Genomic DNA, 57,671 nt, shown 5'->3' with positions numbered 1-57,671 from the left:
AACTGCACTTAATACCATAGCAACTTCCCAACCGTATTTAGGAATAACAAAATATGAGATAAGAGCTGCGATTAACCAACCACCAGCCCAAAAGCTTTCTAATAGTACAACTATTTTCCCACGTTCGTGTGCTTCAACACTCTCCGATACAAGGGTAGATGCAACTGGAAGTTCCCCGCCAAGCCCCATACCAATTAAAAAGCGTAAAACGAGGAACATCGCGAGTGTCGTCGTTAAAGCCGTTAAGCCACTACCAATAGAAAATAGTAATAATGTAATAATAAAGACCGATTTCCGTCCTATTTTATCTGATAGTATCCCAAAAACGAGCGCCCCTACAGCCATACCAATTGAGTTAATACTACCTATCCAACCCATCTCTTGAGTACTTAATCCCCACTCTTTTTGCAACGCCACTATTACAAATGAAAGCATTCCAACATCCATTGCGTCAAATAGCCAGCCAAGCCCCGCTATACCAAGTAGCTTTCGCTTCGAAATTTCTTTTACCTTGCTCACAAGAAGTCCTCCTTACACAGGTGTCTTTACACATCATTTTACATGTGTGTATTGCATAAGTAAAATACTTTCGTATAAAAAATTCTCCTTCATCACTCCCAAAAAGTAAAATGTTTATCCCGCTATTTGCGGGCAGTAGAACTCCCACCTCAAAATCCAGCTGGAGCAAAGAAGTTAGTTGGGAGTCGGGCTGCCCGTAAATGCCCGATTGGTGAGGGCTGATAATCAGTGGGGGATGAACAAAACCCCCACTGATTAAAGTTTCACTTTATCAAAAATAAACAAATAAAAAAAAGTAGCGATGTTCCGCTACTTTTTTGAACGCATTACTTCTTTTAAAAACTCGGCTAATACTAACTGACGACGCCAGCGTGTTGGATTACTACATAATCTGTAAAACCACTCTAAATGAATAGCTTGTATCCATTTTGGCGCACGCTTTACCTCTCCAGCCCACACATCTAAACTACCGCCTACTCCAACAGCCATTTTCGTTTCTAAACGATGCTTATTGTTTTGGATAAAGTTTTCTTGTCTTGGAAAGCCAAGTGCAACAAGTAATAAATCTGGTTTTGCCTCTTGAATACGTGAAACAATATTCTCTTCTTCTTCTTGTTTAAAATATCCATCTTGTATCCCCACGATAGATGCAGCTGAATATGTCTTCGTTAAATGATCAGCCGCGGCTTGTACAACATGTGGTTTTGCACCTAATAAGAAAACAGATACTGGTTTATTCTCTTCTGATAACTTCGCAAATAAATTACACATTAAGTCAAAACCTGCTACACGTTCTTTTACAGGTGTACCAAGCATACCACTTGCTTTTACAACCCCAATACCATCAGGTGTAATTAAATCGGTATTTAGTAATGTTTTATGGAACTCTTCATCCTTTTTTGCACACATAACAATTTCAGGATTTGCTGTTACTACCTGAAAAGTATCAGTTTGCTCCAATTCTAGTTGTTCCTTTAAATATTGGACCGTTTCATCCATTGTCATTGTAGAGAAAGGAACACCTAGAATATCAACCGTTTGTACTGCCATATTTAACTATCCTCTCTATCATTAAAAGTTTTTCGCTATTAATTGCTTATATGTTTCTTTCGTATCTTCATATAATTTTTGAAGTGAGAAGTTCATAGTAGCATGCTCATAAATATGCTTGCCCATTACTGATAACTCTCCAGTTTTCCACTTGTCATACGCCTCTTCTAATGCCGATGCCAATGCCTTGCCATCACCAGTTGGTACAATCCATCCATACGTTTCATCTGCAATTAACGGTTCGATTTCTCCTGCTCTAGTCACAATTGATGGTACACGTTGATTTGCCGCTTCTAATAAAACTAATGGAAATCCTTCGCTATGGGAAGTTAACAAATTGACATGTGATGAAGCGAATAATTGTTTCACATCTTGACGATGCCCTAAAAATTCAACTTTATCATTAATCCCTTTTTCAGTAGCTAATGCCTTTAGTTCTCCTTCTAACGGCCCATCACCAACTAATAACACTTTAATTTTTTCCAATTTCGTTTGTTGTAACGCATCGAATAAAACTTCATGTCCTTTAACAGGATGCAGACGCGCTACTTGGATTGCCGTAAACACATCTTCGTCAATATTAAACATTTCCTTTTTATTATAGCCATCTGCTTTTTCCTGATCATATTCAATCCCGTTATAAATAACATGCATCTTTTCATTTGAAATACCTAATGCCGCTAAGCTTTTTTTCAACCTATTCGTTACAACAAAAAATAAATCTATATTTTTTAAAGATTTCAAATTTAACTTAGTAAAAATCCAGCCTTTTAAGCCTTGTTTAGTAAAGTCTTGAAATGGATCACTATGAATTGTCGTTACCCATTTTGCCGCGAATTTCTTCTTCATTAGAGAAACAAAGAAATTCGCCCTAGGACCGTGTGTATGAACTACATCAAATTTTTCTTTATTAATGAATTCACTTATGTTCTTTAAAATGGATAAATCATAGCGAGATTTTTGTGAAAATACATGAACTTTTATTCCTAGCTCTCTTGCTTCTTTCGCAACAATTCCATCTTCAAATACTGCTAATTCTACTTCACCATCCGGAAACTGATCAAGCAGTGAAATAATATGTGTTTTTCCTCCACCATCTTCTGCTCCTGCATTCATATGCAATATCCTCATATTTTTTCCTCCTTTAAATCCTCGCTACATTTCCATCTATCTTTATTTTACTGTACTAAAAAATAAAAGCTAACAAAAGTTAGCTTTTATTTTTATCATTCAATTTCTAGATCTACGATTAGATAAGCTAACACCACTACAAAGTAAATCCCTACTCCTGGTGCTGTCAAAATATGTCCTGCAATATATGCAATACCTAATGCTAATACTAAGCTTACTGTAATCATTCCATATTTCACATTAAATATTTCCTTAAATCTTGTAACAAATGCTAGTAGGATTCTTACGCCGTAATAAATAAATGGAATCATCATTAACGCAAAACCAATAATTCCGAAATCATAAAACCAATCATGGAAGTCCATTTCGATTAGCTTCGGATCTGGCTGCTTTTGTTCATTATATTTATAGTTACCTGCATAACCCATTCCTAATAACTTTTGTGACATTGGCGCTTCTTTAAAGAACTGCTTATGTCTCTCTTCATATACTTGACGTCCACTGAAAATAAGATTTTCTTGATTTTCTTTCTTTTGCTCTTTCTCAAGCTCTTTCTTAACTTCCGCTTCTACCTTCGCCTTTTCTTCTGGTTTCTCAACTTTATGTTGTTTTTCTTCTTTTTTAATTTTCTCTTTAATTTCTTTTTCTTTTTGACCTTGCTGCGCTACATTTTGTTCTGATAAATAGTTGTTATGAATACCCATATTTTGTGCTAATGGCGTCATTTTAAACGTTCCGACAACACCAGCTAATAGGACAATAGCAATTAATCCATTAAGTACAAGAGACTTTTTGTTTGGATTTCTTCTATCAAATAATAATTGTAGTACGATAATCCCGATTGCTGCTGCTAACGTAGCACCAATTGAGCCCATCCCTACTTTCGTACCAACTTGAATTAACGAGTAAATCATTAAAAGCGATGGAATCCAATATAAAACGTGTTTCACGCTCTTTGTTTTTTGAATAGAATATAGTACCACGATAGGGAAAATAATAGCTAAGATTGACCCTAGTTCATTACCTGCATAGAACCACCCTCGGGAACCAACTTTCATCCATTGATAACTACCAAAGTCTGTAGATGTCGAAATAGAAATAACCATAATAGCGTTAATGATTAATGTTGAATACACAATACTATTTCTGACTTTGTCACTAATATTTACTTTCTTTTTCAATGATTTTAAAGCTAAAATGTATGATCCTAGCATAATATATATATATAATGCCTTCGCAACAAACTTAACTTCTTCACCAAGTACAATAGGATTCTTAACTAGTTTATTATTAATAAACCCTATCCCTAAAACTACTGCTAATAGTATTAAGTAAATTAAAAACTTCCTATTTTCCTTCTCTTTTGCCTGAATTAAAATGTAAATACCACCAACAGCCATAATAAGAAATCTTACCAAAATTCCAACAGTGGCATTTGACTTTAATAAAACGATGCTAAGAGACGTTAATAAATCTAAAACAGGCTGTAAAATAATAAAAAAGAGCAAAAAATGCTCAAATCTAACCCTAGCTTGATTTGCTAACATTCCAAGACCTCCATAAAAAATCTTTACATTATCTTTTAATCATAGTTTTCTACTGTTTAAACACACCTAGCAATTATAACATAACTCATATTTAAATTGAGAACTATTTTTCATGCCGAAACTAGTCAAATCCAGCATTATTAGTAACCGAAAACATTGTCCTTTAGCTATCCTTCCCCATCCCTATAAAAACTATCTAACACATATGCACTTATTTTCGACCGTACAGAAATATTTTTTTATCATTTTATACAAATGTACAAAGCGGACTTCTCTTATTGTACCATCCCTCCAACTAAGCTACATCAAAAAACTATACTATTAATCTTTCCACACTTTTCCGCTTTACTTTATTGCTACTTATCAAGCATTTTCAAACGCTTTCTTTAGCTATTTCATCCATTTTTCTACATGTAGCGAAAAGTAATTGTTATTTCCAAAACTTTAGTGTATATTTTTTCTCTGGAACATCTTTAAGAGGAAGGAATTAAAGCCATGTTATTAATCGATATATTTACGTTTCTTGGCATTATCGCCGCTGCCATTTCTGGTACATTAGTTGGTTTGAAAAAAGATCTAGATTTATTTGGTGTCCTTTGTTTAGCTGTAGCTACTGCGCTCGGCGGCGGTATTATTCGTGATATTATGATTGGTAACCTGCCTCCTGTCGCATTTGTAAAACCCATTTACTTTTTCGTAAGTGTACTATCAGCATTATTCACATGTATGTTTTTTGAGCGCATCAATAAACTTCAAGTTGTTATTATGCTTTCTGATGCTGTTGGTTTAGGTGTATTTACAGCTATTGGTGCAAATGCAGCAATGTCACATCACGTTGACGCCTCGTTTTTAGTCGTTTCAATGGGAGTTATTACAGGTATTGGGGGCGGTATTTTACGTGACATTTGCGCTCAAGATATCCCGTATGTATTCCGAAAAGAGATATATGCAATTGCTTCTATTTTAGGAGCAGTTAGTTTCTTAATTACACATGCAATGGGGGCACACGTATTAGCTTTCTATGTTTGTTTATTAATAACATTCGTTATTCGTGTGGTCACCGTAATATATAATGTACATTTCCCAGTTTTCTTTAAAACACATGCAAAAATTAATAAAGGCCATTAAGAGAATTCTACATAGAATTCTCTTAATTTATATACAATTCCATATACTATAGAGTAATTGTATATAAAAATATATAATTACATTAGAACAAAAAATGAAAACGCTTTATAAACAGGGGGAAGAATGATGCTTGGGGTTTTTTAAAAAAATAAAACAAACACCAGTATAATTGAATTAAGCAAAGACCAAAAAATCATATTTAACGTGCCTGCTAATTCTGAACTAAAAACTCAAATGGATATGCTACATATTTCAAAGGAAGATTTACAAATTGTTAAAGTATTACAGCCATTTATTTATGAGGAAATAGATTGGATAACAGAAAAATTCTACACCAACATCACAAAACAACCTAATTTAATTGCTGTTATTGAACGCTACAGCTCTATTCCCAAATTAAAACAAACTTTAAAGACACATATTAAAGAATTGTTCAGCGGGAATATGAATGAAGATTTTATTGAACAACGTGTTAGAATTGCAAAAAGGCACGTACAAATTGGTTTACATAGAAAATGGTATACTGCTGCTTATCAAGAATTATTCCGCTCCATCATGAAGATTTTGCAAACGAAAATTTCAACGATAGACGATTTTCCTTATTCTATAAACGTAATAAATAAATTATTCATATTAGAACAAGAACTTGTTATTGCAGCTTATGAATCCGAATATGAAAAAATCCAAAAAGAACATGAAAAAGAAAAAGAACTGACATCTATGACGATTACACATATTGCAACAGAACTAGCGGCAGTATCTGAAAAAACAAGCTCTTCTATTCAACAGTTAACATCTAAATCAGAAAGTATCGTAGGAATTGCCAAAACAGGTACATCATTAGCTACGACATCAGAAGAAAAGGCCAATAAAGGCAAAGAACAATTAAATCTGCAAAACAAACGAATATGGAAACTATCATTACTGATACTCGTGAACTTCTTGATATTTCTAACAAAATTAACGAAATCATTGATATTGTAAAATCAATCGCCGAGCAAACAAATTTACTAGCATTAAATGCTGCTATTGAATCTGCACGTGCTGGCGAATTTGGTAAAGGTTTTTCAGTCGTAGCGAGAGAAATCCGAAAGTTATCAGAGCAAACGAAAGAATCAATTTCCAACGTTACAAAACTCGTTGAAAAAACTAATGAACAAATTATACACGTCTCTTCTTCCGTGGAACAAATAAGCTCTCTCGTATCTGAAGGGACAGATAGTATGCATGCGACAGATCAATATTTCCAAGAAATCGTAAAAGATATGTCTAACTCTAAAGAACAAAATAAAAAAATTGAAAATGAATTAGAAACTATTTCACAAGTAATGAAGAGTATTCAAGACGATTCCTCGAAAATGGCCTTAACAGCGGATAATTTACAACTAGAACTAAACCGATAAGGCAAACCGATACAAAGTGGAGATTCTTCATCCCCACTTTGTATTCATCCTTATCATCCATCTACAAAAAAAGAATCCAAAATGGATTCTTTTATTTTCTGAAAAATATTTTTTGGCAATAAAAATAACTCATATAAACACCAAAGCTTTGTAAAATAAACAAAGCTGGCATAATAATATTATAATATGCCATATCTACTTGAAAGAGCCTTAACGATACATATCCGGTAATTAATAATACAAACAACATATATCCTTCATTTTGCTGTTTCTTAATTAGAAAATGTAATAAAGCTATGGACATAAATAATGTCACCGCTATATATATAAGCTTTTCACATTTAAAAATAATAGAATTTATTCCCTCGTCTGAAAGCTGGTTAATAACTGGTTTTAACAGTTTAAACCTTTCTACTTCCATTTCTTTTAACTCTTGATCAATGTGCTCTTTTACACTTTGATTTTTGGATGTTTTTTCTTCATTTTGACTTTTTCCAATTAAAACAGATTGAACATAAGTCTGATTAGAAATCGTATACTGTGACATTCCCATCATCTTGATACCATAGCTCACACCAAAATGAGTACTATAAAACAGAATAAGTAGTCCTATCATTTTTAATAGTAATTTTTGTTTCGTTGCTGATTGAAATAATTCAATTAACAGCACATATACAGCTATAAAAATAGGTAAAAATAACCCCATTGGGAAAATCATATTGCTAAGCGCAAATAAAATGGCTGAAATTACCCACATATAAGGATGATCTAATCCCTTATATAAAAATATGTAACAAGCACAATAACATAAAAATATTGCGAGTGATTCCGCCGTTAATACAGAACTCATAAATATATTTGGAATATATAAAGCGTAAAACATTGATGCAACACGACCACACTCTTCTCCAAAGACCATTGACGCAATGCGATAAATGAAAAATGCAGTTCCTGTACAAAATAAAATATTAAATAGTTGTAAAGCAAATACCGTATCACCAAATATACGAATGATGATCGATTCATAAATAATAAAAGGTAACTGTGCTACATTCTCTATATTATTGCCAATTGCAATCTGCTTTGCAGACTCATACATAGCTTTCATATCACCTATCATTGGAACATCTACAAATAGAACTGTGATAAGTCTTACAACTATAGATATGCTTATAAGAAAAATAAGAAATTGTTTATCTGTAAAACGATATTGCAAAATTGATGCTACTAACAAAATAAGAATAACAAAAATCACTAATACGATTGTTATACTTGTTGTACTTCCCCCAAAAAATTGCTTACTTGTTTCAAAAGCCGACCAACAACTATAGACAAAAAATGCGAGCATCGCACCTATCATTATTTTACTGAAGAAAGACGAAAAATTTGTTTTTATATGATTCATATGTCCATTGCACCTCTATTTCCATTCATAACAAAACGATTTTATCATGAATAGGCACAAGGTTAATAGGGAATTTCTATGACAAATACATAGTCATTACTTTTTCACTTGCAATGTAAGCGAATCCTCTTTTACACTACATTTTATATACGATAAATTTTCTTTCAGTTACATGAATACAAATACAGAAATTTCAATAAAGTGAAACTTTAATCTGCGGGGGTTTTGTTCATCCTCCACTGACTATTAGCCCGCAAATAGCGGGATAATCCTCTTTTGGAACACTTTACTTCATTAAATATCTAATATGAGTACTCCACTTACACATGTCACTCTGATTGAAAACAGAAAATAGGGGATGAATATATGGAAAAGAAATTCATGCGAGAATCAAAAGCAATTAAAACAACACGTGTTTTTCCTAACGATTTAAATAATCACCAAACACTTTTTGGGGGGAAATTATTAGCAGAAATTGATAGTATCGCTTCAATTGCAGCTGCAAGACATAGCCGCAAACATTGCGTAACAGCATCTATCGATTCCGTTGATTTTTTAACTCCAATTCACCAAGCAGATTCTGTTTGTTATGAAGCATTCGTATGTTATACAGGAAAATCTTCAATGGAAGTTTTCGTAAAAGTAATTGCAGAGGATCTACTAGCAGGCGAGCGTAGAATGGCCGCAACGTGTTTTATTACATTTGTCGCATTAAAAGACGGAAAACCTTCATCTGTACCACAAGTAATTCCTGAAACAGAGGAAGAACATTGGCTACATACAACTGGTTCAGAGCGTGCAGAAAATAGAAAAAAAGGACGTTTGAAAAGTACAGAAATGGCTGAAGTGTTAACTTTAAGTAAGCCTTGGAATATGTAACATTAAAATTTTATCTTATACATGCACAGGTTTTTTCTTCCTTGCATGTATTTTTTATTATAATAAAGTGTTACGCCTTAGCATTTTTATTCGATGCCTGTTTCCTAAAATCACCCATCAGCTTTTCCTTTATTTTGTTATACTATTAATGGTATATTAAATAATGTTCGTTTAAAAATGACCATAATATGATTAAGTATATAAGGGATGGTGCGGTAATGTCTATTGAGGTACCAATTTCAATACCAAAAACGTTAATTATTATTCCAGCGTATAACGAGGAAGAAGCAATTGCAGATACATTAACAAGATTATTAGAACTAAAACAGCATTTTACAGCATTAAGCATTTGCGTTATTAATGATGGATCAAAAGATAAAACAGCTCAAATCGTAAAAGATTTCCCTGTTCATCTTGTTAATTTACCATATAATCTAGGTATCGGTTCAGCTGTACAAACTGGATATAAATACGCTTATGAGAACGGATATGATATTGCGATTCAGTTCGATGCTGATGGACAACATAATCCTGATGATTTATACAAAATCATACAGCCTATTGCCGAGGATCAATGCGATATGGTGCTGGGTTCACGTTTTACAGAAAAAACAGCATATAAAGGTAGTATTTCCCGAAGAATCGGTATTTTTTATTTTACTGCTCTATTGAAAGTACTAACAAAACAAACATTTATGGATCCAACTTCTGGGTATCGTGCTATCAATCGAGAAGTAATTAAGATTTTTGCACACAATTATCCAAAAGATTATCCAGAACCAGAAGTCCTTATTCATTTAAAAAAGAAAAAACTTCGCATTAATGAAATATCTGTAAATATGCAAGAGCGACAAGGTGGACAATCTTCCATCACTCCCCTTAAATCTGCATATTACATGGTTAAGGTAAGTCTTGCTATATTGATGCAAAAAATCGTGAAAGGTTGATAATAAATGCATATAATTACCTTTTCATTTATCTTTATTTTATTACTATTCTTCTTAATTATTAATTCCATTCGTCGTGGGACTTTAGAAACAAAATATGCTATTTTATGGATTTTTGTTTGTATTGCAATGGCTATTTTAAGTTCTACGGATAAAATTATAAATTGGATTGGAAAACTATTAAAAGTAGAATATCCTCCGTCCATTTTATTCTTATTCGGACTATTATTCTGTTTTATCTTAATTTTTGACCTGACGAGAAAAATCTCCAAATTACACCATCAACTTGTAACCTTAACGCAAGATTATGCATTATTAAAACAAAAGTTAAAGATAACAGATAAAGAATAACTTCCTAACTAAATACTAATATGTTAAAGCTCCTTAATTTCGCTTGAAAAATTAAGGGGCTTTTATCATTTCAAATTATTTCTTTCTAATTATACGAGGTACCACAATAGAAAGTTGATTTACAAAGTTTATATGCGGTAAACTTATACAGATGTTCTTGTAATCATCTTCCCTTTAAAAGGCTTATATATAAGTGTAAAACATAAAAAATTTGAGGAGATAATAATTATATGATGGAACAAAAACAAATCGTTTCAGTTGTTATCCCGCTGTATAATGCGGAAAAATACATCGAAGAGACGATGGAATCAATACTAAATCAAACATATAAAAATATTGAAATTGTAATTGTAGATGACGGGAGTAAAGATCAATCATCTTCTATTGTAAAAAATCTTGAACAGAAATATCCGGGACAATTAAAATATGTCCCACAAGAAAATCAAGGCGTTTCAGTTGCTCGTAATACAGGAATTGAAAATGCTAGCGGAGAATATGTTGCTTTTCTTGATAGTGATGATTTATGGCATCCAACAAAAATAGAAAAACAAATTGAAAGTATGCATAAAAACAACATGAACGCTTGTTATTGCGGCTATATGAACTTTTACGAAGAGACTGGGGAAAAAGTTGAGCATACGACAAACTTTATTAAAGGTGATATGACAAAAGCTTTCTTAACACATCAAGTTGTTGCTCAGACGAGCACTTGGATTTTCAAAAAATCTACCGTGATGGATCATAACATTCGTTTCACACCAGGATGTAGCTGGGGAGAAGACTTAGAATTTCTATTTAAATTAATGAGTGTAACAAATGTATGCTATGTAGATGAATATTTAACATATTATCGAATCTTATCAGAAGGAAATCTTTCTTCAAAGTATAAAGATTATGAATTAAAAACAACAAAAGAATTAGAAATATTTAATCGAATGAAAGATTGGGTTCATAATAAGTCAAAAGACTTAATCGTGAATGATTCTACAGAACTTATTGAAATCCTTGAAACTTATTTATTCCCATATACAGTCATTAACAACGCTTGTATATACATTAAGGGAAACTCTAAATTAGATAAATCACAAGTTCAACTAATCAAGAGCGATATAAATAAATATTGTCGCAAAATTTATTCAAAAAATGGAAAACGAAGCAAAAAACTATACGCAATGCTTTGGTTTGTACGAATAAAGTTTATGTTTTCTTAAATAAAGCATACGCTTTTAAACATACTTTCCGTAAACAAATCAAATTTACAAATAGGATGAAGTGCGTCCTGAAAAATAGAAAGGTCTTGTTCCATGAAAACAAATAAAATTCTTAAAAACGCATCCTACCTCTTTGTAGGAAATATTACTGTTCGTTTTGTACTTGCTATTGCGACCATTCTCTTTGCAAGATACGTTTCTCCAGGTGAGTATGGCATGTTTACAACTGCATTAGCAGTTTCCGCTGTTATTTGTTATTTTACAGATGCAGGTTTGACACATACATTTATGCGTGAAGGAACGAGAAGCGATGCTAACATTAGCGTATTAATAAGTAGTTATTTACGTATTCGTTTAGTATTAGCTATCGTAATTTCTGTGCTCTTCGCTATTTTTGCTCAGTTCTTCTATGCTGATGCTTACTTACGTGCGATGGTATATTGGGTTGTGCTACCGACCATGTTTGGAGCGACTTTACAAGGTGTTGGAATGGCTTATTTCCAAGTAACAGAACGTATGCAATTTACAGCGATTATTTCTGTACTACAAGGCGTGACAGCCGCAGCTGCGCTTCTACTAGGAATGTCATTTAAATGGTCACTTATGATGGTCGCTGCCATGTACGGGATATCTAGTCTTGTAACAGGAGTCATCGCCTTTATAATGGTAATTCGCTATACAACAGTTCATAAAGGCTGGGACAAAGGTATTTTAGATCAACTGCTTATTTTCACAATCAATGGGATCATCATTATGCTTTTACCACAGTTAGGGCCCATTATATTACAAAAAGTTTCAACATATGAGCAAGTTGGATTCTTTGGCGCTGCATCGAAAATACCTGCTGTACTTTATCAAATACCCGGTGTAATTGCAGCGGCCTTTTATCCAAAATTATTTGCTTTTGGAAATGAAAAGAATATTGATGAACATAGAAAACTATCTCAGTTCGAATTAAAACTTATGTCTTTCTTAGGAATGGGAATCTCCATTCCATTTATCGCTGATCCAAGCTTTTGGATTGTTACTTTATTAGGTGAAGAATATGCACCAGCTGGTGATGCTCTTGCAATTTTAGCCTTTATGGTCATTTTACAATCCATCAACTATCCACTTGCTGATAATTTAACAACAATTGGTCAACAGTGGAAGCGTGCGACAACGATGGGAATTGGATTGGCTGTTGCCATCATAAGTTACATCGTATTAGGTGGCCAATTTGGAATGATGGGAGCTGCTGTGGCTGCTATCATTACTGAGGTTACTTTATTAATCGGGTTTACTTTATTCGTTCGTAAAGGATTTACATTACTATTCAAAGGGATTGTATTTAATACACTAGCATTTATAATCAGTTACGCCCTATACCGCACAGTATTAATTAACTTACCACCACTGGTAGCTCTAACACTTACTGGTATATTGTACGGTATTATTGGCCTTGCAATTGATCCACAAATACGCGGGTTAATTTTAGGATTTGTAAATAAAAAATTAGTTCGTAAAAATGCTTAAAAGCCAAAAGCTTTTCCTATTAAAAATGGAAAAGCTTTTGGCTTTTTATATACCATCATTTACAGAACATAAACTCTGAAGACTGCACTTCATTATTCTCGACTTTTCAGTGGTTAAAAAATGCTATATATTCCATGTCAAATTGACTTACTTTCTGAGAATGCTTTATACTAAATTACAAGTAAACTATGAAATTCAATGCTTGTAAAATATATATGATACAACAAAAATATATATTTTTTTATGCTAAAACTAAAAAACACACCTTTATAATCGGTGTGTTTTTATATGTAACAACTTTCAAAGGAGGATTATAAATTTTTATGAGCATAAAGCCGAACAATAAGATTTTCTCAAAGAAAACTATAATGATTATTCCGATATTATTATTGTGTGCTTTTGCTTTTCATTATTTCTTTTTAACATCTAATCAAATCTTTTCTGGTACAGGTGATGCATTAAGCCAATTTGGTTTCTTTACATTTCTCCTGCAACATGCCTTTAAAGATGGTAATCTTTTTTGGTCTTTTGATTATGGATTAGGTGGAGATTTATTTGGAGAGTTTAGTTATTATTACAGTACAGCGCCGTTCTTCTGGATTACGCTGTTACTTCCTAAATTAAACATTGAACAAATCTATGATATGAAATTATACATGAGTATTTTAAAAAACTTTTTAGCTATGTTATTCATGTATGGTTCTTTACGTTATCATAATAAAACAGTCTTCTCATCTTTTATTGCTGCTATTATATATGGTGGATGTATTACTTTTATGCGCCATTCATTACTTTGGGATTTCATGGCTGATGCCATCGTATTTTTACCATTAGTAATATGGGGACTTGATAAATATATTATAGAAAAGAAACGTGGACTTTTCCTAGTAGCTGCTACTTTAATGTTAGCATCGAACTTTTATTTTGCTTTTATCACAAGTATTTTCATTTTCATTTATGCATTTTTCCAATACTTTGCCACACAGCAAAATAAAACAATCGCCTCTTTTCTAGCTTATTATATTAAAATTGGATTATTATACGGTCTATCACTTGGCTTGGCTGCAGTTTGCTTTATCCCATCAGTCAATGCGGTATTTAGTGCGGATCGGTTAACGAAGAAATTTGATATACCTTTATTCTTTGAAGATAAATTTTATAAAGATCTAATGGAAACTATCTTCTTCGTATATGATGCTGAAAATCATCAATTAGCTTTACCAGCTTTAATTTTATTCCTAATCATATTTGGAATGTTTATACGTGATAAACTTGTTAAAAATAAGGTACTCTTTACATTTTTCATGTTCATTCTGTTTATGCTTCCGTATACATACTCTGTATTTAATGGTTTCTCAGCAATGCAATATAGATGGCTTTATTTATTTGTATTTGTAATTGCTCAAACTATAGCATACATCTTAGATTGGATGATTGTTCATAAGAAAGAGCATAAATTACTTTATATAATGAGTTCATTAGTATCAATAGGATTATTCATTTATGCATTTTATAGAAAAGTAAATATAAATGTAAGTGATAAACCTTTACAGGCAGTTGACAATATTTTAATCGGAACTATCGTTCTTTCTGTCATTACAGTATGTTTATGGCGTTATCTTTCTAAACCTTTCATACAATTTTTAGTTGTAGTGAACGTACTCGTTAGTACAATTTCCATGAATTACATGTATGCTAATAATATACTTAGTACAGCTTTCGGACAAAGCAATGCTACAAAAGAAGCTTTACATGTATCTGGCTATGATAACAAAGATGAGATTGCTGCCATTCGTTATATACAAGAATATGATAAAGACTTTTATCGTATTCTTAACCCAGGTAGCGCCCATAACACACCAATGCTACAAGGTTATCATGGTACAAGTACGTACCAAAGCCTGATTAATTATTATGTTCATGACTTTATGAAAAATAAATACAACGTATTCCAAGGGTTCGACACTCCTTCGATGTTCTTCCAAGTTGATAGTCGACTACTACTTGAAAATATGTTAGGTGTAAAATATCGCGTACTAAGTGCTGATACAGATCAAAAAAATATCCCATATGGATATAAACTATTAAAACAAGTAGGGCCGTATAATATTTACAAAAATGACTATGCTTTACCGTTAGGGTATGTATATGATTCTGGTATAAGTGAAGAAGAATTTTCTAAATTAAACTTCGCTCAACGTGACCAATTATTATTACATGCTGCAGTCGTTAATAATGTAAAAGACTTTTCATTAACTCATTTTGATAAAAAGAACCTTAATTCAAAAGCGGTATCTATCAAAATGGAAGAAGTACAACTAGAAAATATGGAAAAAGAGAATAATAAACTCATTGTCCATGGCAATGGAAATATGATCGTACCTATAAATTATCCTAATACTCCTGGAGATTTAATTGTAGAATTAAAGATAAAAAATAAAGGTTCATTCCATGCAGTAGTTAACGGGAAAGATATGGGGAAAGGTGAAGACACTGGTGCATACTCATATCCTTTAGAAAGATTTGTTTATAATTTAGGTAAAGACGATCATCCAGACCAACTAACTATTTCTATTGATGCACCAGGTGAATACGAACTTGAAGACTTACAAGCAAATATCGTAAATTACGAAGGTGTACAAAAAGAAACAGAAAAACTAACTGAAAATAGACTTCAAAATATTTATTATAAAAACAACTATTTAAAAGGTGAAATCAACTCGAAAAAAGATGGATTACTATATTTATCTGTTCCATATAGTAAAGGTTGGACTATAAAAGTTGATGGAAAAGAAACAGAATTCACGAAAGTAAATTCTGCCTTTATTGGCGTCCCGATTACAAAAGGAGCACATGTAATCGAAATGACTTATGTTACACCTTACTTTAAATTAGGTATGATTATATCAATTATTTCACTAATTATTTGTGTAGCCTTACTAGTTTTTACAAATCAAAAAGGACGCCGAAAATTACCTTTTAAAAAGCAGAAATGAGCACTCAATAAATCATGAAGCTATCCAAAGCGGATAGCTTCATAAAAAATATTAAATAACGTTTTAAACATTATAAACAAGGAGGGTCAAAAATGACTCTTTCAATAGTCGTACCATGCTACAATGAAGAAAAGATGCTTCGAGCCTTTTATTCAGAGACTTCTCTTGAAATTCATAAATTAACTACCGATTATGAATTTGTTTTTGTAAATGATGGTAGTAAAGATAATACATTAAATATTCTACGTGATTTGGCAAATTCAGATTCAGCTGTTCATTATATATCATTTAGTCGGAATTTCGGCAAAGAAGCCGCTATGTTAGCTGGTTTAAAATACGCTACAGGTGATGCAGTTGTTATTATGGACGCCGATTTGCAACATCCTCCTACACTAATAAAAGAAATGTTAGAAGGATATAACGAAGGTTACGACCAAGTTATTGCAAAAAGAACAAGAACAGGTGATTCACCCGTTCGCTCTTTCGTTTCTCGTCTATACTATAAAGTGATGAATAAGTTTGTAGATATTGAACTAGTAGACGGCATTGGAGATTTTAGACTTTTAAGTAGAAGAGCTGTTGATTCTCTATTATCTTTAAGCGAATACAATCGCTTCTCAAAAGGTTTATTCTCCTGGATTGGATTTAATGAATTAATTATTGGATATGAAAATGTATTACGTTCTGATGGAGAAAGTAAGTGGACTTTTTCTAAATTGTTAAATTACGGAATAGATGGTGTTATCTCATTCAATAATAAACCATTAAGACTATCTATATATCTTGGATTATTAACAACTATTTTAGGGATTTTATACGTAATTACTACATTTATTCAAATTATTGTTGGTGGTGTTGAAGTCCCAGGATACTTCACTTTAATTTCTGCTATATTATTTATTGGTGGTATTCAACTCATTTTCCTAGGTGTTATGGGTGAATACATCGGTCGCATTTATTATGAAACGAAACGTAGACCACATTTTATTGTAGCTGAAAAGAAGGTTAGTGAAGTCAAACAAAAAGCGTAATATAAAAAAGTTATTTCTATCCACAGAAGTAACTTTTTTTATATACTAACATTTACACACCTTTATTTTGCATAGATATAATCGTTTCTTTTAGCCCATTATAATAAGAAGTTTTTGGTATATTCCCAATATACCTCTCATATTTCTCTCCGCTTAATACAACAGGATTTTCTGTCAAATATAGCATTTCCACAAATTCTTTCATCTGCTTATCAAATAGTCCAATTAAATTTATCATACCTTTTTTTACTGTCATTACTGGTTTTGTATATCCCGTTAATTCTTGTATATGTTGAATCATCTCTTCACCTGTAATGACACCATAACCCGGTATGTTCCAATTTTGTCCATAGGCCTCATCACGTAAGGCTAATTCAATCATTGCTTTTGCACCATCTGGTGTAAAAATATATTCACGAGCAATCTTTTTATCTCCAACAAAGCTTGATAACTTATTTGCAAGTACCCCATTTAAAGTATGATGAACAAGTGTACTTTCTGCATTTGGACCATAAAAATCAGGGAAATGTGCAATAAACATTTGTACACGAGCCTGTTTTGCCATCATTTCTAGTTGTAACCGAATTTTCCCTTTCTTCGTATGTGGTGCCTTTTTAACTTCTTCCGCTACAGGTTCTTCCCCTTGCCTCCCATACGCATAAATATTATCAACTATCCCTAACTTACTGTCGTAATACCTTGCTACTTCTAATATATTTTTTAATAATTTTGGTTGCTTCTTCTCCCAATCTGAATATGGAATGTTTACAGCATGAAATATAATATCAACGCCTTTCGCACCTTCCATTATATCCTCCTGTATAAATACATCTCCGGCTACAACTTTCACATTTTCTTCTCCAGAAAATAATATCTCTAATTTCTCTTTATTCCGCGCAAAGGCCACTACATGAATTCCTCTGTTACATAATTCTTTTACAATTGCATACCCCATTGATCCAGATGCTCCTAGCACTAAAGCTTTTTTCATTATAAATCCCCCCTAAATTAATTAACCGCTGTTCAATTAATATTAAAAAGAAAATCACTTACATAAGAAGCGATTTTGAAATAAACTCCACGTGTACTTTAGCTAATCCTTTTACTTCTTCAAATGTTTGATCATTCCCACAATAGTGTGCCACAAACCCATGTAATGATAGAAAAACAGACCATATTGTCATTACATTTACCTTCTCATTACACAAAGAAGATACAACAGTAGCAAATTTTTCGTAACTAACATTTGGGCCATCTGCTAAACATTCTTTTAACTCATCATCTCTAATTAAAAACATGATTTCATAATGACTTTGATTTTGCAAACCAAATTCAATAAAACCAAATAAAACAGCTTTCAATTGTTCCTCTTGTGGTAAATTTTGATCATTAATCTCATCTAATTTTTGATTTAGCAATTGAAAATCTTGCTCTACCATCGCATAGAAAAGCTCTGCTTTATTTTTAAAATGATAATAGATGGCACCATGGCTATACCCTAGTTCTGTTGCGATTTTACGCATTGAAGTATGCTGATACCCTTGTGCTATAAATAGGCCCCTTGCTACATTCATAATCATTTCTCTCGTTAATTCTTGTTTAACTGCCCTTCTTGGCGACATTTTTCATACCTCACAATTTAATTGACCACTGTTCAAATAATATTATAACCTTTTCCCCAAAAAATACAATCATATTCTTACAAAAAGATACATTTTGAAAGGATAGCATTATACTCAATAATTTAGTATCATGATTCAAGACACTATTTTGAATTGGACGGAGGACACAATGAGCTTATTAACAGTCGAAAAATTAGGCCATACATTTGGCGATCGCACATTATTTAAAGATGTATCCATGCGTTTACTAGCAGGAGAACATGTTGGATTAGTCGGTGCAAACGGTGTTGGTAAATCAACATTTATGAATATTATTACTGGTCAACTTATCCATGATGAGGGCCGCGTAGAATGGACACCTGGTACAAATTACAGTTACTTAGACCAGCATACAATTTTAACACCTGGTCGTACAATTCGTGATGTATTAGCTGACGCGTTTTTACCTTTATTTGAAAAAGAAAAAGCTTTAAATGAAGTTGCAGAAAAAATGGGAACTGCAACACCAGAAGAATTAGAGGCACTTCTTGAGGAGATGGCGGAAATACAAGATGCTCTCGAAGCAGGTGGTTTCTATTTACTAGATATGAAAATTGAAGAGGCAGCAAGAGGTCTTGGAATTGATGCAATCGGTTTAGATCGTGATGTTTCAGCACTAAGTGGTGGGCAACGTACAAAAGTATTGCTTGCAAAGCTATTACTTGAGCAACCAGAAGTGTTATTACTCGATGAGCCTACTAACTATTTAGACGTTGAACATATTCATTGGTTAACGAATTATTTAAAAGAATATCCACATGCATTCTTATTAATTTCTCATGATACGGAATTTATGAACAAATGCGTTGATGTTATTTTCCATCTAGAATTTACGAAAATGACGCGCTATACAGCGACATACGAAAAATTCCTAGAGTTAGCCGAAATTAATAAAAATCAACATATAAATGCTTATGAAAAACAAAAAGAGTTTATTAAAAAGCAGGAAGACTTTATTGCAAAGAACAAGGCTCGTTATTCAACAACGGGTCGTGCAAAAAGTCGTCAAAAGCAACTTGATCGCATGGAGCGTATTGATCGCCCTGAAACAGCAATTAAGCCAGAATTCTCATTTAAGGAATCTCGTGCAAGTAGTCGTTTTGTCTTTGAAGGTGAAGATGTAGAAATCGGATATACACATCCGTTATTACCAAAACTAACAATGACAATTGAACGCGGTGAAAAAATTGCCATCGTTGGTTGTAATGGTGTTGGTAAATCAACATTACTAAAAACGATTTTAGGAAAAATTAAACCTTTAAGCGGTAAAACAAGTCTTGGTGACTTCTTAGAGCCTGCATACTTCGAGCAAGAAGTAAAAGCTGATAATATAACACCAATTGATGACGTTTGGAACACATTCCCTAGCATGGACCAACATCAGGTTCGTGCAATGTTAGCGAAATGTGGATTAAAAAATGAGCATATCTCTCGTCCGCTAAATCAATTAAGTGGTGGCGAACAAGCAAAAGTTCGTTTATGTAAGCTAATGGGTGAAGAAAGTAACTGGATATTATTCGATGAGCCAACAAACCACCTTGATGTTACAGCAAAGGAAGAACTTCAAAAAGCTCTGAAGGCATATAAAGGGACAATCCTTCTTGTATGTCACGAACCAGAATTTTATGAAGGCTGGATTACAAAAACTTGGAATGTTGAAGAATGGTCACAAAATAATTCTTAATTATAATAGAAAATCCTTGCGTTCTATATGCAAGGATTTTTTATATTATAGTATGCCGTAAGCCTTAATCGAAACTCATTTAAACCAGGATATACCGCTAAATTAGCAAGCATACCTCTAATGACTGGAACCCTTGGGTCTTGCAATCTCATTTCTGCTTCTAAAACATCTAAAGTTACAAGTAACTCATCATTTTCTAATTGATCAGCTAATGTTCGTTTAAATACAATAATTTCACTTAGAAAATGTTCCTTCACCTGTTCCTTAATAAGCTCGGAACTACAAAGAAATTCTCCAAGCCTTTCTTCATGCAGAACAGGCTCTTCAGAAGATGCTAGAAGCCCCTCTACTAAATTATCTATCCTCTGTAAAATAAAGGTCGAAACATAGGATAAATCAATTTCCGGTGCATTTAAAATAATTAATTGTAAATAACCGTGGCATATCCCTTCTACCATAATTACCAAATCTAATAAATATGGACTGACTTTGTCACCATAAATAGACAGTAAGCTATTCCGATAAAATGCATGAGACTCTAATTTCATCCTCATCATAAACTCTTCTACTTCTTTATTAAGCGGAATTGCATTTTCTCTTGCATGCATAATAATAAATTCTTTATGTTTTTGCACATCAGTAAACTGACAATATAATTGTTTTTCAAATTTTTCACGTGGTAATAAAGATTCTTTTTCAATATCCAGCATTTTCTTTTGGATTTTGTCATAATAATATCGAAGTGTGGCCAATAATAGCTCATCTTTTGACTTGAAATATAAATAAAAAGCTCCTTTTGATATACCACATGCGGTTACGATTTCTTGTACTGACGTTGCATTTACACCCTTAGTTGCAAATAACTTCATAGCCATCTCTATAATTAAGCGCTCTTTTTCTTTCATATTTTCTCTCCTAAATTTAATCTCGCATCTTATGTAAATTCAAACTTGATTTTATTCCACATTAACTGAAAATAAAACTTCTCATCTAAAATTTAATGGAGTAAATGGTTTATATAGAAGCCTTTCCATCTGTAAAATCCGATTAGTAAAAGCCAATGATCAGAAAGAATAGGAAACCGACTACTTACAGTTTGATTTTATTATACCATCTCTTTTCATTGACGACTGACCAATCGGTCAGTTATATTATGTATTATACTGACCGATTGGTCAATACAATGAAAAGGGAGCGCAAACATGAACAAAATCATCAATTTCTCGTTAAAAAATAAGTTCGCAGTTTGGCTACTAACCATTATTGTTACCATTGCAGGCATTTATTCTGGGATGAATATGAAGTTAGAAACAATTCCTGATATTACAACGCCTATTGTAACAGTAACTACGGTTTATCCTGGTGCTACACCAGAAGAAGTAGCTGATAAAATTTCAAAACCAATGGAAGAGCAACTGCAAAATTTAAGCGGTGTAAACGTTGTTAGTTCCTCATCTTTTCAAAACGCATCTTCTATTCAAGTAGAATATGGTTTTGATAAAAATATGGAAAAAGCCGAAACAGAAATTAAAGAAGCGCTCGCAAACGTGAAACTGCCAGAAGGTGTGAAAGACCCGAAAGTCTCACGAGTAAACTTTAATGCCTTTCCTGTTATTTCATTAAGCGTAGCGAGTAAAAATGAATCTTTAGCTGCCTTAACAGAAAATGTAGAAAAAAATGTTGTTCCGGGATTAAAAGGACTTGATGGTGTCGCATCTGTTCAAATCACAGGTCAACAAGTAGATGAAGTACAACTTGTCTTCAAGAAGGATAAGATGAAAGAATTAGGTTTAAGTGAAGATACTGTAAAAAACATTATTAAAGGTTCGGACGTATCTTTACCACTTGGCTTATATACATTTAAAGATACGGAAAAATCAGTTGTTGTTGACGGTAATATTACAACAATTAAAGCATTAAAAGAATTAAAAATCCCAGCTATCCCTTCATCACCGAATGGGCAAGGTAGCCAAAACACTGGTGCTGGAGCACAAACACCACAGATGAATCCAGCTGCTATGAATGGCATACCAACGGTTACATTAGAAGAAATTGCTGATATTAAAGAAGTCGGGAAAGCAGAGTCTATTTCTCGAACAAATGGAAAAGAAGCAATCGGAATTCAAATTGTGAAGGCCGCTGATGCGAATACAGTTGATGTTGTAAATGCAGTTAAAGATAAAGTGAAGGACCTTGAGAAAAAATATAAAGACTTAGAGATTATTTCAACCTTTGACCAAGGTGCACCTATTGAGAAATCAGTCGAAACAATGCTTAGCAAAGCAATCTTTGGTGCTATCTTTGCGATTGTTATCATTATGTTGTTCCTACGAAACATTCGAACAACAATAATCTCTGTCGTTTCTATACCACTTTCTTTATTAATTGCAGTTCTAGTAATAAAACAAATGGATATTACCCTTAACATTATGACACTTGGAGCAATGACAGTTGCTATTGGACGCGTTGTCGATGACTCAATTGTTGTTATTGAAAATATTTACCGACGTATGTCATTATCAGAAGAGAAATTGCGTGGGAAAGATTTAATTCGTGAAGCCACGAAAGAAATGTTTATCCCAATTATGTCTTCTACAATTGTAACAATTGCTGTATTTTTACCTCTTGGACTTGTAAAAGGTATGATTGGTGAAATGTTCTTACCATTTGCTTTAACAATTGTTTTTGCCCTACTTGCTTCCTTACTTGTGGCAGTTACAATTGTGCCGATGCTAGCACATTCCTTATTCAAGAAGGAAAGCATGAGAGAAAAAGAAGTATATCATGAGGAAAAACCAAGCAAGTTAGCAAACGGATATAAACGTATACTTGAATGGGCGCTAAACCATAAAATTATTACATCAAGTATCGCAGTCCTTCTATTAGTAGGCAGCCTTGCACTTGTACCAATTATCGGTGTCAGCTTCTTACCATCTGAAGAAGAAAAAATGATTATTGCAACATACAAACCTGAGCCAGGTCAAACGTTAGACGACGTTGAAAAAATTGCAACGAAAGCTGAAAAGCATTTCCAAGATAAAAAAGACGTCAAAACGATTCAATTCTCATTAGGTAGCGAAAACCCAATGAGCCCTGGTCAAACAAATCAAGCAATGTTCTTCGTTCAATATGATAACGATACGAAAAACTTTGAAAAAGAGAAAGAACAAGTCGTTAAAGATTTACAAAAGATGTCTGGAAAAGGCGAATGGAAAAACCAAGATTTCGGAGCAAGTGGCGGTAGTAATGAAATTAAACTATACGTTTATGGAGATAGCTCTGAAGAAATTAAGCCTGTCGTTAAAGACATTCAAAATATCATGAAAAAAAATAAAGACTTAAAAGACGTAGACTCTAGTATTGCAAAAACATATGCAGAGTACACTTTAGTCGCAGATCAAGAAAAGTTAAGTAAAATGGGGCTAACTGCTGCTCAAATTGGAATGGGACTTTCGAATCAACATGATCGCCCTGTTCTAACAACAATTAAAAAAGACGGTAAAGATATAAATGTATATGTAGAAGCTGAAAAACAAACTTATGAAACAATTGATGACCTAACAAATCGTAAAATTACAACACCACTTGGTAATGAGGTTGCTGTTAAAGATGTTATGACTGTAAAAGAAGATGAAACTTCTAACACAGTAACACATCGTGATGGCCGTGTTTATGCAGAAGTAAGTGCGAAATTAACATCTGATGATGTTTCAAAAGCATCTTCTGCAGTCCAAAAAGAAGTAGATAAAATGGATCTTCCTTCTGGTGTAGATGTTTCTATGGGCGGTGTTACACAAGATATTCAAGAATCATTCAAACAACTCGGCTTAGCAATGTTAGCTGCGATTGCCATTGTATACTTCGTTCTTGTTGTTACATTTGGCGGTGCCCTTGCACCATTCGCAATTTTATTCTCGCTACCATTCACAATCATTGGTGCACTCGTTGCCTTATTAATCTCTGGCGAAACGTTAAGTGTATCTGCGATGATTGGGGCTCTTATGCTAATTGGTATCGTTGTAACGAACGCAATCGTGCTTATTGACCGCGTTATTCATAAAGAAAATGACGGCCTATCAACACGTGAAGCATTATTAGAAGCTGGTGTAACACGCCTGCGTCCTATCTTAATGACTGCAATTGCAACAATTGGGGCTCTTATCCCACTTGCATTAGGATTTGAAGGTAGCGGCTTAATTTCTAAAGGACTTGGCGTAACAGTAATCGGTGGATTAACAAGTTCAACATTGTTAACACTTCTTATCGTACCAATCGTTTATGAAGCATTAAGCAAATTTAAAAAGAAAAAAGCAAAGTAAAAAAATAACCTCGCAATTAGCGAGGTTATTTTTTATTTCCAAACAGGGTTAGGAAATCACCATATCCTTCTTTTTCTAAATTTTCTTTTAGAATAAAACGAAGAGCTGCTGAATTAATACAATAACGCAGGCCATTTGGTCCTGGGCCATCTGGAAATACATGCCCAAGATGTGAGTCCCCTGTCTTACTTCTCACTTCCGTACGCGTCATATTATGGCTAACATCCATTTTTTCTTCCACACTAGCTGACATAACTGGTTTCGTAAAACTTGGCCATCCGCATCCACTATCGAATTTATCGAAAGAAGTAAATAACGGTTCACCCGAAACGATATCTACATATAAACCCTCTTCTTTATGATTCCAATACTCATTTCGAAATGGCGGTTCTGTCCCATTTTCCTGTGTTACATAAAATTGCATCTCATTTAATCTTTCTTTTAAATGAGCATTGTCCTTTGGCCAATGATTTTTAATGAAGGCATCACGACCTGAGCCTTTACGGTATAGCTCATAACGGAATGTATTTTTCTTATGATACCCTTGATGATATTCTTCAGCTGGATAAAACGTAGCAGCCGGCAATATTTTTGTAGCAATTGGCTTTGAAAAGCGTCCACTCATCGCAAGCTCTTCTTTTGAAGCTTCTGCTTGTTTATGTTGTTCTTCATTATGATAAAAAATTACCGTTTCGTATGACTGTCCACGATCGTGGAATTGTCCTCCAATATCGGTCGGATCAATTTGTCTCCAATATATATTTAATAACTCTTCATACGGCATTTTATTTGCATCAAATGTAATTTGTACTACTTCATAATGCCCAGTAGTTTCCGAGCATACTTCTTTATACGTTGGATTCTCTTTATGACCACCTGTATAGCCTGAAACAACTTGTATAATTCCTTCCATCTCTTCAAATGGCGAAACCATACACCAAAAACACCCTCCAGCAAATGTAGCTAATTCCTTCTTTTCATTTATAGCCATTATTTCACCCCAATTGTATATTCTTCTTACAGTATGTCATAAGATACCATAAGTTATAAAAGAAAAAGCATCGAATATCGATGCTTTTTCTTCACTTTATTTTCCAGAAAAATCCTTCTCAGTTTCATCACTCGTCACATCTAAAACATCTAATAAGAATATGAAGATTGGGATACCGATAATAAGCCCCCATACACCTAAAAAGTGTTCAGAGAAAATTAATACCATAAATGTGTAGAAAATTGGTAAATTTGTTTTTTGTGACATAAACTTCGGATTTAATACATAACTTTCAAGCGCATGAATTACTGTTACGATAACTACAATATAAACGACATACATAATACCGCCGATATTGTAAGCAATCATACAAAGTGGGAATAACGAAATGATAACACCTGCGACTGGAATTAAACCAAGTAAGAAAATCATTAACGCTAAACCTAGTAATTGCGGGAATCCTAATATCCATAGTGCAATAACAGATAAAACACAGTTAACAATTGCAATTAAAAATTGTGCTTCGATTACTTTTCCGAATGAACGTGCAAATTTCTTTCCGAAATACTCTATTTCGTTATAGAAAATTGCAAGTCGACTTTCTTTAAATTTCGAAGTAAAAGCAACGATACGTGCTTTTTCAAGTAAGAAAAACAAGCTTAAAATTACAGAAAGTAAAACTTGAAGGCCAAATTTCCCAACATTCGTAATAGATTTATACAAAATGTCAACGCCTTGCCCTATATATTTAGAAAGCTCCATATGATTAACAGCATTAACTGCATACTTAATTAATTCACTATCAGGTGGATTTCTTAAAAATACATTGAATTGATAAATCAATTGTGAAATTTGTATTGTTAATACCGGTAAATATTTAAATAGCGTAATGGCAATTCCCGCCACTAACATTACATATAAAAGCGCTATAATAATTTTTCGATTAATTGGCATAAAATGATCTAATTTACGAGAAATAAACTTCTGGAATCGATCCATTAAATACGTCAACATAAACGTAATTAAAATTAAATTTAACATACTTTGCATCCCATACAATATGAGAGCAAGTAATACTAATACGATTAACCTCTGAAATCCTTTGCTTTGAAACAGGTTTTTTATTTGCATAATCGGCGAGTACTCTCTCCTGTCCTATAAAGTAAAACTTTAACAAGTAGCTCTCTCTCTATTCTCTACTTATAATTATCCTTTAATATTAAAGCCATTGCGAGCAATTTATCTTCAACCCTAACCGCCCGTTAATTGTGCTAATATATTATGTTACTTCTTATTTTACAATACAATGACCTATTTCAAAACGCATTATACACAGTATTAATGAAGATTTAAGGAAACTTTTATTCCCCTAAGAATAGGTCTTACCATTACTGTAACATAAAAAGCAAGCTATCAGTAGAAATCCGTCCTACAAATAGCTTGCTTTTATATTTTTTCAAGTAAGTTTTATCATCCAATAAACGGCATGAACATTGGAATAACCACCACTGTTACGACACCAACTACTGTCACAGCGATACTGGCCATAGCTGCTTCTACTTCACCCATTTCGATACCTACTGCAACCCCTAACGCATGTCCTGCTGTCCCAAGCGCTAAACCTTTAGCAATCGGATGTTTAACTCTAAATGTTTTTAAGAATAAAGCTCCTAATGCGTATACGATAACTGCGTTAAAGATAACTGCAAATGATGTAATTGCTGGAATACCACCGATACTTTCAGATATTGGTAATGCAATTGCTGTTGTTGCTGCCTGCGGTAACATTGAGTTCATTACAGCTGTATCTAAACCAATTGCTTTTGCGACAATGAACACAACAACCACTGAACAAATAGATCCAACCACGATAGCCGATAAAATTTGCCACCAATATTTTTTTAACTTATCAACTTGTTTATATAATGGAATTGCAAATGCGATTGTTGCTGGCTCTAAGAAGAAACTAATCATCTTTCCGCCCGTATTATATTCCTCAAAGGTAAAGTTACCTACCTTTAAAAATACAATCCCTAATACCATTGCTACGAATAGTGGTGTAAATAAGAAGAATCCTTTTGAGTGTTTGAATAAAAATGTTCCGATTCCGTATGCAATTAATGAAACGACGATTCCGAAATATGGAGTCATTGTGCTTGTCATGTTCATTACCTCCTAACCATGTATGGTCTAAAATAGTTACGCGACTTTTCCGTGTTTGCTTCCTTTGTTTACAACTTTCAACTCTTTTGTATCTTTTGTTTCTTTGTCATCTTTACCTAAAATCAATTGTGCAAATAAACCCGTTACAGCAAGTAAAATAATTGTTGCGACAACGATTACGGTTAGAATTTGTACGAAATATTGGCTCATTACACCAAGAGAGTTAATAACTGAAATACCTGATGGGACAAAAAGGAATCCGATAATACCTGTTAAAGCTGTTCCGAGTGATTCAACTTGCTCCAATTTAATAACCTTTAAACATAATAAACTAAATAAAACTACTAACCCGATTACTGATGAAGGCATCGGAATTGGTAAATGGGTTGAGATAATATTAGAAACTAACATAATAGCTGAAAAAACGAATATTTGTGATAGAAAACCATATACTTTTTTTGTGCTCATTTTGGCCACCTCTTTTGATTTGGTACCTTTATTTTATAGGATACAAACGCATAAGTAAGCGTTTACATAATGGGATGTCAAATATAAACAGCCAATTACAAAAATCATACGGTGAAATACAAAAGCTGCTTCTTAAATACGAAGCAGCTTTTTAAGTTCTTTTGCATATGTACGGCTAACCGGGACTTTGGATCCCTCTTTCATAATTAAATTATAAGTCGAATTAAACCACGGCTGTATCTCAGAAATATGATTAATATTAGCAACGAAACTACGATGAACACGCATAAAAATTGTTTGTGGTAATTTCTTTTCCAAAATGACAAGCGTATCATGTGTTACATATGTTTCTTTCATTGTTTTTACAGTTACTTTCCCATCTACAAGCCCTACATAAATAATATCTTCAATATTAACAAGTACAATTGATTCCTCAATTGGTAATGCTAATTTATGCATCTCGGTCGTTACATCTACACTCTTTACATCTTGCTTTGTTTCTAACTTTATTTGCTTTTGTTTTTTATATTTCTTTAATGTCTGTACGATACGTTCTTCATCAAATGGCTTTAAAATGTAATCTAATGCATCTACTTCAAATGCTTGCAGCGCATATTGATCATATGCAGTAGCAAACACAATTGAAGGTGGGTTTTTCATTTTCTTTAATATATTTGCAATTTCAAATCCGTTATCATCAGATAACTGAATATCTAGAAAAATAATATCTGGTTTGTTTTTCATTAACTCTTCTAATGCATCCTCTACACAATCCGCCTCACCAATTATCTCTACTTCTTTTGTTTGTTCTAATAAATATTTCAATTCATCCCGCGCTAACATTTCATCATCAACTACTAATACTTTTAACACTCCGTTTTTCCTCCTCTACTTTTTTCGGAATTACAAAGAGGATCTTTGTCCCTTGCTCTAATTCACTTTCAATTTGAAGCATTATCTCTTTCCCAAATAACCCGATAAGTCGTTCATTAATATTATATAAAGCTGTTCCCGTCCCTTTCTTTGATGGAACTACCATTTTTCCTAATTGCTCTAGACGTTCGCTCTCAATTCCTTTCCCATTATCTTTCACTGCAAAGTGAACCATCCCTTCTTTTTCAAACACATGTACCTCGACTTGGCACACTGGCTGCTTTTTCGGAAAAGCATGGCGCAATGCATTTTCAACTAATAGCTGAAGCACAAATGGTGGAACTAAAGTCACCTTTAGTGCCTCTTCAATGTACATCTTCACTTCATACTTATTCGGAAATCTCGCTTGCTCTAACGATAAATATGCATGTACATGATTCAACTCTTGTTCTAATGGAATAAGTAATTGTCGTGCCCCTTGCAAATTACAACGAAAATACACGCTAAGCTGCAATAATAATTTTCTCGCTTTCTCTACATCTGTTCGGCATAAAGCTGATACTGTATTAATTGCATTAAATAAAAAATGCGGATTGATTTGTGCTTGCAGCGCTTTTATTTCGGCATCTTGCAATAACTTACTTTGTAACTCGGCTTCACCTAACTCAAGCTGTGTGGAGAATATTTTCGCCAGCCCTTCCGCTAACTCTTCTTCAACACGACTTAATTGATTAGAGTTTTTAAAATAAAGTTTTAATGTTCCTATCGTATTTCCATGTGAAGTTAATGGAATAACAACTGCCGCTTGTAATGGACACCCTTCATGTTGACAATTAATAATCTCACGTGATTTCGCCTTCATTATTTCCCCTGTTTTTAATACTTCTTTTGATAAACCTGTTATTAAACTGTGTGAAGGAATATGATGATCTGATGCTAATCCAACGTGAGCTAAGATTTTCTCTGTATCTGTTAAGGATACCGCATCCGTTCCCGTAAAGCGGTGAATAATTTGTGCCACATGTTTACAAGACTCTTCTGTTAACCCTTGGCGGAAATATGGTAACGTCTTATCAGCAATTCGTAATACTTTATGCGTTTGCAAAGCTTTTGCGTTTTCTTCTTGTCGTAAAATAGCTAGTATCATCGAAAGTAAAATGAAACTGCCAAAACTATTTACAAGAATCATCGGTAGCGCAATTGTTTTCACAACACTAAGTCCATCTTCTATAATTAATAGAATCATAAGCATTTCTAAAGTAACGATAAAAACACTTAAAACCGCAGAAAATTTAGGTGTAATAGTACGGTTATATTTTTTGAAGATGTATCCAATATAACCTGTTATAATCCCAGCCAAAATTGATGAGATTGCACAACTTACTGCCGTCGTCCCGCCAAGCATATAACGATGAATACCCGCAATAGAACCTACTCCAATTCCGACGATAGGCCCACCTAGCAACCCACTAATTCCCACACCCATGATTCGTGTATTCGCAATTGTGCTGGATGATGAAACGCCTTGTAACCAATTTTCATTCATAATAGTATTTCCTGCTATTTCAACCCCTGTGTAATTGCTCACAATTGTAAACACTGAAAAAATACAAATAAGCTTAAACTTATCTACATATCCGTCTTGCTTATGAAGAAGACGCCGGAACGTTTTAATATGAGAAAGTAAAAATCCTAAAATAACAATAAGTCCGACGCGTTCAATCATCATAAGTACTAAATTTAGCATCTGTGATTCATTCCTTTTTATATTAGTTAGTTTTATTATGGGAAAATAATGAAGCGTGCGTCAAGAAGAATGAAATGTTTTTTGAAATATTTTACACATAAAACTATCCTGCCGAAGCTCGCTCCACAGCGGAAAACTTTATTTTCGGCACAGGGTGTGGATTAGCTGGATTTGGACCGGTTATTATCGGATTACTCGCCACGGGTCGCAATCTACCTGGAGCATTGTCCCTAATTTTTATCATCTATCCAATCGGATTGATTACGATGCTATTATGTGTACCAGAAACAAAGGGAAAAGTGTTAGATTAAGCATAAAAGAGGAAGCATCTCACTTAAGATGCTTCCTCCTTTCAATGTTTGTTTATTATTTACTTTGATTTACTAGCTTTCTGGAATAAGAAAGCTGTTTTATCTTTTTCTTCTACAATTCCTTGCTTTAATGCTAATTCCCCTGCAACTTTAGGAGCTAACCATAGCATCGGGAATAATAAAATTGATACAGGAACAGCCGTCACTACAATAAAGGATTGTAGTGCATTAATACTTCCCTCACCCATATATAAAAGAATTGCTGCAACTGCGCCCATAATAAGCGACCAAAAAATTCGCAAGCTAATTCTAGGATTTCCATCTCCGGTCACTGCCATTGAAATGGAATAGGCCATTGAATCTCCTGTTGTCACTACAAATAAAATTGTTAATAAAAGAAATGCCGGTCCAACAATATTAGAAAGTGGCAACTGCTGCGTAATTGCAATCATAGCTGCTGGCATACCAGATTCACTTAATGCCACCGAGATAGAGCCTGGCTTCATTAATTCATAAAACACACCAGATCCGCCCAGTATAGTAAACCAAAACGTTGTAATAATAGGTGCGATAATTCCAATTGCAACGATTATTTCTCGAATTGTTCTTCCTCTTGAAATTCGGCTCACTAAAATTGCCATCATCGGTCCATATCCAATAAACCATCCCCAGAAGAAGATTGTCCATGACCCTAACCAACCTGTATCACCACGATATGTGCTTATTGGAATAAATTCATGTATATAAAATCCAAACGAAGAAACAAATGAATCAATAATAAATCCACCTGGTCCAAATAATAATACGAATGCCATTAACAAAATTGCTAGTCTAACATTTAAATTACTTATAATTTGAATCCCTTTATCAATTCCCGTTACCGCAGATATAGTAGAAACGGCTACTACACAAATAATAATTGCTAATTGAGTAGTAAACACATCAGGAATTCCAAACAATGCTTGAAAGCCATAACTTGCTTGTAGTCCTAAAAATCCGATTGGACCAATTGTTCCTGCTGCTACCGCAATAATTGCAAATACATCAATCATCGTTCCAAGAAAACTCTTTCGCAATTTCTCCCCAAAAATAGGATATAAAAGCGTTCGAGGTTTTAACGGCATACCTTTATGATAATGCCCATACATCATAACTACTGCACTAATTGTCCCTAAAATCGTCCATGCTAAGAAACCCCAGTGCATATAACTTTGTGCTAAAGCAGGCATAACTGCTTCTTGCGTTCCAGCAGATACACCTTCATGTATTGGCGGAACCGTCATAAAATGATACATCGGCTCTGCTGCTGCCCAGAAAACACCACCGCCAGCAAGTAGCGTAGCCATAATAATTGCTAACCATTTCGCCGTACTAATCTCAGGCTTATCTAGCCCCCCGAGTTTAACCCTCCCATATTTTGAAAAGGCCATACCCATTGCAACGACAAATGTACCAATTAATAAAACCTGCCAAAAAGCACCAAAATATTTAATTGAAAATGCAAAACTGCTATTAATGACTCTCTCTACGTAACCTTTATTTAAGAAAACCGCGATTACAAATAATAAAAGTGAGCCACCACTAATAAGAAATACAGGCCAATCAGTTTTTTGACTCTTCATCCTCATTTACCTTCCTCCTTCCTCAGCAATCTAAAAAAACAACTTCATTATGTTTTATTGTTTATATTCCACACACAATAATTATATAAATATAATGTTTTAGTGATTTCACACACACTTATGTTGTCCCTAAAAATATGCTAAATCCTTTTTATTTTAAAAGAATATTCTATTCCTCTTACATAAAAACGCAAAACAAAAGACCTTATATTTCTATAAGGTCTTCGAAACAGAAATTTGATTATAACACAAGGAACTGACCGTTTCAAAAAAGGTCGTGCTAAAAGAGCTAGAAGTAAAGGCTTCCAACTGCTATCTAATAGGAATTAAAAAAAATTTAAATTTCACGATTGATACCTTTATATTACAAACTAATCATGGAAGAAATTAGGAGAAATAATGTCATTCGGATACGGTTTATGATAAATATGAGTTGTAGCAGGTGATAACGGAGGAATTAACCATACCCAGTTGCCAGTTACAACCCGTCCACAAGCAACTTCTTGCTTCTCAAACTGCTGAAATTGCTGGGCGGCAGTATGGTGATCTACAATGCTAACCCCTTGTTTTTTGAAAGAATGTAAAACAGCTATATTTAACTCAATTAACGCTTTATCTTTCCATAACGTACTATTTCTGGAAGTATCTAAATTCATCATCTCTGCAACTGCTGGAAGCAAATTATAACGGTCATGATCCGCTAAATTACGAGCACCAATTTCAGTCCCCATATACCATCCATTAAACGGGGCTGCTGTATACGAAATACCGCCAATCTCTAAACGCATATCTGAAATCATCGGTACCCCATACCATTTTACTTCTAGTGATGAAATTGGGTACTCTGGATGTTCAATTGGTACCTCTTTCACTTCTTTTTTAGGAATTTCTTTATATACAGGATCTTTTCCATCAACAGAAAATACAAGCGGTAATACGTCAAAATGTGTACCTTCTCCTTGCCACCCAAGACCTTGACATAAATCAGTAAATGCGGCGGAGTTTGAGTCACCAATCACTCCCATTTCCGTTTTGTATCCTGCATATCGAATTAATTGATGATTATAGAGTCGTATATTATTCTTTTCACCTTGATATTGCTTAAAAATCGTAATTGTCGGTTTAACTTTCCCATCATTCGTCGCATATTTAATATGATGAATTAATGCATTATATACACCTTCCTCATCATTTACTTCACGCGCATCTAATATGTGCATCTTACTCCAAAACAATCTCCCAATGCATCTATTACTATTACGCCATGCCATTCGTGATCCATGAACAAGCTCTTCAAATGTATGCTCATACGTTCCAGTCTTTTCTATCTCTATTAAAATTTCTTTCATACGCTCTTTTATTAATTGCTCTTTATTAAGTTCCTTATAGCAAACGGTAATAAAATTACTTACTTCCTCTATTAATTGTTTCGTTTTGCTCATAAACAATCTCCTTCTATCTCAACAAGACACTACTACTTTACAGTATAAGCAAAAAGGATAAGAGTCACAAATGAAAGTGGAAGTGTTACTTTTATCGTAATATTTTTCAGAAAATTTTTAGAATTTTTGTTGACTTCCAAAAAAACAGGTGTTTTTTGACTTAAGTAAATTATTTTTACCTAGACCAACTTTTTGGGTGGAAAGGAGGTAATTTCATATGACTATGATGAACTAGATCCATACATTGGTGTGATACATTAGCATTCATCATGCATGTAAGGTAAATTTGGTAATGTAAAACTAGTATTGTCGAAATCCTCCAGAATCCCCCGGATTGCCACCGGGGGATTCTGGAGGATTTCAGTATATTTATGTAATGCTGTAAAACATTTTTTATTTCTGTATTTAATTCTCGGAACGGAAATCCTAATTCGCGAGCCTTTCTATTATGTAACGTACAATTAGTTATTTCATTATAAGGTGCTATATTCTCTCCCGCTTCTTGAATAAGAGCTTTTGTCCCACTGTTTTCTTCTATGAAACGAATAACTTCTCCCATGGAAATCGCTCCGTTACTACAAGCATTAATTGGACCTTCTATATTTTCCATTCCGCACCATGCTAAAAACTCTCCTGCTTCTTTTTCATGTATGAACGACAACTGTCCATCTACATGATAGACAACAATACACTCTTGTTTCACAACATTTTCAACGTAAAATTGTAATCTCTTCGTATAATCATTTTCTCCAATAACGACGGGAAATCTTACCGCAACGACTGGGAATGTTGCCTGTTGAAACAACACTGCTTCCGCTAATCTCTTTCCCTCACTATAAGTGAAATTCCCTCTATCTCCATACGTAATCGAATATTCATACGGGTTGAAGTCTTCTTCTTGCAAGTTTAATGCAGGCTCATATACCGCCATTGAGGATGTCATAACATATTTTTTCACTCTACCACGTAATACTTTACATATAATTTTCGCGGCGTTCGGGCTATAGCATAAGTTATCGTATACAATATCATAACTTTTACCTTCTAAGCGCTCTTCCAGTAATTTCTCGTCTTCTCTATCTACTACAATTCTTTTTACCGTATCCCCAAAAGAATCCTCCGTAAATCCTCGTGTTGCAATTGTTATATCGTGTCCCTCTTGTAAAAGCGCTTCTACTAATTGCTTACCAAAAAACCTTGTTCCCCCTAGAACCAACACTTTTTTCACTTTCATCATCCCCTATTTTGTAAAATACTACCTTAATTATAAACATAAATATAAATATAAATAAAAAGCATGGAATCATCATCAAGATTCCACGCTTTCTTACATACGATACTTTAACGTACTCGATATTTAAAAATACAATAGCAGCAATATAAAATAGAAATTACTGATACATAAACCCATAGTTCATATACGAATCCCTCTCCCCATACTCCCATAAAATAAAAGAGTGAAGGCAACGTCAATGTTACCCATGATTGTACAAAGGCAATTCTGCCAAGATATTGATTGATATTCTTTTTTTGTGCATTTAATACAAAGAATAAATACCAAAGTAATGCCCACATAAACCATGTTAACGCATTAACAACATCATGGAATTGAACAAATGAAACAACCATATAGAATAAAGCAATAATTGCTACCCAAATACAGAACCAGCCTAGTCCACTACTATCCATTCCTTTAATAAAAGTAATGCCTACATATAAATAAGTTAAACCAAATAAAAAAGTAGCTGCATATGAATATACCGTCCAATTACTTTGATCAGAAATCATAATCAAATAGAACGGAATGATAATTTGTAATGCCCCCACAAATAAATTAAAGACACCTGCACTTTTCATCTCTACTTTGCCTAATATGACAAAGCTATTTAAAAATAAAGCTGCACCTGAAAGTAATAATCCTACGTAACCCATATATATTCGTGTGAAAATCTTTCCCTTTCACACTTTTAACCTCCCCACAATATAAAGTGATACTTTATTATTTTTCTTCCTATTTAAAACTACATACACAATTTTTAATCTGAATAAGTCAGACTTCCTACCTTAAAAAATAAAGTGAAAATCTCTTTAATAACTGCTATATAGCAATATTATTTCTTATTTACTCCCATTCAGCTTTTCCGTATTCGAAAGTAAAAGTATTACTCTAACAACACCCTGAATTAAAAGCGCTTTCAACAAAAAATAATCCTATCAAAAAGCTACTAGGATTACTTGATTATAAACGCACTCTAACAACAAGACAAGACCCGGGATGATTTTCAAATTATTCTCTTTGATTTCTATGAAAATCAATAGAATGATTCATTTATACTAGTTCATTCTATTGATCCTTCACATAAAATATTTTAAATTCATATTAATCTTTTTAGAAAGGTAAGATGTATATGCTTCATCATGGAATTCCCCGATATGTAGTTCATTCAACTGGTGTTTTAACGAAAGAAACTAATACTGTTTCTGCTGTAGTTAACATTGTGAACCTGGATAAATACTATCCACATCACATAACTATTGAAGTATGGGATTGGTCTACTTATTCCACTCCTGTAAAACTTCCCGTACTGATTGGAGAAAATGTAGAAGCGAGCTTCCCCTATTCTCTCGACAGTAATAATCTTGCCGTTTTTTACGCCGATTTAGATGACACTGTAGATTTATATGAAATTCGAATTTCATATAACGATCATTCCAACATTATTGCAAATTGCTTTGGGCGAAGCTTACCACCATATTCAAGCCAAGAAGGTAACACAGTATACCATAAACAGCTCGTTCGAATTCATTAAGTCCCCCTATTATATAAAAAGGGCCGGTCAGTAATACATTTATCTTTATAAGATAATCGGATTACTGACCTAAACTGTCATAGTCAATCTTGATAGTCTCTTATTCCAAACAATTGCTATTTATCATAAATATCATTCGGATTAATTGTAGGAATAAATCCATTTATTTAACAGCAGCTAAAGATTATCAGTCCATCGCTTTTGCATTTTTAATTGGTTCAATTTTCTCCTTATCTGGAATTGCGCTTATCGCTTACTGGCATCCCACACTTGGACTAGAACATGGACTTTCCTTATTGCTTTTAATTGCTTTTACAATCGGGACTTTCATTACATTAGTGTGGTTAAGTATAGTTATTGTACGCATGTTTCCAAATAGTGATGCTACTGAACAATTTACCTTTCTTTCTTATTTAGATAAATATCCAGAACTATTTTGGTCGAGCCTACTTTACAATATTGGCATTTGGGTATGTAACTTTGTTATTTGGTTCGGAGAAGGGCAAGGAAATATTGAAAACACGTTTATTTATCATCAAATGTATGATACCTCTGTTTTCTGGGCTTATTTAAGCATTATCCCAACCTATATTTTCTTCGTAGTATCCATTGAAACAAGGTTTTATGAACGGTATAAGAAGTTCTTCGGTTCAGTTAACAATGGGGCAACATTAAATACAATTTTACAATTAAAAGAATCAATGAACTTTGTCCTAAAGCAAGAAATGGAACGCATACTTCGTAATCAAGGTATTTTTTCTTTACTTATTATTTTTATAATATGGATGTTTAGTTCACAATCTGGGAACGTGACACTTGAATACTCTATTTTGCAGCTAACTATAATTGGTGCTTATGCAAACGGAATGGTCCTTGTTATCACGTTAATACTCTTATATTTTGAAGATCGTAAAGGGGCATTTCGAACATCAGCCCTGTTCTTTTCTGCAAACCTGTTATTAAGTCTTCTTCTACTTCCATTTGGATTCAATGGTTACGGTATTAGTTTTGCACTCGGATCTTCTATTACATTCTTATATGCTATTTCTAGACTCTTTACTTATATTAAAGATATTGCCCACTATACATTTTGTCAGTCAAACATTTCTATGAAACAGCGAACTTTCTTTACTAAAGTGGCCAATAAACTTAATGGAAAATAAACAGATAAAAAAATGACCTTTGCATAAGCAAGAGGTCATTTTTTTATCTGTTTATTAAACTTCTAGATAGCCATTTTTGTTATTTGATTGCCATCTCCAAGAGTCTGCACACATCTCTTCTAATCCGCGTTTTGCTTCCCATCCTAATTCACGCTTCGCTTTTGATGCATCTGCAAAACATACTGCAACATCACCAGGACGACGCTCCGTAATTTTATAAGGAACTTCCTTGCCTGAAACTTTTTCAAATGCTTCAACCATTTCTAATACACTATAACCAGTACCTGTACCGAGATTGTATGCATCTATCCCAGTAGTGCCAAGTACCTTTTCAAGTGCCTTTACATGTCCATTTGCTAAGTCTACAACATGAATATAATCACGGACACCCGTACCATCTTTTGTTGGATAGTCATTTCCAAATACACTTAATTCTTTTAACTTACCTACTGCTACTTGTGTTACATATGGCATTAAGTTATTTGGAATTCCATTTGGATCTTCTCCGATACGTCCACTCTCATGTGCACCAAACGGGTTGAAATAGCGAAGTAATGCAATACTCCATTCTGCATCTGCAAATGCTACATCACGCATAATTTGTTCAATCATTAATTTTGTTTGACCATATGGATTTGTTGCACTTAATGGAAACTCCTCCGTAATTGGTGATGTTTCTGGGATACCATACACTGTTGCAGACGAACTGAAGATCATCTTCTTCACATTATGCTTCTGCATCACTTCACATAGCACTAATGTGCTTGTAATGTTGTTATGATAATACGTTAATGGGATTGCTACTGATTCCCCTACAGCCTTAAAGCCTGCAAAGTGAATAACAGCTTCAATTGTATTTTCTTCAAAAATCGTATCAAGTGATCCGCGATTTAAAATATCTTCTTTATAAAACTTAAACTGTTTTCCTGTTATCTCTTTCACTCGATTTATAGACTCTACTGAGCTATTCGAAAGATTATCTACTACTATAATTTCGTAACCGTTTTTTAGTAATTCTACGCATGTATGACTACCAATATATCCTGCTCCACCTGTTACAAGTATTGCCATAATTATAGTCCTCCATATTTCATTCATTATAAACTTCTCAAAGTATATCATATATTTCTTATCATATGTTTATTATGCGAGCACAGAAACTTACATTTTATCCCATACTTATTTTGTACAATGCACGATTCCAATCCGGTAATAAAAAAAACGCCACATAACAGACATCGCGTGGCGTTTTTTGATCAAATTACGTAACAATATACACTTAGAAAATGCGCAAGACTACCTAACAATACAAAAACATGAAAAATTTCATGGTGTCCCATATATTTAAACTCCAACCATTTTGGCTTCGCACCATAAATAAACCCACCAATTGTATAAAAAATGCCTCCAAGTACTAAGAAAATAATACCTCCTGTACTTAAATTCTCAGCTAGCGGTGCAAAGAATAGAACAATTAACCAACCCATCAGAAGATAAATTGCTGTCGATAACCATCTTGGACAATTAAACCAAAACATTTTAAAAACAATACCACAAATCGCAGTTGCATAAACCAAACAAAATAATAGTAAACCATTTGCCGAATTTAATGTAATTAAGCAAAAGGGTGCATATGTACCTGCAATTAATATAAAAATCATAGAATGATCTAGCTTTCTAAAAAAATAAATAACACGTTCACTCGCTACAACACTATGATACACAGCTGACGCCATATAAAGGACCATCATCCCGATACCAAATAAAATAACAGCTGTAATTGCAGCAACAGATGGCATCTTAACAGAAACTTTCACAAGCATAGCTAATAATGCAATAAATGATAATACAGCTCCTCCTAAGTGAGTAAATGCATTAACCGGCTCTCTTACATAAACATTCATATAAACACCCCTCATATAATTACATGTAGTTTTCATAACTACATGTAATTATATACACATTATTTACACGGGTCAACATTTACAATTCATTTGTTTCGTAATACCATATTTAAAGATATACTAAACATTAAGTTCCACTAAGTTATAAAAGTGAGGGGTTCTACGTGGAAAATATAAATAAATTACTTGAATCATTACATTTAGAAAAAAGTATTAAACTTGAGGATATCCCAAATGTCGACTTATATGTAGACCAAGTCGTCCAACTATTTGAGAATACTTATGCGGATACAACGAGAACTGATGATGAAAAAGTATTAACAAAAACAATGATTAACAATTACGCAAAAGGGAAATTATTCATCCCTATCAAAAATAAAAAGTACTCAAAAGAGCATATGATTTTAATCAGCTTAATTTATCAATTAAAAGGGGCCCTTTCCATTAATGATATAAAAAGCTCCTTAGAAAATATAAATGAACCGTTAATAAATGATGATACATTCGAATTAAATACTCTATATAAAGATTATCTTGCTCTTACTGAAACCAATGTCGACAGCTTTAAACAAGACGTAAATAACCGTGTTGCCGAAGTAAACAAGGTTTCTTCCTTAGAAGATCCAAAGCTAGAAAAGTTTTTATTACTAACATCCTTCGTGACTATGAGTAATATGTATAGACGTTTAGCGGAGAAACTAGTTGATGATCTAAAAGAATTGTAAATAAAAAACTATCCACCTGTTAAAGTGGATAGTTTTTTGTTTACTTAATTGCTTCATGAACCTTTAATTGTTTCCCTTTAATCGTTGTGTTTTTCATGACTTTTAAAACAAGTGGTCCTTTTCCATTTAATATTTCAACGTAAGAAACATTGTCTTGTATTGTAATAATGCCAATATCTGCTGCTGTAACACCTTTAATTTTAGCAATTGTACCGACGAAATCTACCGCTCTAATTTTCTTTTTCTTCCCGCCATTAAAGTACAGTTTCATAATCCCTTTATTTAGGTCTGCGTTTTTATCTTTTTTTATAATTGGTTTAGCATGTATTTTTTCCTCAAATATCGCTTTCCCTTTCATAACTTCTTCTTTTGAAGGTGCAAGTGCCTTTGGAATTTCAAAGCCGATGTACTCCTCAATCTCTTCTAAAAATCTATTTTCATACGGCGTTATGAATGTAATAGCTTTTCCGTTATTACCAGCTCGTCCTGTTCTTCCCGTACGATGTACATAACTTTCTTTTTCTAATGGAATATCATAGTTAATAACATGTGTAATATTATCAATATCAATTCCTCTAGCAGCTACGTCTGTCGCTACTAAATAACGGAACCTTCCTTTTCTAAAATCGTCCATAACTTCAAAACGATCTTCTTGTACCATACCACCATGTATTTTGTCACAAGGATAGTTAACGCGCTTTAACTGTTTAAATACGTGATCTACATTTTCTTGAGTACGGCAAAAAATAATACAACTATCTGGATTCTCAATCGTTGTTACATCTTTAAGCAGTGAAAGTTTATCCTCTTCTCTCGCCTCAAAAAGGGTATGTTCAATTTTGTCTGTTGTAATCCCAGCAGCCTTAATTTCAATATGAGTCGGCGAATCCATATACGTACGAGATAACTTTTCAACATCTTCCGGAAGCGTTGCTGAAAATAGCATTGTCATTCGTTTTTTAGGTAATTCGTCAATAATTGCCTCTACTTGATCGATAAAGCCCATATTTAGCATTTCATCTGCTTCATCAATAACTAAGTACTTCAAACAATCTAAAGAAAGGGTACCTTTTTCAATGTGATCTAACACACGGCCAGGAGTCCCAACTACAATATGTGTCTTTTGCTTTAACTCTAATTTTTGACGTGCAAATGGAGATTTACCATAAACCGCAGCGGCCTTAATTCTTTTGAAGCGGCCTATATTCGTAATATCTTCTTTTACTTGCACAGCAAGCTCTCTCGTCGGTGTTAAAACTAAAGCTTGCGGCTTATTCTCTTCCCACTCCACCATTTCACAAAGTGGTATGCCAAATGAAGCGGTTTTTCCACTTCCAGTCTGTGATTTCACGACAAGGTCTTTCTTTTGCAAGGCAACTGGAATAACCTCTCCTTGCACTTCCGTTGGATGTTCATATCCTAAACCAGTAAGTGCTCTTACAATTTCCTTACTTAATGCATAATCAGTAAAACTTCTTTTACTCATGTAATAACCTCATTTTATTCTGTATTTAATAATTATATTTTTTATACCCTGCGTTCAATTATACTGAGATAATATATTAAACCAATATTTGTAGTTCGCTAAAATACCATCTTACCCTAAGTATAACCCTTTATATTCTTTTTTTTGAAATAAAACAATAAAAAGCAGACTTATTATTAAGTCTGCCTCACCCATAAAGTATTAAAAAATATTCTTATACATTTATTTTTATAGAAGAAATATCTTTATGGAACTAACCTTTTTACAACTGGTATTCTTTGTAGTACTAAAGTTATTACCAGACTAAGGACGATTGTAATAATTACATTGATAGGTATTGCTAATATTGCATGTACATGTGCATTCACCTTAGGGAAAACTTTGTACAAAAAGTTATTTAATAAGAAAAAGTGAAGAATATAAATTCCAAGACTCGCTTGATTTATACCACGTAATAAAAATGGTAATTGTCTTTCTGAATTTTGGAAAGCATATCTGAAAAAGACAAATAACCCAATTGCCATAAGTACAACACCTGGTGCAAAATATTCATACCAATATTGATCCAGCTGTCCATTTGCTTTCAATGTATAATGGTATGTAATAAAGAATGTACCAATGCATCCTACAACTCCCCCAATATAAGAAATATTCCGCCATTTTTTCGCAATATCATAATTTGATAAGTAATAACCAAGTAGAAAATATCCTACATAATTTGTAACATAAAATAATTCAATATTAAAGTTGATAGGATAATAATAGTTTACTAGTTTAACTATAACAGATGCATATAGCCATAAAATTAAAAAATATTCTATCTCTCTCTTCTTAGCATTTTTCACAAATACTTTCAGTAAAGGTGCGATTAAATATATTCCTACAATCATATATAAGAACCATAGATGTAACCCGATACTATTTGTTAAAAAGTACTTTATCCCTTGCTTTAAAGAAGCCGGAAAATATCCTACGCAAGCCCCATAGATGTAAAATATAGCACTCCAACCTATAAAAGGTATAATCACTTTACTTGCACGTTTCCTTAAAAATTCCCCAATAGAAGTATCTTTTGTTCCCTTTAATAATAGGGCTCCACTAATCATTACAAAAATTGGTACACTAGCACGCGAAAGTGAATCGTAAAAATTACCAGCCAGCCAACGCGACACGTTATTTGAATCTAACGTAGAAACATAACCAGCAGCAACGTGAATTGTAACGACCGCAATTGTCGCTAATACACGTAGCCAATCCATATACACTAATCGTCCCATAAAATCTCTCCTAAATTAATATATTTATCTATTATTCTCCCTACATAATTCTACATTAATCAATTATACATTAAAATATATTATATCCATATAAATCCAAAAACATTAAATAAACTTTATTTTTTAAAATTAAACATTAAAACCTTTGACTTATTACTAAAAATACTGTAAATTATCATTTGGACGAACATTTTTAAGTAAACTATGTAAAATATTCGTATTTTAGGGGTGTAAATGATGGAAAACGTATTTGACTATGAAGATATTCAATTAATTCCTGCAAAATGTATTGTAAATAGCCGATCTGAGTGTGATACAACTGTCACTTTAGGAAAACATAAATTTAAATTACCTGTCGTACCTGCAAATATGCAAACGATTATTGACGAAAGAATCGCAACTTATTTAGCTGAAAATAATTACTTCTATATTATGCATCGTTTCCAACCAGAGAAACGCATCTCATTCATTAGAGATATGCAATCACGTGGATTAATTGCTTCAATCAGTGTTGGTGTTAAAGAAGACGAGTATGAATTCGTACAACAATTAGCTGCTGAGCAACTTTCACCTGAATACATTACAATCGATATCGCACACGGTCATTCTAATGCTGTGATCAATATGATTCAACATATTAAAAAACATTTACCAGAAAGCTTCGTTATCGCTGGAAACGTTGGAACTCCAGAAGCGGTAAGAGAATTAGAAAACGCTGGTGCTGACGCAACAAAAGTTGGTATTGGACCTGGTAAAGTTTGTATTACTAAAATTAAAACAGGCTTTGGGACTGGTGGTTGGCAGCTAGCTGCACTTCGCTGGTGTGCAAAAGCTGCAAGTAAGCCAATTATCGCTGACGGTGGTATTCGTACACATGGCGACGTAGCTAAATCTATTCGATTTGGAGCGACTATGGTTATGGTCGGTTCTCTATTCGCTGGTCATGAAGAGTCTCCAGGGGAAACAATTGAAAAAGATGGCAAACTTTATAAAGAGTACTTCGGTTCAGCTTCTGAATTCCAAAAAGGTGAGAAAAAAAACGTTGAAGGTAAGAAAATGTTCGTTGAGCATAAAGGTTCTTTAGAAGACACTTTAATCGAAATGGAGCAAGATCTTCAGTCTTCTATTTCTTACGCTGGCGGAACAAAATTAGACGCAATTCGCACTGTAGATTATGTAGTCGTGAAAAACTCTATTTTCAACGGCGATAAAGTATATTAATTCTTAAATTTAACTCGAAGGACAAGCATAAAAATGCTTGTCCTTCTTTTTCATGTATAAAAATGTTAAATATTTTCATTTAATTGAATTTTCTAGTATTATATTTTTAGATACTTATAATAAGGGGGATATAACAAATGAAAAATGTAATTGAGAAACGCCTTATTCGCGCAGAAGTCTCAACTGAATTGACATGGGATCTTTCTGATTTATACGAATCTGACAAAGAGTGGGGAACTGCACTAAGTGTATTAACAGACGATATAAAAAAACTTGATGCATTTAAAGGACAATTACACACTGGCCCCGCTACCTTATTAAATTGCCTACTTTTAGAAGAAGAGCTTTTAATGAAGTTAACAAAACTCAACACATATGCATATTTAAAAGAATCCGCTGATCGTACAGATCCAGTTATTCAAGCGAACTCTTCCAAAATTTCCGCTTTAGGGACGCAAGTACATACTGCACTATCCTTTATTTATAACGAAATTCTCTCATTTGAAGAAGGAACAATTGAAAAATATTTAACTGCGGAAACAAAGCTCGAACCTTTCCGTAAATCGTTACTAGAAATACTTAAAAAGAGGCAGCACACTCTCTCACCTGAAACAGAAGAAGCTCTTGCTGCACTCGGCGAAGTTCATAGTTCCCCCTACAAAATTTATGGCATGACTAAATTAGCCGATATGGATTTCCCTCCTATACAAGATGAACAGGGAAATGATTTGCCTGTATCATTTGCATTATTTGAAAGCAAATATGAATTTTCTCCAAGCGCATATTTACGTAGAAAGGCATATTCATCATTTGTTTCCACATTGCAACGATATAAAAATACAGTTGCAACAACATATGCTACTGAAGTAAAAAAACAAGTGACACTTTCGCGTTTACGCAAATATGAATCCGCTACTCATATGCTTTTAGAGCCTCAAAAAGTTCCACTTGAAATGTATAACAATCAACTAAATATTATTTATAATGAATTAGCGCCTCATATGCGCCGTTTTGCAGATTTAAAAAAGAAAGTATTAGGTCTCGATCAAATGCTCTTCTGCGATTTACATGCACCGTTAGATCCTGAATTTAATCCAACAATCACTTACGAAGAAGCTGGCAAACTCATTCAAGATTCTTTAAAAGTATTAGGAAATGAATATAGTTCCATTATCGAAAAGGGCTTCAAAGAAAGATGGGTAGACCTTGCAGATAACGTTGGAAAATCAACAGGTGCCTTCTGCTCTAGCCCATACGGTTCTCACCCTTATATTTTAATTACATGGCAGGGTACGATGCGCGGGTGTTTCACATTAGCTCATGAATTTGGACATGCTGGTCATTTTTATTTAGCAAATAAAAATCAGCGTATTATGAATGTGCGTCCATCTATGTACTTTGTTGAAGCTCCATCAACGATGAATGAATTACTATTAGCTCAGCATTTACTTGCGACAACGGAAGACAAGAGAATGCGCAGATGGGTTATTCTGCAACTACTCGGCACGTACTACCATAACTTTGTTACTCATTTACTCGAAGGAGAATATCAGAGAAGAGTATATGCCATAGCAGAGGAAGGACAAGCACTTACAGCCACCACTTTAACTGAAATAAAAACAAATGTCCTTTCTACATTCTGGGGAGATTCAGTAGAAATCGATGAAGGTGCCGGTTTAACATGGATGCGTCAACCTCACTATTACATGGGCTTATATTCTTACACATATTCAGCAGGCCTAACTGCATCTACCGCTGTAGCCCAAATGATTAAGGAAGAGGGACAGCCTGCTGTTGATCGCTGGCTCAACGTACTCCGCGCAGGCGGTACGATGAAACCACTCGAATTAATGAAACACGCTGGAGTCGATATGTCAAAACCAGATGCAATCCGTAAAGCTGTTTCTTACGTCGGTTCCTTAATTGATGAACTAGAGCACTCTTATCAAGAATAAAAATAAGCCCTCGTTTTATGAGGGCTTATTCTATATTTACTTTCCAAATCTTTTGCGGTATCCGCACTTTCTACACAGTTCTTCTACTGCAACCCTTTTTGAAAATCCATCTACAATATTTTGCGCTCTATCGCCTTCAATAATATTAGAGAATGAATCATTATTAATATTTCCAAGGTTAATAATCCCCTCACCATCTAAACAGCAAGGAATAACAGTTCCGTTCGCTAAGATTCCAGCCTGATTACGAAGTCCATGACAGAAACCTTTTCCATCATCCTCTTCTTCATGTAATGCCGGCCACTGGAATTCATAATCTTGATTAATAAATACACGTTCCGCAATTTTTATACCTTTTCCTGGCGTGAGCTTCTCTTCAATGTTATAAGAAAGATCAAACTCTTTTTCGATAATAGATAATAAATCTCTATTCCGCTGAATTTCAAGATTCGTTTTGTTATCCTGAGTTAAATTCCATAACCTTAGCGAAACAATTAAATCCGATTGACTCGTCGCTTCTCTAATGAAAGAAAGTATACTCCTTACATAGCCCTCTTTATCTTGCGATCCTGGGTGTCCATCAAAACTGTGCAGTGAAAAATTCATTTGTCTTAAAGCAGGCTTATTTAACAGTCTATGCCTTCTTTTATTAATTAACGTTCCGTTCGTTGTAATATTAACTTTAAACCCTTTTTCATGGCTTAAATCTAATAGTTGATCTATTTTCGGATGGAGCAACGGCTCACCCTTCACGTGCAAATAAATGTAGTCTGTATGAGGTTTAATTTGGTCTAATCTTTTAGCAAAATCCTCCACAGAAATGAATTGCTTCTGCCTTTCCGTCGGCGGACAAAAGCTGCACGCAAGATTACATACGCTCGTAATCTCTAAGTAAAACTTTTTAAACTTCTTCACCTTTAATTCCTCACTTCTCTGACTACTTATACTTTTTCCTCTTCATATTACAGCATACTTTTTTAGAAATAGAAACATACTTATTTTAGGAAATCTACATACCATCTATTAATATTTAAAAGACCATCGGTGATTTTTGTCCAATGGTCTTCCCACTATTAATTACCTTTAACCTCTTTTACATATTCCCATGTTTCACCTTGATCTTTGGATTGATAAAGTATACTACTATTACCATTGTAATCTCCATCTTCTCCTTGACCCACTAGCATGTTAAAAACTCCATCCTTCTCATAAGGCATATTAGGAAAATCAAATGGATTTATTAATTGTCCACTTTCTAGCTTCACCTCATGATTCGTATAGCTCACCTTTTTAAAGGTTTTACCCCCATCATCTGTACGGTATAGTCCCCCTTCAGTTCCTGAGGGCCTGGCTGCCCTTAAAAATCCGAGCTTCTCATTAAAAAAGATAATTCCTGATGCACTACCAACCGCTTCATTAAACGGGTCTTCATTTATAACTCCCCATGTTTCCCCACCATCAATTGTCTTGCTTAGTGAATAAAAGGTACTCCCTAATGCTTTATCTATAACAGTTAGTTTATAACCCACTTCTTTTGAAAAGTAAAATTGCTCATTATTATTAGTTACATCCTTCTTTTCCTTTTTAGAACTACTTTCCTTACTCCAATCGGAATTACCTAGTAGATTATATCTAGCAGGTACTATCTCCTTCTCTTTTCCAGGGATAAATATAGATACCGTATATCCAATTATTTCGGATTTTGCTTCTTTTAACTTCTCTAATTTCCCATCTTTATTAATATTAATAATTCCTGCTGTATTATAACCCCAATTCCTTTTCCCATAGTAAATTAGCCCATACTGATTTTCATTCCACTTACTAACAATTTGTTTAACTGGGATGGCCTGAACCGTTTCAATTAAAGGTTTTACTAATTTATCTTCATTATAATCAGCATTAACATGCCCATATAGTCTTATAAAAATATCTTTTGATTTGTTTTTATTATAAGATATTAAATAACTTTCCTCTTTTCCAGCAGCATTTTTCCCATAAAGAAAGGTATCAAATGAGGTTATTGTTCCATCTGAGTTGAATTCTAATGTAAAACCATCTGAAATATATAACTTCTTTGGCAAAGTATATTTTTTATTTATATCTTCAAAAATACCCTCTACACCATATTTATATATATTATCACGCTCAAGTTCAACTGATCTTTCATGTTTTATGCTTTCTATAAACCATGCTAGTCTACCACCATAATTTGTTGCACTTTTATAAATTTTCATCCCATAAAAAAACGTTATAAAAATAATGATGATAACGGAACAATATTTCCATCCTTTTATATTTATTAATTTGGACGATTCATGTTCCCCATTTTTTATAACTTTAATTGTAGTAACTATAATGATAAGGATTAAAAATACTACACATAGTAACAGAATATAAATATTATTATTCATTCTCCCATACATACATAACAAAGCTAACTCATAACAAAAAATCCAGTACCCAATTATTAATAATGGATTTTTTAGTAATGATATAAGTACTTTTTTCATATTTCCCCTAACTATGTTAAGCCCCCCTAATTACATCTAATACTTCTTTTTTCCTATATTGATTATGCTTTATTTCACCAAATACTTACATCTCCCCTTTTAATTATGTATCGACTAAATCTAAAATAATGAATTACATATAGAAAAAAGCACTCTATCCTGTAAAGATAAGTGCTAATTTTTTGATCATATTTTTATTACATATACAACCAATTATAATTTATTTTAATAAATAGGGCATTATTAACTTTCAATTATTACCCACTATTTATGATACGGTTCACCGCGATTAATACGAAACGCTCTATACACTTGCTCAAGCAATACTAATCGCATTAATTGATGTGGTAATGTCATCTTTGAGAAAGAAAGAGATTCGTTTGAACGCTTCATTACTTCAGAACTAAGCCCCAGTGATCCACCAATTACAAATGTGATTTTGCTCTTTCCATATGTAGCAAGGCGATCTATACTTGCTGCAAATTCTTCTGATGATTTTTGTTTTCCTTCTATCGCTAATGCAATGACGTGCGTATCATCAGAAATTTTATCCAGTATACGTATACCTTCTTTTTCTTTTACAATTAACATTTCTGCTGCACTTAAATTTTCTGGTGCCTTTTCATCTGGCAATTCAATTACTTCTACTTTTGCGTAAGAAGATAATCGTTTTAAGTATTCTGCTATACCTTGTTTTAAGTATTTTTCTTTTAATTTTCCGATTGAAATAATCGAGATATTCACATCTATTCCCCACCTTACAAACACGTTATCCACAGGACTTATCCACATATCCACAAATGTTACCCACATATTGTGTGAGAATCTGTGTTCGATACAACATATGTCGCCTCGTTTTGACAAAATTCACATGTTTTTTTCTCTTCTTCAGAGTTATCCACATTGTTAATAACCGGTGCGACTTCACACTCATCCACAATGATATCTAATGCTAATTCAACATGTTCTAAACAACAAGGTAAATTCATATTCTTCACCTCACTTTTCTACAATAGAAAACAGGAGGTAGGCCCTCCTGTTTTTAATACTTTTGAATGCCTAATTTCACCGTTGTTGTCGCTCGTTTTGTACCACGATAAAACGTAAGAGTCATTTCATCATTAATTTTTTTATTATATAAGGCCGTGCGGAACTCAATAATATCGTGCACCGCTTTTCCATCTACCGCCACAATAACATCATGTTCTCTAAGACCCGCATCCGTACCTGGCGAAGGACTTTTCACATCTAAAATGCAAACTCCTTCTGTTACGTTACCTGGTAAGTGTAACGTTTTTGACCAATAGTAACTCGGAATCTCATTTAATGATCTTAGTTCAATCCCAACGTAAGGTCTTCTTACTTTACCGTACTTTTCTAGTTCATTCATAATAGGAACAGCTCTCGTAACTGGAATAGCTAGTCCAATTCCCTCTACTTCTTTTGCTGCAATTTTCATTGAGTTAATACCTATTAATTGTCCCGCTACATTTACAAGCGCCCCACCACTATTACCTGGATTAATTGCCGCATCTGTTTGCAATACTTCTACTTGCCAATCGTAATGTCCATCTTGATCTAAATCTACAGGAACAATACGCTCATTAGCCGAAATAATACCTTGTGTGACAGTTCCGGAAAATTGTAACCCAAGTGGATTTCCAATCGCAATAACTGGTTCTCCTCTACGAACGGTATTAGAGTCGCCAATTTCAATCACTTTCTTCACATGCTTCGCATCTATTTCGAGTACCGCTAAATCCGTGACTACATCGGTTCCTAATACTTTACCTGGAATTTTCTTACCGTCACTTAAGCTCACTTCAATACGATTCGCCCCAGCAACAACGTGGTTATTCGTTACAATATACGCATGTCCATCTGTTCTCTTATAAATCACACCAGAGCCTGTACCAGCTTCCGAATCAGCCTCTGAAAAATCATCTCGTTGAATATTAATAACACCAACAACAGCCTCTGAGGCACGATCAACAGCGTCTACAAAGCTAATCTGTTTAACAGGACCATTTCCACTTTGGGCTTCAGCCATATTTTTTTCACTTGCTTCAGCTTGTGGAAGCTTACCTGCATGATTTGAAAATAAAGGAGCTCCAAATGCAAATAATGAAGCCCCTACAATTGTTCCCGCTATGCTAGAAATGAAAATACCTTTATGTTTCTTTTTCCCTGCGCGTTTAATACGATATTTTTCTTCATCAATAAAGGACATATTTGTTCACCTATCTTCCTGAAAACAACTATATTCACCTTTATTATTTACTAAAATGAAGAATTATACGTATTGAATTTTCGTAGGTATTTTTTGATCTGTATCATGTATTTCAAAGGATTCTCCAACCCCAAAACCTTTTTCTTCTAATACTTGTGATACAGACATACGCGCTAATTCTTTCATGTTATTATCTAAGCTTAAATGCGCTAAATAAATGTGTTTTGTCTCGTCTGTAATAACATCAGCCATCGCTAATGCAGCGTCCTCATTACAAACGTGGCCAACGTCGCTTAAAATACGTCGCTTAATGCTCCATGGATAGCGTCCCATACGAAGCATTTCCACATCATGATTGCTTTCAAATACGAAAGCATTCGCTCCCTTAATAACACCTTTCATACGGTCACTTACGTAGCCCGTATCTGTAATAAGAGCTAACTTTCTATTATTGTTATGAAAAGCGTAAAACATCGGTTCTGCCGCATCGTGAGAAACACCAAATGATTCAACTTCAATATCCCCAAATGTTTTCACGTCTCCTACTGAGAAAATGAATTTTTGATCAGTTGGGATATTACCTATTAAATGTTCCATTGCATTCCATGTTTTCTCGTTCGCATAAACAGGTAAATCATATTTACGCGCCAATACACCTAATCCTTTAATATGGTCACTATGCTCATGTGTTACAAGAATACCTGATATGTCATTTATATTCAGTTCAGCTTGTTTAAATAAAGCCTCTGTAGCTTTACCACTTAAACCTGCATCGACGAGCAGTTTTTTTTCATCTGTTCCTACATATAGCATATTCCCTGTACTTCCACTTGCAAGTACACTAAAATGCATACTCATTCTTTCTCACTCCATTATGTTCTTCCGGCACTTGAGTTTCCCCTAATTCCATAACTTGCCCTTCAATTGCATTCACAAAAAAATCCTTTTTCTGTTCTGTCTTTAAGTTCCATGTTGGAGCAAGCACTTGTATATTAGAAGAAGACTCCGCAAGAGTCGCATATCCAATCTGCGCCTCTTTCACGTGCGTATTTTCTGCAATTTTATTTTTCAAATATATATTTTCTAAAGCTGTTTGAGCAGTGATAATTTCTTGTTCTTTCGTCTTTTCGCTTTCGCCCATTTCCTTCAAATCCGTTAACATTGTTTGTGTATACGAAACAAGCTCATTTTTTTCATTCAAATCTACAACAATCATTGCATGATTGTTGTAAAAAATCGGTTTATCCTTATACTTTTGGAAGAAATAAATTTTGGAGTCTTTCATTGCCCCGAACTCGTACTTCTGTCCGTCAAGCACGTAGTTTTTCAAAAAATCATTATACTTATCTTTTGACAATGATTTCGTATTTAAAAAAGGCTCTTTTAATTTACTTTCTATTTGGTATTCGTCTTGCACATGTGCTGTCTGGTTTTTTAAAGACTGCACATCATCTTCTTTGAAACCCTTATTTTTTGCCATTATAAATGACTCTTTTTTCGGTTCTTTAGGAAAGTTCCCCATAGTAATCTTTCCAGCCCTTAATTGTTGATCGATTTTCGTTTCCGTCACAAGTTCCAATTGATTACTATCTTGCTTTTGAATGAACTGAAAGATAAGAAAGAGGTCTAAAACAAAAAAGGTCACAATAAATATGGTTTTAATTCGATCCCAATCCATTTAGTCCCTCCTCACTCCATTCAAATATTTGTTGCTTACCATTTTCTTCACATTTTACATACCATATCGGCTTTAAAATAACGTTTTTTCCTTCGTTGATGGAATCTTCCAATGATAACTTATAACCAATTCCAACATCCTGAATTAAATTTTTATCAATTTGCGGATTATTCTCTAATGATGCCATCACGGTCTGACCCGATGCGAGAGAAGTTGTTAGTTGTTTACTAGGTAATTTGAAACTTGGATCAAAAAGAGATCTTTCATACTGCATGATTTCACCTGAACCCCATGCTTGCTTTAATTCTGCCATTCCATCGCTATTAAATACAGGTAACCCATCCTCATATAAACGGAAAGACGTTTTCCCCTTATTAATATAATCAAAACGATAGAGTCTTAAGGCACCACTATGTCCACTTACAAAGTCAAAACTTTTTTGTAAAAGTGTTGCATTATCCATAGATTCATCACTGTGTACAGCAGAGTTTTTGTATTTCAACATTGCATTTGACTGATCAATTTCCATAGAACGTATACCATCTGTAAATGTTTCCTTTGATTTCTCAGAAATAGGACTTAAATAACGCGGATCACTAAATAATGCATTTTTAAATGTATCCTCTTCTAACCTAGATCCAAAATACTCTACCTCACTTATTTCCGTAATTCCATCTGGTAAGTAAAGTTTTTTTCTATCACTTATTTGATATTCAAAATACGGTCTCGCTACTGTTATAAGTTGATTTTGAGCATTTATAACATCCTTTACATCAACACCACTCAATTTTGCTTGATATATTTTACGATAAGGATAAGTATCATAGGAAACAAAACTAATTTTAATTTCTTGGTCCTTACTTCGAGAAGGATCAATTATAATACGATTGAAACTCCTATTATCTTCTATGTTTTTATCTTTAAAATTAAACATACTTTTAATCGTACCCAGTGGAATGTTTGTAGGAAAAACAAATTCGATTTTTTCTTCTCCATGTACATACGAAAGAAAATCACCTTTAGGAACTGTCCCTGTTATTTCCCTAAAATCATATAACTCTCCATTTTCAAGAATTCTATAAATTAAATCCACATTATTCTTGTTTTCACTCACATAATGATTTTTCTCTTTATGAACAATGACAGAAGATGGGTGAACAACCTCCGAAAGTTTTATTGGATTTATCTCTTCATTCCCTTGAACAAATTTTGCATTTTGTATCGAATTAGAATCAGGAACATATGTCCATAAGTTAAAAGTAAGAAATAGGCTAATAACAACTAAATTAATTAGAACTATCGTTTTAAAGTTTTCCATGCTCATTCCCAATCGTCCTCTTCATCCGCCGCCATTGGCAGTGTGAAATAAATAGTTGTCCCTTTTCCTTCTTCACTTTTCGCCCAAATCGAGCCGCCATGTGCCTCAATCATTTCTTTCGCAATGGCTAATCCAAGACCTGTACCACCCATTTGCCTTGAGCGAGCTTTATCTACACGGTAAAAACGTTCAAATATTTTATCTACATTTTCCTTCGGGATTCCCATTCCTTGATCACTCACACTAATCTCTAATAACTCACCACGATCACGCAGGCGATATGTTACTGTACCACCTTCTGGCGAATACTTTAATGCATTGGAAATAATGTTATATAAAACTTGTGTAATTTTGTCCGCATCCATATCAATAAATCGAGATTTCTTAGAGAAGGATCGTTTGAAACTTACATTTTGCTCTTTAGACATTTCAAAACGATCGATAACATTATTGAAGAAATCAGTAAAGTCGACAAACTCCTTCATTAAACGATGTTCAGTACTATCTAGTTTAGATAGTTGTAACAATGCATTTACAAGTCTGATCATTCTTTCTGTTTCTTCTTGTGTAACCGTTAAAAATTGCGGTGCGATATTCGGATCTTGCCATGCACCATCCGTAAGTGCTTCTAAGTAACTGCGCATCGTTGTTAACGGTGTTCTTAGCTCATGAGATACGTTTGCAACAAACTCACGACGTTCTCGCTCTATACGCTCCTGCTCCGTTACATCATATAATACAGCAATTAAACCATTTGCCTTCCCTGTTTCTTTTTGAATGACAGAGAAACTAGCACGTAAAATATATGGTTCATTTCTCGTACTAAAATCTAATAAAACTGAATCAGGTTCTTCATATAAATGATCCAACGTAAATTCTTCTTGTATCCCTAACACTTCTAAGACTGATTGATCTAGTGCCGTTTCACGCGAAACATTTAACATTTTTTCCGCAGGATCATTTAATAAAATGATGTCGCCTTTTCGATCAGTAGCAATTACTCCATCTGTCATATGTGATAAAACGGATGATAATTTTCGTCTTTCACTTTCTGTGGAGGAACGAGCTTGTTGTAATTTTTTAGATAAATTATTAAAAGATAATGCTAATTGTCCAATCTCATCATGACTATGCACCTTTACTTTTCGCGAATAATTTCCTTTCGCCATTTCAATTGCTTGTCTTCGCATATCTGAAATTGGTCTCGTGATTGTTTGAGCCAATAAAATTCCAAGTACAGCTGTTACTAATAAAGCAATTACTGTCCCTGTCGCGAAAATTTGGTTTATATCCTTCATTTGTTTATACACATCTTCCATAGATGCAACAATACGAATGACGCCAAGTACCTCTCCTTCTTGCTCTTTTAGAATAGGAGTAATCATCACTTGAACCCGATGACCCGTTTTCACGTCTTTCTCAACCTTTGACTCTGGTTTTTTTTGTACCATTACCCGTTGTACAGCTGTGTCTGCTGACGTTCGTCCTACCTTGTTTTGCTTAGACGCGTCTGAAATTGCCATTAATTTTTTAGTAGAATCAATTACACTTACTTCTTGAATATCTCTCTTACGATCTGACGCGAATTTTTGAATCGAATCATTAATAGCTTTATCTACTGATTCTGTTTTAGGACGTTCTTTTACAAACTCTTGCTTCAGGTTATAAGAAAGTAAGTTTGTTTGCTGCGTTAAGGAATCTTGAAAGCCTTTTACAAGGCTTTTTTCTAATTCCCTGACGAAATATACACCAATTACTTGCATTGCTATTAATATTAACAGCATATATATGAGCACAAATTTTAAATGAATAGATTGAAAAAAACCAACTTTCTTCATATACTATTCCTGTTCTGGGTCACGCAAGTAATACCCTACCCCACGTCTAGTTACAATTAAAGTAGGATGACTTGGATTATCTTCAATTTTTTCGCGTAAACGACGTACCGTTACGTCTACTGTACGTACATCTCCAAAATAATCATAACCCCAAACTGTTTGTAATAAATGTTCACGAGTCATAACTTGACCTAAATGCTTCGCTAAATAATGTAGTAATTCAAATTCACGATGTGTAAGCTCAATGCTTTCTTCACGCTTCGTTACACTATAAGCGTTCGAATTGATAACGATTGGTCCAATAACCATTTCGGTATTTTCTTCTTTCTCTGCAGCACCACCCTGCTGATGGCGACGTAAATTCGCTTTCACACGAGCAAGTAACTCCCTCGTACTAAATGGCTTCGTTACATAATCATCTGCCCCAAGCTCAAGCCCTAATACTTTATCAATTTCAGAGTCTTTTGCTGTAAGCATAATAATTGGCATTTCTGAGCTTTTACGTATTTCACGACATACCTCTAAACCGTCTTTTCCCGGTAACATAATATCTAATAAAACCATATCTGGCTGTTCTTCATTTGCTTTTGCAATCGCCTCATCACCATCATGCGCCATTACAATTTCAAAACCTTCTTTTTCTAGGTTGAACTTCAAAATATCCGCAATCGGCTTTTCATCATCAACTACTAAAATTTTCTTTCCCATCATCGCCTATTTCCTCCTTATAAAAATATGGTCAATCATCCCTAAACACATTGACGCTTATATAGTATGTCCCTATATGACCGCGCCCTCTGTTTAATTATTTTCTCCTCTATTCTCATAGACTCATATATGATCCACTTTTACATGGAATCTTATACGATCTATAGAAAAACCTCTAGCTTCAACTGCTAGAGGCTCCTCATTCTATTTTAAAATAACTACTCAATTTTGTAAAATTACATAAATAAAAAGGATATTAAGTGGGCCCACTTAATATCCTGAGAGTGGCTCGGGACGGAATCGAACCGCCGACACGAGGATTTTCAGTCCTCTGCTCTACCGACTGAGCTACCGAGCCAAAACTATATATAAAACCACTAATGGTGGTATAAACAAAAGTGGCGGTCCCGACCGGGGTCGAACCGGCGATCTCCTGCGTGACAGGCAGGCATGT

General features: G+C 33.9%; 47 protein-coding genes, 1 tRNA gene and 4 pseudogenes (1 of these 52 running past the window's edge). 18 read left to right on the top strand and 34 right to left on the bottom strand.

The annotated features are described in order from the left end of the window. From CQZ94_RS19880 to CQZ94_RS19860, 4 genes are all read right to left on the bottom strand, one after another. Window positions 1-519: the 5' end (the start) of an MFS transporter gene (locus tag CQZ94_RS19880; protein WP_105586753.1), read on the bottom strand. The gene continues 681 nt to the left of window position 1, outside the view; only the first 519 of its 1,200 coding nucleotides appear in the window; its start codon is at window positions 517-519; its stop codon lies off the left edge, out of view. 309 nt (window positions 520-828) lie between these two features. After that, complete coding sequence (locus CQZ94_RS19870) at window positions 829-1,569, bottom strand: WecB/TagA/CpsF family glycosyltransferase (protein WP_105586751.1); 741 nt, start codon at window positions 1,567-1,569, stop codon at window positions 829-831. Between the two features lie 21 nt (window positions 1,570-1,590). Continuing rightward, window positions 1,591-2,700, bottom strand: coding sequence for a glycosyltransferase family 4 protein (locus tag CQZ94_RS19865; protein WP_105586750.1), 1,110 nt, complete (start codon window positions 2,698-2,700; stop codon window positions 1,591-1,593). Window positions 2,701-2,795: 95 nt separating this feature from the next. Further along, a complete protein-coding gene (locus CQZ94_RS19860) occupies window positions 2,796-4,247 on the bottom strand; it encodes an O-antigen ligase family protein (protein ID WP_105586749.1) in 1,452 nt (483 codons plus the stop codon). A gap of 495 nt (window positions 4,248-4,742) precedes the next feature. Between CQZ94_RS19860 and CQZ94_RS19855 the strand changes: the two genes are divergently transcribed. From CQZ94_RS19855 to CQZ94_RS32415, 3 genes are all read left to right on the top strand, one after another. Continuing rightward, the gene (locus CQZ94_RS19855; RefSeq protein ID WP_000924380.1) at window positions 4,743-5,375 is read left to right on the top strand and encodes a trimeric intracellular cation channel family protein; all 633 of its coding nucleotides are present in this window, start codon (window positions 4,743-4,745) and stop codon (window positions 5,373-5,375) included. 234 nt (window positions 5,376-5,609) lie between these two features. Continuing rightward, the gene (locus CQZ94_RS32420) at window positions 5,610-6,359 is read left to right on the top strand and encodes a protoglobin family protein (protein WP_258166034.1); all 750 of its coding nucleotides are present in this window, start codon (window positions 5,610-5,612) and stop codon (window positions 6,357-6,359) included. Then, a complete protein-coding gene (locus CQZ94_RS32415) occupies window positions 6,284-6,778 on the top strand; it encodes a methyl-accepting chemotaxis protein (protein ID WP_374954552.1) in 495 nt (164 codons plus the stop codon). Before CQZ94_RS32420 ends, CQZ94_RS32415 begins: the two co-directional genes overlap by 76 nt. A gap of 91 nt (window positions 6,779-6,869) precedes the next feature. Here the strand turns inward: CQZ94_RS32415 and CQZ94_RS19845 are convergent, their stop codons facing one another. Beyond that, the gene (locus CQZ94_RS19845) at window positions 6,870-8,183 is read right to left on the bottom strand and encodes an ArnT family glycosyltransferase (RefSeq protein ID WP_105586748.1); all 1,314 of its coding nucleotides are present in this window, start codon (window positions 8,181-8,183) and stop codon (window positions 6,870-6,872) included. Window positions 8,184-8,549: 366 nt separating this feature from the next. Between CQZ94_RS19845 and CQZ94_RS19840 the strand changes: the two genes are divergently transcribed. The 7 genes from CQZ94_RS19840 (at window position 8,550) to CQZ94_RS19810 (ending at window position 17,113) form a co-directional block, all read left to right on the top strand. Continuing rightward, complete coding sequence (locus CQZ94_RS19840; RefSeq protein ID WP_105586747.1) at window positions 8,550-9,062, top strand: acyl-CoA thioesterase; 513 nt, start codon at window positions 8,550-8,552, stop codon at window positions 9,060-9,062. 218 nt (window positions 9,063-9,280) lie between these two features. Beyond that, a complete protein-coding gene (locus CQZ94_RS19835) occupies window positions 9,281-10,009 on the top strand; it encodes a glycosyltransferase family 2 protein (protein WP_000021472.1) in 729 nt (242 codons plus the stop codon). Window positions 10,010-10,015: 6 nt separating this feature from the next. Continuing rightward, entirely contained in the window at window positions 10,016-10,360 is a 345-nt protein-coding gene (locus tag CQZ94_RS19830) for a DUF2304 domain-containing protein (protein WP_002174456.1), read from the top strand. Between the two features lie 230 nt (window positions 10,361-10,590). Then, window positions 10,591-11,571: a glycosyltransferase family 2 protein gene (locus tag CQZ94_RS19825; RefSeq protein ID WP_105586746.1), complete on the top strand. Its 981-nt coding sequence runs from the start codon at window positions 10,591-10,593 to the stop codon at window positions 11,569-11,571. A gap of 93 nt (window positions 11,572-11,664) precedes the next feature. After that, a complete protein-coding gene (locus CQZ94_RS19820; protein WP_105586745.1) occupies window positions 11,665-13,086 on the top strand; it encodes an oligosaccharide flippase family protein in 1,422 nt (473 codons plus the stop codon). A gap of 323 nt (window positions 13,087-13,409) precedes the next feature. Next, window positions 13,410-16,082 carry a YfhO family protein gene (locus CQZ94_RS19815; protein ID WP_105586744.1) on the top strand — a complete coding sequence of 891 codons (2,673 nt, stop codon included), beginning with the start codon at window positions 13,410-13,412 and terminating at the stop codon, window positions 16,080-16,082. A 92-nt stretch (window positions 16,083-16,174) separates the two neighbouring features. Then, the gene (locus tag CQZ94_RS19810; RefSeq protein ID WP_105586743.1) at window positions 16,175-17,113 is read left to right on the top strand and encodes a glycosyltransferase family 2 protein; all 939 of its coding nucleotides are present in this window, start codon (window positions 16,175-16,177) and stop codon (window positions 17,111-17,113) included. 52 nt (window positions 17,114-17,165) lie between these two features. Here the strand turns inward: CQZ94_RS19810 and CQZ94_RS19805 are convergent, their stop codons facing one another. Together CQZ94_RS19805 and CQZ94_RS19800 are read right to left on the bottom strand one after the other, a co-directional pair. After that, the gene (locus CQZ94_RS19805; protein ID WP_105586742.1) at window positions 17,166-18,104 is read right to left on the bottom strand and encodes an SDR family NAD(P)-dependent oxidoreductase; all 939 of its coding nucleotides are present in this window, start codon (window positions 18,102-18,104) and stop codon (window positions 17,166-17,168) included. A gap of 58 nt (window positions 18,105-18,162) precedes the next feature. Next, on the bottom strand, window positions 18,163-18,735 hold the full coding sequence (locus CQZ94_RS19800) for a TetR/AcrR family transcriptional regulator (protein WP_105586741.1): 573 nt from the start codon (window positions 18,733-18,735) through the stop codon (window positions 18,163-18,165). Between the two features lie 169 nt (window positions 18,736-18,904). Here CQZ94_RS19800 and CQZ94_RS19795 point away from each other — a divergent pair, with 169 nt between their 5' ends. Further along, on the top strand, window positions 18,905-20,458 hold the full coding sequence (locus CQZ94_RS19795) for an ABC-F family ATP-binding cassette domain-containing protein (RefSeq protein WP_105586740.1): 1,554 nt from the start codon (window positions 18,905-18,907) through the stop codon (window positions 20,456-20,458). A gap of 23 nt (window positions 20,459-20,481) precedes the next feature. Here CQZ94_RS19795 and CQZ94_RS19790 read toward each other — a convergent pair whose 3' ends face one another. Further along, the gene (locus CQZ94_RS19790; protein WP_105586739.1) at window positions 20,482-21,363 is read right to left on the bottom strand and encodes a TetR/AcrR family transcriptional regulator; all 882 of its coding nucleotides are present in this window, start codon (window positions 21,361-21,363) and stop codon (window positions 20,482-20,484) included. Between the two features lie 297 nt (window positions 21,364-21,660). Here CQZ94_RS19790 and CQZ94_RS19785 point away from each other — a divergent pair, with 297 nt between their 5' ends. Next, window positions 21,661-24,777, top strand: coding sequence for an efflux RND transporter permease subunit (locus CQZ94_RS19785; RefSeq protein WP_105586738.1), 3,117 nt, complete (start codon window positions 21,661-21,663; stop codon window positions 24,775-24,777). A 25-nt stretch (window positions 24,778-24,802) separates the two neighbouring features. Here the strand turns inward: CQZ94_RS19785 and msrB are convergent, their stop codons facing one another. The 7 genes and pseudogenes from msrB to CQZ94_RS19755 all read right to left on the bottom strand — a co-directional run bounded on the left by msrB (window position 24,803) and on the right by CQZ94_RS19755 (window position 31,019). Further along, window positions 24,803-25,255 (bottom strand): peptide-methionine (R)-S-oxide reductase MsrB, encoded by a 453-nt coding sequence (gene msrB, locus CQZ94_RS31820; RefSeq protein ID WP_258166035.1) that lies wholly within the window; start codon window positions 25,253-25,255, stop codon window positions 24,803-24,805. 45 nt (window positions 25,256-25,300) lie between these two features. Then, window positions 25,301-25,768: pseudogene (gene msrA, locus CQZ94_RS31815) on the bottom strand (peptide-methionine (S)-S-oxide reductase MsrA); the annotation flags it as partial. 96 nt (window positions 25,769-25,864) lie between these two features. Further along, window positions 25,865-26,899 carry an AI-2E family transporter gene (locus tag CQZ94_RS19775; protein ID WP_105586736.1) on the bottom strand — a complete coding sequence of 345 codons (1,035 nt, stop codon included), beginning with the start codon at window positions 26,897-26,899 and terminating at the stop codon, window positions 25,865-25,867. A gap of 339 nt (window positions 26,900-27,238) precedes the next feature. After that, window positions 27,239-27,931, bottom strand: coding sequence for an antiholin-like protein LrgB (lrgB, locus tag CQZ94_RS19770; protein ID WP_002113184.1), 693 nt, complete (start codon window positions 27,929-27,931; stop codon window positions 27,239-27,241). A gap of 36 nt (window positions 27,932-27,967) precedes the next feature. Then, entirely contained in the window at window positions 27,968-28,399 is a 432-nt protein-coding gene (lrgA, locus tag CQZ94_RS19765; RefSeq protein WP_002113185.1) for an antiholin-like murein hydrolase modulator LrgA, read from the bottom strand. 132 nt (window positions 28,400-28,531) lie between these two features. Next, window positions 28,532-29,272 (bottom strand): LytR/AlgR family response regulator transcription factor, encoded by a 741-nt coding sequence (locus CQZ94_RS19760; RefSeq protein ID WP_105586735.1) that lies wholly within the window; start codon window positions 29,270-29,272, stop codon window positions 28,532-28,534. Continuing rightward, window positions 29,250-31,019: a sensor histidine kinase gene (locus CQZ94_RS19755; RefSeq protein WP_105586734.1), complete on the bottom strand. Its 1,770-nt coding sequence runs from the start codon at window positions 31,017-31,019 to the stop codon at window positions 29,250-29,252. The genes CQZ94_RS19760 and CQZ94_RS19755 overlap by 23 nt, the downstream gene beginning before the upstream one ends. Before the next feature lie 101 nt (window positions 31,020-31,120). Here CQZ94_RS19755 and CQZ94_RS31810 point away from each other — a divergent pair. Then, window positions 31,121-31,330: pseudogene (locus CQZ94_RS31810) on the top strand (MFS transporter); the annotation flags it as partial. Between the two features lie 59 nt (window positions 31,331-31,389). Here CQZ94_RS31810 and CQZ94_RS19745 read toward each other — a convergent pair. The 4 genes and pseudogenes from CQZ94_RS19745 to CQZ94_RS19725 form a co-directional block, all read right to left on the bottom strand. After that, complete coding sequence (locus CQZ94_RS19745) at window positions 31,390-32,958, bottom strand: BCCT family transporter (RefSeq protein ID WP_105586733.1); 1,569 nt, start codon at window positions 32,956-32,958, stop codon at window positions 31,390-31,392. 365 nt (window positions 32,959-33,323) lie between these two features. Further along, a complete protein-coding gene (locus CQZ94_RS19740) occupies window positions 33,324-34,394 on the bottom strand; it encodes a nitric oxide synthase oxygenase (RefSeq protein ID WP_105586732.1) in 1,071 nt (356 codons plus the stop codon). A 358-nt stretch (window positions 34,395-34,752) separates the two neighbouring features. After that, a pseudogene (locus tag CQZ94_RS19730) lies at window positions 34,753-35,628 on the bottom strand (NAD-dependent epimerase/dehydratase family protein); the annotation flags it as partial. 107 nt (window positions 35,629-35,735) lie between these two features. Next, complete coding sequence (locus CQZ94_RS19725; protein ID WP_105586731.1) at window positions 35,736-36,326, bottom strand: AmiS/UreI family transporter; 591 nt, start codon at window positions 36,324-36,326, stop codon at window positions 35,736-35,738. 476 nt (window positions 36,327-36,802) lie between these two features. Here CQZ94_RS19725 and CQZ94_RS19720 point away from each other — a divergent pair, with 476 nt between their 5' ends. Together CQZ94_RS19720 and pelG are read left to right on the top strand one after the other, a co-directional pair. Next, window positions 36,803-37,204 (top strand): hypothetical protein, encoded by a 402-nt coding sequence (locus CQZ94_RS19720; protein ID WP_002144601.1) that lies wholly within the window; start codon window positions 36,803-36,805, stop codon window positions 37,202-37,204. A gap of 116 nt (window positions 37,205-37,320) precedes the next feature. Continuing rightward, window positions 37,321-38,367, top strand: a pseudogene (pelG, locus tag CQZ94_RS19715) (exopolysaccharide Pel transporter PelG); the annotation flags it as partial. 54 nt (window positions 38,368-38,421) lie between these two features. On the opposite strand, the gene galE reads toward pelG, so the two are convergent. Both galE and trhA read right to left on the bottom strand, forming a co-directional pair. Next, window positions 38,422-39,438 (bottom strand): UDP-glucose 4-epimerase GalE, encoded by a 1,017-nt coding sequence (gene galE, locus CQZ94_RS19710; RefSeq protein WP_105586730.1) that lies wholly within the window; start codon window positions 39,436-39,438, stop codon window positions 38,422-38,424. A gap of 185 nt (window positions 39,439-39,623) precedes the next feature. Next, window positions 39,624-40,271, bottom strand: a complete 648-nt coding sequence (trhA, locus tag CQZ94_RS19705) for a PAQR family membrane homeostasis protein TrhA (RefSeq protein ID WP_105586729.1) — start codon at window positions 40,269-40,271, stop codon at window positions 39,624-39,626. Window positions 40,272-40,435: 164 nt separating this feature from the next. Between trhA and CQZ94_RS19700 the strand changes: the two genes are divergently transcribed. Beyond that, window positions 40,436-40,996, top strand: a complete 561-nt coding sequence (locus tag CQZ94_RS19700; protein WP_105586728.1) for a DUF1836 domain-containing protein — start codon at window positions 40,436-40,438, stop codon at window positions 40,994-40,996. Between the two features lie 40 nt (window positions 40,997-41,036). On the opposite strand, the gene CQZ94_RS19695 is transcribed toward CQZ94_RS19700, so the two are convergent. Next, window positions 41,037-42,482 carry a DEAD/DEAH box helicase gene (locus CQZ94_RS19695; RefSeq protein ID WP_105586727.1) on the bottom strand — a complete coding sequence of 482 codons (1,446 nt, stop codon included), beginning with the start codon at window positions 42,480-42,482 and terminating at the stop codon, window positions 41,037-41,039. A gap of 245 nt (window positions 42,483-42,727) precedes the next feature. After that, window positions 42,728-43,759, bottom strand: coding sequence for an acyltransferase (locus CQZ94_RS19690; RefSeq protein WP_105586726.1), 1,032 nt, complete (start codon window positions 43,757-43,759; stop codon window positions 42,728-42,730). 237 nt (window positions 43,760-43,996) lie between these two features. Between CQZ94_RS19690 and guaC the strand changes: the two genes are divergently transcribed. Then, on the top strand, window positions 43,997-44,980 hold the full coding sequence (gene guaC / locus CQZ94_RS19685; protein ID WP_002068771.1) for a GMP reductase: 984 nt from the start codon (window positions 43,997-43,999) through the stop codon (window positions 44,978-44,980). 137 nt (window positions 44,981-45,117) lie between these two features. After that, entirely contained in the window at window positions 45,118-46,935 is a 1,818-nt protein-coding gene (pepF, locus tag CQZ94_RS19680; RefSeq protein ID WP_105586725.1) for an oligoendopeptidase F, read from the top strand. A gap of 36 nt (window positions 46,936-46,971) precedes the next feature. Here the strand turns inward: pepF and CQZ94_RS19675 are convergent, their stop codons facing one another. From CQZ94_RS19675 to CQZ94_RS19625, 11 genes are all read right to left on the bottom strand, one after another. Further along, window positions 46,972-47,850, bottom strand: a complete 879-nt coding sequence (locus tag CQZ94_RS19675) for a radical SAM/SPASM domain-containing protein (protein ID WP_105586724.1) — start codon at window positions 47,848-47,850, stop codon at window positions 46,972-46,974. A 158-nt stretch (window positions 47,851-48,008) separates the two neighbouring features. Further along, window positions 48,009-49,445: a WD40/YVTN/BNR-like repeat-containing protein gene (locus CQZ94_RS19670; RefSeq protein ID WP_105586723.1), complete on the bottom strand. Its 1,437-nt coding sequence runs from the start codon at window positions 49,443-49,445 to the stop codon at window positions 48,009-48,011. A gap of 264 nt (window positions 49,446-49,709) precedes the next feature. Further along, window positions 49,710-50,189 carry a 23S rRNA (pseudouridine(1915)-N(3))-methyltransferase RlmH gene (rlmH, locus tag CQZ94_RS19665; RefSeq protein ID WP_002123590.1) on the bottom strand — a complete coding sequence of 160 codons (480 nt, stop codon included), beginning with the start codon at window positions 50,187-50,189 and terminating at the stop codon, window positions 49,710-49,712. 59 nt (window positions 50,190-50,248) lie between these two features. Then, window positions 50,249-50,434 (bottom strand): CxxH/CxxC protein, encoded by a 186-nt coding sequence (locus CQZ94_RS19660; RefSeq protein ID WP_001052825.1) that lies wholly within the window; start codon window positions 50,432-50,434, stop codon window positions 50,249-50,251. Window positions 50,435-50,487: 53 nt separating this feature from the next. Beyond that, the gene (locus CQZ94_RS19655; protein ID WP_105586722.1) at window positions 50,488-51,675 is read right to left on the bottom strand and encodes a S1C family serine protease; all 1,188 of its coding nucleotides are present in this window, start codon (window positions 51,673-51,675) and stop codon (window positions 50,488-50,490) included. Between the two features lie 63 nt (window positions 51,676-51,738). Continuing rightward, the gene (locus tag CQZ94_RS19650) at window positions 51,739-52,533 is read right to left on the bottom strand and encodes an MBL fold metallo-hydrolase (protein WP_105586721.1); all 795 of its coding nucleotides are present in this window, start codon (window positions 52,531-52,533) and stop codon (window positions 51,739-51,741) included. Next, window positions 52,517-53,353 (bottom strand): two-component system regulatory protein YycI, encoded by an 837-nt coding sequence (locus tag CQZ94_RS19645; protein ID WP_105586720.1) that lies wholly within the window; start codon window positions 53,351-53,353, stop codon window positions 52,517-52,519. The genes CQZ94_RS19650 and CQZ94_RS19645 overlap by 17 nt, the downstream gene beginning before the upstream one ends. Beyond that, window positions 53,334-54,677 carry a YycH family regulatory protein gene (locus CQZ94_RS19640; RefSeq protein WP_105586719.1) on the bottom strand — a complete coding sequence of 448 codons (1,344 nt, stop codon included), beginning with the start codon at window positions 54,675-54,677 and terminating at the stop codon, window positions 53,334-53,336. Before CQZ94_RS19640 ends, CQZ94_RS19645 begins: the two co-directional genes overlap by 20 nt. Then, a complete protein-coding gene (gene walK / locus CQZ94_RS19635; RefSeq protein ID WP_105586718.1) occupies window positions 54,674-56,509 on the bottom strand; it encodes a cell wall metabolism sensor histidine kinase WalK in 1,836 nt (611 codons plus the stop codon). Before walK ends, CQZ94_RS19640 begins: the two co-directional genes overlap by 4 nt. Before the next feature lie 3 nt (window positions 56,510-56,512). Beyond that, window positions 56,513-57,220 (bottom strand): cell wall metabolism DNA-binding response regulator WalR, encoded by a 708-nt coding sequence (walR, locus tag CQZ94_RS19630; RefSeq protein ID WP_105586717.1) that lies wholly within the window; start codon window positions 57,218-57,220, stop codon window positions 56,513-56,515. Between the two features lie 282 nt (window positions 57,221-57,502). Then, window positions 57,503-57,575: transfer RNA gene (locus tag CQZ94_RS19625), tRNA-Phe, on the bottom strand. Between the last annotated feature and the right edge of the window lie 96 nt (window positions 57,576-57,671).

It is taken from the genome of Bacillus sp. MYb209, assembly GCF_002975175.1.
Classification (GTDB): domain Bacteria; phylum Bacillota; class Bacilli; order Bacillales; family Bacillaceae_G; genus Bacillus_A.
This window is presented reverse-complemented; position numbering and strand designations above follow the sequence as displayed.

Coding starts and splice junctions, on each gene's coding strand:
- guaC (WP_002068771.1), top strand. CDS start 43,997: ATGGAAAACGTATTTGACTATGAAGATATTCAATTAATTCCTGCAAAA.
- CQZ94_RS19805 (WP_105586742.1), bottom strand. CDS start 18,104: ATGAAAAAAGCTTTAGTGCTAGGAGCATCTGGATCAATGGGGTATGCA.
- CQZ94_RS19740 (WP_105586732.1), bottom strand. CDS start 34,394: ATGAGCAAAACGAAACAATTAATAGAGGAAGTAAGTAATTTTATTACC.
- CQZ94_RS19670 (WP_105586723.1), bottom strand. CDS start 49,445: ATGAAAAAAGTACTTATATCATTACTAAAAAATCCATTATTAATAATT.
- CQZ94_RS19745 (WP_105586733.1), bottom strand. CDS start 32,958: ATGAGGATGAAGAGTCAAAAAACTGATTGGCCTGTATTTCTTATTAGT.
- trhA (WP_105586729.1), bottom strand. CDS start 40,271: ATGAATGTTTATGTAAGAGAGCCGGTTAATGCATTTACTCACTTAGGA.
- CQZ94_RS19870 (WP_105586751.1), bottom strand. CDS start 1,569: ATGGCAGTACAAACGGTTGATATTCTAGGTGTTCCTTTCTCTACAATG.
- walK (WP_105586718.1), bottom strand. CDS start 56,509: ATGAAGAAAGTTGGTTTTTTTCAATCTATTCATTTAAAATTTGTGCTC.
- CQZ94_RS19690 (WP_105586726.1), bottom strand. CDS start 43,759: ATGGGACGATTAGTGTATATGGATTGGCTACGTGTATTAGCGACAATT.
- CQZ94_RS19650 (WP_105586721.1), bottom strand. CDS start 52,533: ATGAGTATGCATTTTAGTGTACTTGCAAGTGGAAGTACAGGGAATATG.
- CQZ94_RS19830 (WP_002174456.1), top strand. CDS start 10,016: ATGCATATAATTACCTTTTCATTTATCTTTATTTTATTACTATTCTTC.
- CQZ94_RS19795 (WP_105586740.1), top strand. CDS start 18,905: ATGAGCTTATTAACAGTCGAAAAATTAGGCCATACATTTGGCGATCGC.
- CQZ94_RS19840 (WP_105586747.1), top strand. CDS start 8,550: ATGGAAAAGAAATTCATGCGAGAATCAAAAGCAATTAAAACAACACGT.
- CQZ94_RS19720 (WP_002144601.1), top strand. CDS start 36,803: ATGCTTCATCATGGAATTCCCCGATATGTAGTTCATTCAACTGGTGTT.
- CQZ94_RS19645 (WP_105586720.1), bottom strand. CDS start 53,353: ATGGATTGGGATCGAATTAAAACCATATTTATTGTGACCTTTTTTGTT.
- lrgB (WP_002113184.1), bottom strand. CDS start 27,931: ATGACAAGCACAATGACTCCATATTTCGGAATCGTCGTTTCATTAATT.
- CQZ94_RS19845 (WP_105586748.1), bottom strand. CDS start 8,183: ATGAATCATATAAAAACAAATTTTTCGTCTTTCTTCAGTAAAATAATG.
- CQZ94_RS19835 (WP_000021472.1), top strand. CDS start 9,281: ATGTCTATTGAGGTACCAATTTCAATACCAAAAACGTTAATTATTATT.
- CQZ94_RS19695 (WP_105586727.1), bottom strand. CDS start 42,482: ATGAGTAAAAGAAGTTTTACTGATTATGCATTAAGTAAGGAAATTGTA.
- CQZ94_RS19775 (WP_105586736.1), bottom strand. CDS start 26,899: ATGCAAATAAAAAACCTGTTTCAAAGCAAAGGATTTCAGAGGTTAATC.
- CQZ94_RS19640 (WP_105586719.1), bottom strand. CDS start 54,677: ATGAGCATGGAAAACTTTAAAACGATAGTTCTAATTAATTTAGTTGTT.
- pepF (WP_105586725.1), top strand. CDS start 45,118: ATGAAAAATGTAATTGAGAAACGCCTTATTCGCGCAGAAGTCTCAACT.
- CQZ94_RS19725 (WP_105586731.1), bottom strand. CDS start 36,326: ATGGGTTACGTAGGATTATTACTTTCAGGTGCAGCTTTATTTTTAAAT.
- lrgA (WP_002113185.1), bottom strand. CDS start 28,399: ATGAGCACAAAAAAAGTATATGGTTTTCTATCACAAATATTCGTTTTT.
- CQZ94_RS19855 (WP_000924380.1), top strand. CDS start 4,743: ATGTTATTAATCGATATATTTACGTTTCTTGGCATTATCGCCGCTGCC.
- CQZ94_RS32420 (WP_258166034.1), top strand. CDS start 5,610: ATGGATATGCTACATATTTCAAAGGAAGATTTACAAATTGTTAAAGTA.
- walR (WP_105586717.1), bottom strand. CDS start 57,220: ATGATGGGAAAGAAAATTTTAGTAGTTGATGATGAAAAGCCGATTGCG.
- CQZ94_RS32415 (WP_374954552.1), top strand. CDS start 6,284: ATGGAAACTATCATTACTGATACTCGTGAACTTCTTGATATTTCTAAC.
- CQZ94_RS19755 (WP_105586734.1), bottom strand. CDS start 31,019: ATGCTAAATTTAGTACTTATGATGATTGAACGCGTCGGACTTATTGTT.
- galE (WP_105586730.1), bottom strand. CDS start 39,438: ATGGCAATACTTGTAACAGGTGGAGCAGGATATATTGGTAGTCATACA.
- CQZ94_RS19825 (WP_105586746.1), top strand. CDS start 10,591: ATGATGGAACAAAAACAAATCGTTTCAGTTGTTATCCCGCTGTATAAT.
- CQZ94_RS19815 (WP_105586744.1), top strand. CDS start 13,410: ATGAGCATAAAGCCGAACAATAAGATTTTCTCAAAGAAAACTATAATG.
- CQZ94_RS19655 (WP_105586722.1), bottom strand. CDS start 51,675: ATGTCCTTTATTGATGAAGAAAAATATCGTATTAAACGCGCAGGGAAA.
- CQZ94_RS19810 (WP_105586743.1), top strand. CDS start 16,175: ATGACTCTTTCAATAGTCGTACCATGCTACAATGAAGAAAAGATGCTT.
- CQZ94_RS19865 (WP_105586750.1), bottom strand. CDS start 2,700: ATGAGGATATTGCATATGAATGCAGGAGCAGAAGATGGTGGAGGAAAA.
- CQZ94_RS19860 (WP_105586749.1), bottom strand. CDS start 4,247: ATGTTAGCAAATCAAGCTAGGGTTAGATTTGAGCATTTTTTGCTCTTT.
- CQZ94_RS19790 (WP_105586739.1), bottom strand. CDS start 21,363: ATGAAAGAAAAAGAGCGCTTAATTATAGAGATGGCTATGAAGTTATTT.
- CQZ94_RS19800 (WP_105586741.1), bottom strand. CDS start 18,735: ATGTCGCCAAGAAGGGCAGTTAAACAAGAATTAACGAGAGAAATGATT.
- CQZ94_RS19660 (WP_001052825.1), bottom strand. CDS start 50,434: ATGAATTTACCTTGTTGTTTAGAACATGTTGAATTAGCATTAGATATC.
- CQZ94_RS19820 (WP_105586745.1), top strand. CDS start 11,665: ATGAAAACAAATAAAATTCTTAAAAACGCATCCTACCTCTTTGTAGGA.
- CQZ94_RS19785 (WP_105586738.1), top strand. CDS start 21,661: ATGAACAAAATCATCAATTTCTCGTTAAAAAATAAGTTCGCAGTTTGG.